Source organism: Paucibacter sp. Y2R2-4 (assembly GCF_025717535.1).
GTDB lineage: Bacteria > Pseudomonadota > Gammaproteobacteria > Burkholderiales > Burkholderiaceae_C > Paucibacter_A.
The window spans coordinates 57672-114662 of record NZ_JAJIRO010000001.1 but is presented as its reverse complement, the minus strand read 5'-3'; the positions used below and the strand labels follow the sequence as shown (position 1 = coordinate 114662).

The window sequence follows — 56991 nt, the reverse complement described above, 5'->3', positions numbered from 1 at the left end:
ATGCGCCTGCCCTTCAAGCAAGGACGGGCCGATATCGATCGTTCCATCGCCTTGGAGTCCGAGCAATTCAATCTGGCGGCCTTGGGTCATATTGACCTGGGCAAGGAAACCCTCAGCCTGTCGATGCGCCCCAGCACCCAAAAAGGCCTGGGGGTGAGCGCGGCCAATCTATCGGCCTTGGTGCAACTGGAAGGGCCGCTGAACCAACCGAACATCAGCTGGGACGCCGCCGGGACCGCCCAGCAAGCCACCCAGGTCGGCCTGAAACTGGCCACCGGCGGCTTGTCCATCTTGGCGCAGCGGCTCTTGAGCAAACCCGAACCGGCCGAGCAGCCCTGCCGCCGCGCGCTCAATCCAGACAAAAGCGCTGGGCCGACGCTGCGCAATTGGTTGGGGGGCTGAGGGCCTCTTTGACTCTCAGCGGACGGTGTTCAATCCAGCACCGGGCCAGACAATTTCCACTGCCCCTTGGCATCCTGACAGAAGCGATAGACCCCCTCGTCCTTCAGATTGCCCCAGGCATTGGCAATGCGCAGATTGCGGCAATCCAGGCCGCGGCTTTTGCCACGCTCCAAGGCAGTCACTTGGCCGGAAGCTCGGGTCTTCTCGCTCTTCCACTCAAAGCTCGCACCCTCTTGCGGGCTGGCAATGGCCTGGTCGATCTGCGCTCGCAGCAGGCTTTGATCGGCCGTGCTGAAACGCGAGAAGGCCGAATTCTTCATGGCCTGCAGATTGGAATGGGCTTGTGCGGGGCCGGCAGCGGCCAAAGCCAGGACGAAGAGGATGGAAGTCGTTTTGATGATGGCACCTACATGAAGAACTGTCGGCCGGAAAGAATAGCTTGAATTCATGGCTGCCGTCCTCTGCAGCCCACCGACTTAGAATCGCGCCCCATGACCCGCCCCTTGATCCACCCGGTACCGAGCGCCTCCGCCATGCCTCAATCCAGCCATCTCATCAGCCCTCTCACCAGCCCGGATGGCCGCACTGATACCCGCCCTGTACGGTCCCAGTACGAGGACTTCATGCGCCATGTGTTCGAGCATGGCGTAGCCAAGACCGACCGCACCGGCACTGGCACCCGCTCGGTCTTCGGCCACCAAATGCGCTTCGACTTGAACGAAGGCTTCCCCCTGGTCACCACCAAAAAAGTGCATCTGAAGTCCATCATCCTGGAGCTGCTGTGGTTCTTGCGCGGTGACTCCAATGTGAAATGGCTGCAAGAGCGCGGCTGCACCATCTGGAATGAATGGGCGCGCGAAGACGGTGGCTTGGGGCCCGTCTACGGCGTGCAATGGCGCAGCTGGCCCAAGGCCGATGGCAGCCATGTCGACCAGATCGCCGAGGTGGTCAAGCAACTCAAGCACAACCCGGATTCGCGCCGCATCATCGTCAGCGCCTGGAATGTGGCCGAGCTGGATCAGATGGCGCTGATGCCTTGCCACGCCTTTTTCCAGTTCTATGTGGCCGAGGGCAAGCTGTCTTGCCAGCTCTACCAGCGCAGCGCCGATATCTTTTTGGGTGTGCCTTTCAATATCGCCAGCTATGCGCTGCTGACTCAGATGTTGGCGCAGCAGTGCGATCTGGCACTGGGCGACTTTGTCTGGACCGGCGGCGACTGCCACATCTACAGCAATCACTTCGAGCAGGTGCAAACCCAGCTGGAGCGCGCGCCCCGTGCCTATCCGACGATGCAGATCAAGCGCCGGCCTGCGTCTATCTTTGAATACGAGTTCGAAGACTTTGAGCTGAGCGACTATGACCCGCACCCCGCCATCAAGGCGCCAGTGGCGGTATGACGACGCTGACCTTGATTGCCGGCGTAGCGCGTGGCGGCGCCATCGGCCGTGGCAATGAGTTGATCTTCCGCGTGCCTGAGGACATGGCGCACTTCAAAGCGCTGACCCTGGGCCACACCGTCATCATGGGCCGCAAGACCTGGGACTCAATCCCGCCGCGCTTTCGGCCCCTGGTCGAGCGGCGCAATCTGGTGCTGACTCGCCAATCCGATTTGACATTGGACGGCGCCGAGGTCTTCACCACGCTGCAAGCGGCTTTGGACAGCTGTGCTCATGAGGACGAAGTCTTTGTGATGGGCGGCGCGGAGATCTATGCCCTCGCCCTGCCCTTGGCCGATCGCCTGGAACTGACCGAATTCGATGCCGAGGCCGTGGGCGCGGACGCCTTCTTCCCGGCCTGGCGCGCAGAAGACTTTGAAGAAGTCTCGCGCCAAACCCATTTCAGCCCGGCCGAGCGCGGCCATGGCTGGCCTTACCACTTTGTGCGCTATCAGCGCCGCAACACCTGATTCCATAGGAGATACGACCGATGTCCGGACACGGCTTTCACGTCCACGGCCCGCATGACCATGAGATGGAGCATGCGGCTCAACATGAACCCAAAGGCATTGCCGGCAAGTTGGCGGTGATCACGGCGATCTTGGCCACCATTGGCGCGATGTTCTCCTATATGGGTGGCGCCACCCAGGCCAACGCTGGCCTGTACAAGAACGATGCGGCCATCAAGAAGACCGAGGCCTCCAACCAGTGGAATTACTACCAGGCCAAGAGCAGCAAGCAGAATATGGCCGAGCTGGCCCTGGTGCTGGTGAGCGACGAGAAGAAGGCCAAGTACGCCGAAGAAATCGAGCGCTACAAAAAGGAAAAGGCCGAGATCAAGGAAAAGGCCGAGGCTTTTGAGGCCGAGTCCAAAGACTTTGATCACAAGAGCGAAGAGCAGATGCACCAGCATCACCGCTGGGCGCAGGCCACCACCGCCTTGCAGGTATCAATTGCTTTGGCCGCCATCACCTTGCTGACCAAGAAGCGCTGGATGGAAATGGGCACCCTGGCCATGGGCGCCGTGGGCATTGTGCTCGGCGCGTTGGCCTGGATGCACATCTAAGCAAGCAGCTGCGCCTCAGCGGTTCTCCAGCCGCGAGTAATCAAACAAGCCAGCCTCCCAAATGGGTCGCTGGCTTGTTTTTTCCAGCAGCTGGTCGCTGTACGGCCAGAACCCAGGATCGGTACGGCGCACACCATAACGCTGCATCAAGGCGGCATAGTCTGACTCTGACTTCAGCTGGCTGACTTCGCCAACAAAGCGCTTCAGATCCGCCTCCTCCACCCGCAGCAAGGCATTCGGGTAGGCGCCGACAAAGCCCTGCAAGACCTGCAAGCGGTCTTCCTCGGGCACACGTTTTTTTTCCTCGCCAAAGGGCGAGGCCACATTCAAGTGGGCGCTGTGGCGCAGCAAGGTGAAGGGCTGGCCAGCCCCTGAGCCCGAGGTTTGCAGCCACAAATAGCTGACCTCGGGCATCAAGGTGGCGGCGCGGCCCTGCAGTGTTGAAAGTTCATGCAATTGCGCTTTGCTGGCAGCGGGCAGCCAAGCGGTGTCAATGCGATGCTGGCCGCCATCCAGGCCGGCATAGTGCTGGCGCAAGAGGCCAAACAACTCGGGCAAGGGTTCATCGGTCTTGAAGCGCAGGCCGGTCTCTTGATCGAAATAGGCACGCATGGCGCTCAGTTGCTCAATATGCGCAGGGCTGGCGCCGCGGTACCACTGGTCATGCACCGCCTGACGCGAAGCCTTGGGCAGCAGGGCCAAGAAGTTGAACTCGCCCTCCATGCGCAAGAAGTCCATATACAGGCGCGTCGCCAGTTGGTGACCAATATTGCCGTAGATGTCGAAGCCGCTGACCAAGAGATAGTAGATGCGCTCGAACAAGGCGAAGTCCAGCACCAGCACGGTCTGCGGCCGCTCGCCATGCAAGCCTTGCACCACCGAGGCGCTGTCGAAATGGCGGAAAGCCGTCAGCGCTGCATTGGGGTTAGGCAGCTCGCCGGCCTGACGCCCCGACCACAAGGTCTTCAGGGTCACGGGCGACTGCGCACCAAAGCGGGCGTTCATGAACTCGCTCTTGCGCTGCAGATACTGCTGCTCCAGCTTGGCATAGCCGCGAAAACTCAGCAGACCCGCTGTGCTTTCATGTTCGGCCGGCATGCGCAGGACGTCCAGACTGCCCGCCAAAGCATCTTCATCCTGGCTTTGCACCTCGATGCCAGGCTGGGTGAAGAAGACCCAGAAATAGTCGTTGATGACATTCAAGGCCACTTGGCCCCGGCACACCGGCCCCTTCATAAAGGCCGCAAAGATGAATTGAGCTTCATCCAGCAAGAAACGATGGCGCGACTCGACTGGCAAAGCCCGGAAGGCGACAAAGGGGTTGGAGGCCACCGCGACTTCGTAGCTGGGCAAAGCGTTCAAGGCATAGCTGGGCTCCAAAAACCAGCGTTTCAGGCGCGCCATGCGAGCGCTGTTCAAGGCCAGCGGCAGATGGGTTTTGTTGATGACGCTTTCTTGGTGGGGGCGCAGTCGGTAGTAGACACGCGCCACGCCGGGGTCGTCATAGGGGCGACGGGTCGCAATCGGCGCAATGGCCTGGCCCGGCGGGGTGGCCGAGCGCACGAGCTGGTAGAACTGCTGAGGCTGATTGCCCGATCCAGCGGTCTTGGCCTCATCAAAGTACAAATGTCCCACGAACCAGTGTTCATAGACATAACGACTCATCAGCTGGGACTTCAAATTGTCCGCGTTCAGGAAGCGCTCCCAGTGTTCAATTTGGGCCAGCTCCGACGCAGGCAAGGGCTTGGGTGCGCTGCGCGGTGCGCCAAAAGCGAGCCAGCTGCTGAGCAGGCGGTGCTCGGGCTCGCTCAGCGCCGGCAAGCCAAAAGGCATGCCCCACTGCGGATGTTGGGCTTCAAAAGCATCCATTTGCTCAATGCGAGGGCATTGCGCCTTGCGGTCAATGGAGAGGTCAAAGTCCTTCTCTGACAGCAAAGCATCGGTGTTCTGAGGAGCGCGCTGCTTGAGGGTCAACAAACGGTGCATCACGCCGGCCTCGCGATTAGCGGCCAGGAAAGACTCGCGCTCATTCAGGACCGGAAAGAAGCCCTGGCTGCGCCAGTCGGCATTGCTTTGCGCGTCCAGATACAGGCGCGTCGGGTTGGCGGCGATCAGCCGGTTCGCATAGATGTCGCGGGGATTGGCACCGCGGGTCAGGCCTTCATAGCTGCTGAGCTTGAGCTGGCAAGGGGCGTCATAGCAGGCATGGCAAACCACACAACGCTTGTCCAGCAAAGGCTTGATCTGGCGGTCATAGTCCATCACCTGCCGCTGGCCGGCCAGCAGCGGCTGGGCGGGCGCGTCAAACTTCGCAGGGTCGGCCGGCCCAAATTGCTGATCCAGGCGCTGCTCGATTTGCGTGGACAAGACGGCCGCGCAGCCCATCAAACTGAGCAGACTCAGGGCTGCCAGCCATGTGCGCCAAGGCAGGAATTTGCTTCTCATCAGGGCTCCGCCGGTGAATGACTCCGGCGGCATTTTCGCCGCGCTCAGCCCCCCCCCGTGGAAGCCAGCGTTGTATTTGCCCCTTGTCCGTGTGAATTTGGCGCTAGCCCCGAGGCGGCGCCTTCACTGGACTCTGCCTCAGGCGCCCTCGCGCACCGGCAGACCGTGGGCGCGCCAAGCCCCCATGCCACCGGCCAAGTTGCGCGCTCGGGTGTGGCCGTGATGCAGCAGGTATTGCAGCGCTTGCATGCTGCGCCCACCGGCGGCGCAGGCCAAGATCAGGTCCAGATTGCGCGGCAATTCTTGATGTCTGCGCTCCAGCTCACTCAGCGGCATGCAAATGACGGCGGGCGCGTCGTAAGCCATGCGCGCGACTTCATGGGCTTCACGGACATCCAACAAAGCACAGTCACCCGCACGCAAGGCGGCCAGCGCGGAGATGGGGTCAATCTGTAGCAGTTGAGTACTCATGGTTCGGGGCTCCTTCGCTGTTCTCGGATGGGTGGGCGCTGTTTCTCTAAGCTGAAGAGCCACAGCCTTGCTCAGTCACAACACACGCAAGCCTTGTTTGCTGATTTGAGGTCTTGCTCCGGCCTCATTTGACTATTTGCGTGATTAGTTAAATAATAAGTTAACAAGATCCAACTGTCCAGCGAATTGAAGCTCGCTGAGAAGCCATGAAGCCACTGACGCCTTCTTCCGCCCAGCCGCTCAAGTCCACATCCTTGCTGCGTAGCCCTGCCTGGCTGGCCTTTGCTTTGACCGCCACTGCGGCGGGCATTTTGCTGAGCGCGCAGGTCGGCGCGGCCGGTCCAACCACTAACGCCCCGAAGGCGCCTGAGTTGAAGACCTTGTTGATAGCCAAACAAGCACAGCTAGGGCAAGACAGCCGCGACGCCGTGGTGGAGGCTCAGCGGCAAACCGTGGTCGCAGCACAAGTGGCGGGCGCCATCGTGCACATGGAGGTCAAGGTGGGTGACCGGGTCCATGCCGGTCAAGTCTTGATGCGTATCGATGCCCGTCAAGCCGAACAAAGCGCCCAAGCCAGTGAGGCCCAAGCGCAGGCTGCACGCGCTCAAGGCCTCTTGGCGGCGCGCGAGTTCGAGCGCCAACAGCAACTCTTCAAGCAGAACTACATCAGCCAGGCCGCGCTGGAGCAAGCCGAAGCCCAGTACAAGGCCACCCAAGCGCAGGTGCAGGCGCAGCTGGCCCAGGTCGGCGTGGCGCGCACCCAAAGCGGCTTCAGCATTGTGCGCAGCCCCTACGCCGGCGTGGTGGCCGATGTGCCTGTCAACCTTGGAGACATGGCCATGCCGGGCCGCGCCTTGGCAACCATCTACGATCCGAGCGCGCTGCGCATCACCACCCATTTGCCTCAGAACCTGAGCCAAAGCCTGAGCCGTCAGCTGCAGGTCCAGCAAAGCGCTGGCAAGCCAGCGCAGGGGCAGATCCGCATTGAGTTGCCGGGCCTGGGCGCGGCCGGCCGCAACATCACGCCGAGCCAAATCCAGATCTTGCCCACCGTCGATGCAGCATCGCTGACCCAAGAGCTGAGACTGGACCTGCCTGCAGGACTCAGCGGCGTGGTGCCGGGCATGTTTGCGCGGGTGCTGTGGTCCAGTGATTTGCTGAGCAAGTCCCCAACAGCTCTCGCGGGCAAACCAAGCGCTGCCCTTGAGCCCTCAGCGGCGCCCTTCCTGGTGCCCAGGTCAGCGCTGCTGCGTCGTGCCGAATTGATGGCGGTCTATGTGCTGGACGGCAAAGGGCAGCCGCTGCTGCGCCAAGTTCGCGTCGGCAAGATCCAAGGCGATCAACAAGAGATTCTCAGCGGCCTGAACGCCGGTGAAAAGTTGGTGCTGAATCCGCAAGCCGCGGCCAGCAAGCGCTGAGAGGAGCCGCAAGCATGAAGCCGACAACTCCAGAAAGCAGCAGTGAGAACAGCCCGATGGGCATCTCGGGGCGCATTGCCGCCTTCTTCCAAAGCGCGCAGATCACGCCTCTTCTGGCCCTGGTGGCGCTGCTCTTGGGTGTCTTTGCCGTGATGGTGACGCCGCGTGAAGAAGAGCCGCAGATCAATGTGACCATGGCCAATGTGCTGATCCCCTTCCCCGGCGCCAGTGTGCGGGATGTGGAGCAGATGGTGGCGACGCCGGCGGAGCAAGTGCTGTCGCAGATCACCGGGGTTGAGCATGTGATGTCGGTCTCCAACCCCGGCATGGCGGTGATCACGGTGCAGTTCAAGGTCGGCGTGCCGCGCACCGAAGCCTTGGTGAGGCTCTACGACACGGTGAATGCCAATGCCGATTGGCTGCCGCAAGGCCTGGGCGTGCTGGCCCCGCTGATCAAGCCCAAGGGCATTGACGATGTCCCCATCCTCACCCTGACCCTCTTCAGCCGCGACACCGACACCGGCGCCTTTGATCTCGAGCGCGTGGCGCACAGCATGGAGATCGAACTCAAGCGCGTGCCTGGCACCCGCGAGGTCAAAAGCCTGGGTGGACCGGGGCGCGCGGTGCTGGTCGAAATGGACGCCGCCCGCATGAACAGCGTGGGCCTGACCGTGGCCGATCTTCGCCAAGCCTTGCTGTCGGCCAATGCGGGCATGCCCTTGGGCGAGCTCTTGCAAGGCAATCGGGCGATTGCGCTGGAAGCCGGCCCTTTTCTTGAATCCCCACGGGACCTGGAGATCTTGCTGGTCGGGGTGCGCGCAGACAAGCCGATCTATTTGCGCGACGTCGCCAAAATTGTCGATGGCCCCGCCACGCCGACGCGTTATGTCTGGCACGGCATGGGCGGCGCCGTTGAAAAGTCGCAGCACTTTGAAGCACCAGCCATCACGATCTCGGTCACCAAAAAGGCCGGCGAGAACGCGATCGATGTGGCGAATGCAGTGATGCAGCGTGTGGACGGCTTGCGCAACACCGTCATCCCCGCCAATGTGGAAGTGAGCGAAACACGCAATTACGGCGCCACCGCCAATGACAAGGCACAAAAGCTGATTCAAAAACTGATGTTTGCCACCGCATCGGTGGTGGCCCTGGTCTTTGTGGCTCTGGGTCGGCGGGAGGCCGCCATCGTGGGCGCCGCGGTGATCCTGACCCTGACGGTCACCTTGTTCGCCTCCTGGGCCTGGGGCTTCACCTTGAACCGGGTGTCGCTGTTTGCGCTGATCTTCTCCATCGGCATCTTGGTGGACGACGCCATCGTGGTGGTCGAGAACATCCACCGCCACCAGCAGTTGTTCCCGGGCAAGAGCCTGGCGCAGATCATTCCCAGCGCGGTAGATGAGGTCGGCGGCCCCACCATCTTGGCCACCTTGACGGTGATTGCCGCCTTGCTGCCCATGGCTTTTGTGTCCGGGCTGATGGGCCCCTATATGAGCCCCATCCCCATCAATGCCAGCATGGGCATGCTGCTGTCTTTGGCCATCGCTTTCGTGGTGACGCCCTGGCTGGCGCGGCTGGGCATGAAGGCCTTGCCGGCCGACCACGGTGGCGACCCGAACGCGCTGCACGGCTTGTCCGCCAAACTGGCGCCGCTGTTTGAGCGCGTCTTCAAGCCGCTGCTGGACGTGAAGCGCGGCGCACGCAATCGCGGCATTTTGGGCCTGGTCGTAGCCGGGCTGATTGGGCTCTCGCTGCTGTTGCCGGCCACCGGCTTGGTGCTCTTGAAGATGCTGCCCTTTGACAACAAGTCTGAATTCCAAATCATCGTCGACATGCCGGCGGGCACGCCGCTGGAGCAAACCGCCGCCGTGCTGCGCGAGTTGGGCGCGCAGCTGTCTGAAGTGCCCGAAGTGACGCACTACCAGGCCTATGCCGGCACGGCAGCACCGATCAACTTCAATGGCTTGGTGCGCCAGTACCAGCTGCGCACCGGCAGCAACCAGGGCGACCTGCAAGTCAATTTGGTGGACAAGCACCATCGCAAAGAGCAAAGCCACGCCATCGCGACTCGTCTGCGTCCGGCCTTGCAGGAGATTGGCCGCCGGCATGGCGCCAATGTGAAGGTGGTCGAAGTGCCGCCAGGCCCGCCGGTGCTCTCGCCCATCGTCGCTGAGATCTACGGGCCCGAGGCCGAAGGCCGCCAGGCGGTGGCACGCCAGGTGCGGGCGGTGTTTGAGAAAGCCGAGGGCTTGGTCGATGTGGACGACAGCAGCATCGCCGCCGCGCCGCGCAAGCTCTTGCTGATCGATCGCAGCAAGGCCTCGCTCTTGGGCGTGCCGCAGCAGGCCATCGTCAGCAGCTTGCGGGCCGGACTGGCCGGTGAGGCCGTCAGCTATCTGCACGGCGGCGCCAAGTATCCAGCCGCGGCCACCTTGGTCTTGCCGGCCAGCTCACAAGGCGATTTGAACGCGCTCTTGTCTCTGAGCGTTCGCGCGGCCAACGGCAAGCTGGTGCCCATCCAAGAGTTGGTGCAAATCAGTGATACCGAGCGCGAGCAGCCGGTCTATCACAAGGATTTATTGCCCATGAATCTGGTGGTGGCCGATATGGCAGGCCGCTTGGACAGCCCGCTTTACGGCATGTTCGGCATGCGCAGCGCTTTGCAACAAATCACCGCGCCAGATGGCGCTCGCCTGCAGGAGTATTTCATCAGCCAGCCGCAAGACGCTTACCGCGGCTACGCCATCAAGTGGGATGGGGAGTGGCAGGTGACGTATGAAACCTTCCGCGATATGGGCTTGGCCTATGCCGTTGGCTTGGTCTTGATCTATTTGCTCGTGGTGGCGCAGTTTGGCTCTTACCTCACGCCCTTGATCATCATGGCGCCCATTCCCTTGACCATCATTGGCGTCATGCCCGGTCACGCCTTGCTGGGCGCGCAGTACACCGCCACCAGCATGATTGGCATGATCGCCCTGGCCGGCATCATCGTGCGCAACTCCATCTTGTTGGTGGACTTCATCAACCTGCAGGTGCGCAGCGGCATGCCGTTTGAGCGGGCGATTGTCAGCTCAGCTATCACCCGCGCACAGCCCATCATGCTGACCGGCATGGCCGCCATGATGGGCGCCTTCTTCATCCTGGACGACCCGATCTTCAATGGTCTGGCCATCTCGCTGATCTTCGGCATCTTTGTCTCCACCGTGTTGACGCTGGTGGTGATCCCGACGCTCTACTACATGGCCTACCGCCATCGCTTGCAGGCGCTGACGGGCAAAGCCGACTGAGCCCATCTATTTTCATCTCAGGAGTACCCATGAGCACATGGCAAATCGTTCGTATCGTGGCGGGCAGCTTCATCCTGCTGTCGCTGGCCCTCGGCATCCCGGGCAGCCCGATCTTCCAAAGCAGCTGGTGGCTGGCCTTCACCGCCTTTGTCGGCCTCAATCTGCTGCAGAGCGGCTTCAGCCGCTGGTGCCTGATGGAAAGCCTGCTCGCCAAGCTGGGCCTGCGTCGCGAGGCTTGAATCGACAATTGCCGAATCACTGAAGGAGAACCCCACCATGTCTGAAGGCCTTGTTCATGTCGAATTAACGCAGCAGCAGGACTACCAGTTTCAAATCAAATTTGGGGGCCATGTTCCCAGCCTGCTGGGCGATGAACCGCCACCGTTGGGCGCGGGCCTGGGCCCATCACCCGTGCAGCTTTTGGCGGCTGCTGTCGGCAACTGCTTGAGTGACTCGCTGCTGTTCGCCCTGCGCAAGTTCAAGCAAGCGCCGGAACCCCTACGTTGCGAAGTGGATGCGGAGGTCGGCCGCAATGCCGAAGGCCGCATGCGCGTGCTGGGCCTGAGCGCCAAGCTGACGCTGGGCGTAGCGGCCGCGGAGTTGGCGCAGCTGGACCGAGTCTTGAGTAGTTTTGAAGCCTATTGCACCGTGACCCAAAGCGTGGCTGCCGGCATCCCCGTGCAGATCCAGGTTTGGGATTCGCTCGGGCAGCAGCTGAAATAAAGCATTAGCTATCGGGACTTGGGCCTTTGGCCTCAAGACGATACGCCTGCCGAAAGCAGCCACATCAACGTTCGCGCACCCCGGTGCTGAGGTACTTTTTCTGCAGCCTGGCCACAGTGCCATCCAGTTCCAGCTCTCGATAGGCTTGCAGCCAGAGCTCGGCCTCAGGCTTGTCGACAGCGATTGAGGTGGCCATATAGAGCTCGGCCGACTTCAGGCTCAAACCACGTCTGAAGGTGGCCGACTTGAAACCGAACTCCTCGATCGCAGCGCGCAACATCGGTTCGCCCGCGTAGATGGCGTCGATATGCTGGCGCTCCAGCAGGCGCAGCAAGTCCTTGTAGTCCTTGGCCTCAACGATCTTGCTGAAACGCTCGGCCTGCAAATTCTTGATGATGGGCGAGCCTCGCAAGACACCGATGCGCCTGGCCTTCAAGGCTTCGGTGTCGAAGTGATCAAAGCTATCGGTCGCGAGACTGAAGAAGCTGTAGTGCACCGTGGTCAGCGGGATCAACCAATTGAAATGCAACTCGCGATCAGGTGTACGCGCCAGCGGAAACACACCAAAAGACGGGCCCGTTTGAGCCATCCGAACCGCACGCGCCCAGGGGTAGAACGTGGTCTCTCCGCTGCGGTTTAACTTGCTGCGCATCTGGGCCGCCAACTCATAGGCCAAGCCTTGCGGCCCCTGCCGACCCAGCCAGGCAAAGGGCGGCAACTCCCCTGCGACCCATTCCAAAGCGCTGTTCTTGCTCGCCTCAGAGGTTGCCGATTGAGCAGCCGACTGGGTAGTCGACTGGGTAGTCGATTGGGCGGCTACGGGCAATGCTTGTATCCAAAGCGCCAGACTCAAGGCAGCGACCCAAGCCTGCGGGCCGGATCGAAAGACGGCGCGACGCGCCCCTTGGAAAGTGGATTGGGGGGCGAATGCAATACGCCCATTGAAACGCGAGATGGCTGTGAACATCGGCTGCGTGAGTTCTAGGTCAGCCTCCCTGTTCTGGCGCCAACTCTACACCGCCGCCCCCATCTCCAGCCTACATCGCCTTGAAAAGATGCACATAGGCGCGGCTCACCGGCAACTCCTGGGCATGGCCTTTGATGCGCAAGAACAAGCGGCTTTGCTCGTCGCGCCGGGTGCCGGCCAAATGCGCGAGATTGATCAAAGTAGATCGGTGCACTTGCCAGAACTGTTCCGGGTCCAACTGCGAAGCCAAGTCCACGATGGGGGTTCGGATCAGATGCTCGGCAGTGGCCGTTTTCACCACGGTGTACTTGTCATCGGCATGGAAGAACAAGACTTCTTCGACGGGCACCTGATGCATCAAGTCACCGCTGGCGGCGCGGATGAAACGCAGCCTGGGCGGGCTTGCTTCAGTGCTACGAGGGATCAATCGCTGCAAGACTTCGGCGAGGCCCTGGTCTTGCCGATCGGCCTGCTGTACGGCGCGCAGGCGCTCCAGACAGCGCGCCAAGCGCTCGGTCTTCAGCGGTTTGAGCAGATAGTCCAGCGCCGCTGCCTCAAAGGCTTCGACGGCATAGTCGTCATAGGCGGTGACAAAAACCACGCGGGTCTTGCCCTCAATGCCTTGCGCCACCTCCAAGCCCGTCAAGCCCGGCATTTGAATATCCAAGAAAGCCAAGTCAGGCTGCAAGGCGGCGATCTGCTCGGCCGCCTCCACGCCGTTCTTGGCGACGGCCACGATCTCCAGCTCTGGCCAGAGCTGGCTCAGTTGCTGCTTCAGGTACTGGGCCAGATGGGGCTCGTCGTCGGCAATCAGGGCACGGGTCATGATGGTCAGTGAGCTGCGGAAGTGCCGCGGGTATAGGGCAGGTTCAGGGACGCCAAGGTGCCGACGCTTTGTTGCGTTAGCTGCAGGCTGGCATTGTGCGGGTACAGACTTTGCAGGCGCGCCCGGATATTCCCCAGGGCCAGGCCCGCTCCCGCTTTGCGGCCCGGACGACGCGGTGCGTCCAGGCCCAAGCCGTCATCGTCAACCTGCACTTCCAAGCGGCCTTGATGGACCTGGGCGCGAATCAAGACCCGGCCGCCCTCCACCTTGGGCTCCAAACCATGGTGAATGGCGTTCTCAATCAAGGGCTGCAAAAGCAGCGGGGGCAGCAGGGCCGCACGCGCCTCGGCGCTGGCCTCGATCTGAAAGCTCAAGCGGTCATTCATGCGGATCTGCAGCAGCTGCAAATAGCTTTGCGCCATGTCCAGTTCGGCGCCCAAGGTGCTGTTGCCGTCGCGCAGCTGGCCCAAAGAGGCGCGCAGATAGTCGGTGAAGGCCTCCAACATCTGTTTGGCGCGACCGGTGTCATAGTCGATCAGGCTCTGCACATTGGCCAAGGTGTTGAACAAAAAGTGCGGCTCAATCTGACCCTGCAGCAAGCGCAGCTGAGCCTCGGTGGCCGCCAGTTGCAGCGCCTGCTGCTTGATGCGCATCTTCCACCAGAAGATATTGGCGGCGGTGATCAAGACCGTGAGAAAGCCCGACATGCGCAAATTGGTCGGCTGACTCAAGAAGCTGCCCAAGGCATCAATTCGGTACAGATGCCCCAAGAGAAGCATGCCGACCACACCGCCCAAGATCGTGCCGCCAATGCCAATCGAGGCCGAGAACACGCCGGCGCGCCAGTTCCCCCGTCCGCCCACTTGCAAGCGCTCAATCTGGCCTTCTGAGATCAACAGCTCGGCCGTACGAAACATGGCATGGATGGTGTACGAAATACACAGGCACAGAATCAAATTGGCACCCATGGTCTGGCGCAGCCATGGCCCATCCAACAAGCGCCCCAGGATCAGGCCGGGCACCAGGGTGAACAAGAGAGTAAAGCCAAGCCCGATGCCGGTACTGATCAGCAAGCGCGCCCAAGTCGGTTCGCTTCGATGCTTGGTCAGCACGGTGAACGACTGCCACGCTTGCCGCAGGCCGCTTTTGAAGGAGTGGATGGGGGTGTTCATGCGTCGCAGTGTAGGCAAGCTACTCAGCGCTCCTGCCGGCGCCTGCGACGAATCGACAAAGGGCAAGATGAATGGCAAGCCGCTCTTTTGAATGGCAAGCCCGCCGCGCGACGGGCGCTACCGACAAGGAACAGTCAAATCCCTTGCCTACAATCCGCCCACTGATTTGTTCGCAGATCGCGTTTTCTATTCAATCATTCCAAGGGAAGTCCACATGCAAGTTCACGCGTCCATCTTCAAGGCCTATGACATCCGCGGTGTCGTGGGTACGACCCTGAACGAAGAGCTGGCCGAGCACCTGGGACGCGCCTTCGGCACCGAGGCTCGCGCCTTGGGCGAAAAAGCCGTGGCCGTGGGCCGCGATGGCCGCTTGTCCGGCCCTGGCCTGGTCGCCGCGCTGATTCGCGGCCTGCAGTCCACCGGACTGGATGTGGTGGACCTGGGCGCCGTCACCACCCCGATGCTGTACTACGTGGCCGCCACCCGCGCCAAGCATGGCTGCCGCAGCGGCATCATGGTGACCGGCAGCCACAACCCCAAGGACTACAACGGCTTCAAGATGGTCTTGAAGGGTGCTGCCGTGTACGGCGAGCAGATCCAAGGCCTGCGCCGCCGCATCGAAGCCGAAGACTACAAAACAGGCCAGGGTCGCACGGCCACCATGGACATCGTGCCCGAGTACGCCCACCGCATCGTCAAGGATGCCAAGCTGAAGCGTCCGATGAAGATCGTGGTGGACTCCGGCAACGGCATCCCCGGCGCCAGCGCCCCGGCCATCTTGCGCGCCTTGGGTTGCGAAGTGATCGATATCTATTCCAAGGTGGACGGCGACTTCCCCAACCACCACCCCGATCCATCGCGCCCCGAGAACCTGGAAGACCTGAAGCGCATCGTGCACGCTTGCGACGCTGAACTGGGCCTGGCTTTTGACGGCGACGGCGACCGCCTGGGCGTGGTCACCAAAGACGGCACCATGATCATGCCGGACCGCCAGATCATGCTCTTCGCCGCCGATATCTTGAAGCGCAAGCCCGGCGCCGAGATCATCTTCGACGTCAAGTGCACCCAGCGCCTGGCCCCGTGGATTCGTGAGCATGGCGGCAAGCCGCTGATGTGGATGACCGGCCATTCGCTGGCCAAGGCCAAGCTGAAGGAAACCGGCGCACCACTGGCTGGCGAGTTGTCGGGCCACATCTTCTTCTCTGAGCGTTGGTACGGCTTTGACGATGCGATGTACACCGCCGCCCGTCTGCTTGAAATCTTGTCGCGCTCCAGCGACCCGAGCGCCGTGCTGAACGCCCTGCCCACCAGCTTCAACACCCCCGAAATCAATGTGCCTTGCGCCGAGGGCGAGCACCATGAGGTGGTGAAGAAGCTACTGGAAGTGGCCGAGTTCCCGGGCTCCAAGGAAATCGTCACCATCGACGGACTGCGCGTCGAGTACGAGGACGGCTTTGGCCTGGTGCGTGCCTCCAACACCACGCCGGTGCTGGTGCTGCGCTTTGAAGGCCACACGCCTGAAGCACTGGAACGCATTCAGCACGATGTGCTGGCGCAACTCAAGCGCGTCAAGCCCGACGCCACCTTCGCTGCTGGGCATTGAGCCCCGTTGCCGAGACCTTCGCTGAAAGGCTCAGTCGTTGGGCCTATGCGGGGCTGCTGCGCCTGCTGACGCCCTTCTACCTGCTGCGCCTGTGGCGGCGCGGCTCGGTGGAGCCGCAGTACCGGCAGCGCCTAGGCGAACGTTTAGGCTTTTATCAGCAGGCCGCGGCGGCCCAGGGCTGGCTCTGGGTGCATGCGGTCTCGCTGGGTGAAACCCGCGCGGCCGCAGCCTTGATCAGTGCCTTGCGCGAACGCCAGCCAACGCTGCGCCTGCTGCTCACCCACAGCACCGCCACCGGCTGGGAAGCCGGTCAGGCCCTCTTGCAAAAAGACGACGCTCAAACCTGGCTGCCCTATGACACGCCGGGCGCGGTGCGGCGTTTTCTGCAGCATTGGCAGCCAGCCCTCGGCGTGCTGATGGAGACCGAAATCTGGCCCACGCTGCAATTCGAAGCCGCGCAGGCCCAGCTGCCCATGGTGCTGGCCAATGCGCGGCTGTCGGAGCGAAGCCAGCGGCGTGGCGAACGTTTCAAAGCGCTGTTGCAACCCGCTGGCCGACGACTTACCCTGGCCTTGGCGCAAACCCAGGCCGATGCCGAACGCTTGAGCGCCAGTGGTGCTGCTAGCGTGCAGGTGCAGGGGAATTTGAAGTTTGACATGCAGATGGATGAGGCGCTCTTGGCCCAAGGCCGGAAGTGGCGCGAGCAGCTGCAGCGGCCGGTCTTGCTGGCAGCGGTCACCCGCGAGGGCGAGGAAGCGATGCTTTTGCAGGCTTGGCAGCAAGCTTGGGAGAAGCCTTCGGGGCCTGGTGCAGCCGAAAGCGGCTCCCTCAAACCCTTGCTGCTGATCGTGCCGCGTCATCCGCAGCGCTTTGATGAAGTAGCTGGGCTGATTGAAGCGGCCGGACTTCGTCTGTCCCGCCGCAGCCAATGGGACGACCAGGGACCCAGTGCGAAAGACTGCAGCGCCGACGCCTGCTTGGGCGACTCGATGCGCGAGATGGCCCTGTATTACGCATTCAGCGATGTGGCCTTGCTGGGAGGCAGCTTTGCGCCACTGGGCGGGCAAAACCTGATCGAAGCGGCGGCCTGCGGCTGCCCGGTCATCATGGGCCCGCACACCTTCAATTTTGCTGAGGCTTCGGCGCTGGCCATCGAAAGCGCAGCAGCGCAGCGCGCGCCCGATATGACCACTGGGCTGGCCATGGCGCTGAGCTTGTGCCAGAACAAGGCAGAACAAGCCCTCATGCGCGAACGATCGCTGGCCTTTGCGGCCCAGCATCGCGGCGCCGCCGCCCGAATGGCGGAGCAAATCCTAGCGCTTGGGGCATTCAAGGCGCACGTCGGCTGACTGCACACTTCTGGAGGTTTCAGTCTCCACTGAAGGCCCCGTTCTTCGCATACAGTCAAGCTGACGGTTCGACGAACTGCGGCGGCCGCGAAGGAGTGATGCGCATGCGAGGCGGCGAGGTAGTGGCTGGCACGGCAACGGAATCATCCGCCTCAGTCGCAGGCGGGCTCGGCACTGGCCGAGCAGCCGATGCCATGGAGCCGCCCATTGAAGCCACGCCACAGCCCTTTCGGCTCACCCGCTACTTTTCCTGGGTCTCTTTGGCCCTGATTGCCCTGTCCGCCTTGGCCCTGGGCTATTTCGCGCATTCTTTGACGCTGAAGGTGCTCAGCCACATGGCCGAGCGGCGCAATGAGGCCATGACCGCCGTCTTCACCAATGTCCTGGGGCAAGACTTCGCGCCCATCATGGCGCCCGGTTTGCAGCTCAGTGCAGATCAGCTCCGCGAATTAGCCCAGAGCCACGGCTTGCACGCCAAAACCGCCGCCTTGATGCAAGGCTCAGAGATCGTCAAGGTCAAGCTGTACAACCCGCAAGGCCTGACCCTCTATTCCTCAGACGCCAAGCAAATTGGTGAAAGAAAAGACGGCAACCCCGGCATTCAGTCGGCCCTGGCAGGCCAGGCCCAAAGCGTGCTCACCCACCGAGACAAATTCGATGCCTTTGAAGGCCAGCGCGCCGATATTGATTTGCTCGGCAGCTATTTGCCCTTCAAACGCAATGGCGAAATCATCGGCGTGATCGAGCTCTACCAAGATGTGTCGGGGTTTGTGAAGCGCCGCGATGCCCTGCTCAGGAGCCTGGTGCTGACGGGGCTGGCCACGCTCTTGCTGCTCTACGCCTTGCAGCTGCTGTTGGTGCGTCGGGCCCAAGGCATTATTCATGGTCAGGAATTGGCGCTGCAAAAGGCCAACGAAGACCTGGACCAAAGGGTGCACGAACGCACCGAAGAGCTGGCTTTGGCGAAAGCACGTCTGGAACATCTGGCCCATCACGACCCGCTGACCGGTCTGCCCAATCGCCTGCTTTACATCGACCATCTGCGCCGCCAAATCAACCGCGCGGAACGCAATGAAGAGCAGTTGGCCGTGCTCTATATCGACCTGGATCGTTTCAAAGAGGTCAATGACACGCTGGGCCACCCCGTCGGCGACGAGCTGCTGATGGAGGTCGGGCGGCGGCTGAGCGCCATCGTGCGCGGCAGCGATATTCTGGCGCGGCTGGGGGGCGATGAATTCGCGTGCGTCCTGAGCTGTAGCGATGCCGCCATCGAAGCCCCGCTGGTTGCCCAAAAATTGATTGAAGCCTTGCTCACGCCCATGAATCTGCGCGCCAATGAGTTGCAGATCTCGGCCAGCATTGGCATCAGCTTGTTTCCAGGCGATGGTCGCAGCGCGGACGAACTCTCTCAAGCGGCCGACACCGCCATGTACGAGGCCAAGCGCGCCGGACGTAACCGCTACCATTTCTACCAGCCGGAGATGACCACCTCCGCCCAAGACCGCGCTGCCATGGAAAAGCTCTTGCGGCGCAGCCTGCAAGCCGGTGAACTGGAGCTGCACTTCCAGATGAAGATGGGGCAGCCGGCAGCGGACTTGTTTGCTGAGCAGGCCTCTTGCCCTGGCGTAGGCACGACCTTGCGCCCTTGCGGCGCCGAAGCCTTGGCACGCTGGCACAGCCCCGAACTGGGCCAGGTTCCGCCGAGCCGTTTCATTGCCCTGGCCGAGGAAAGCGGCTTCATCAATGAACTGGGCGCTTGGGTGCTGAACAAGGCCTGCAAACAGCTGAAAGCCTGGCGCGACGCCGGGCTCCAGGTGCCCCATGTGTCAGTGAACCTCTCGGTGCGGCAATTGGAGCGCAACGACATCGTCCAAGTGGTCAGCCAAGCCCTGGCGGATGCGCAATTGCCGGCCGATTGCCTGGAGCTGGAAATCACCGAATCGGTCATCATGCATGCCGAGAACGCCATCCAGGCCCTGCTGGCGCTGAACAAGCTGGGCGTGCGCCTCTCGGTGGACGACTTTGGCACCGGCTATTCCTCGCTGGCTTATCTCAAGCTTCTGCCCATCCAAACCCTGAAGATCGATCGCAGTTTCGTCACCGGTATCGGCGCCCATCTGGGCGATGAAGCCATCATTCAGGCGGTGATCGGTATGGCGCGCAGCCTCGGCCTGCGCACCGTCGCCGAAGGGGTTGAAACGCCCGAGCAATTGGCCTTCCTGCTGAGGCAGGGATGCGATCAGATCCAAGGTTTTCTCTTCAGCCGCCCGCGAGCTGCCGCGGAATTTGCGGCTGAATATGCAGCCTTGTGCTTGGCGCCGGTACTGCTTCAGGACGAAGCGGGAGGCTCCTCGCTCGCTGCGGCCGCCAACAGCGCCTGAAGCCCCGCCTCATCCAGCACCGTCAGGCCCAGCTCACGCGCCTTGTCCAGCTTGGAGCCGGCCTCCTCGCCGGCCACCACATAGTGCGTCTTCTTGGACACCGAGCCACTGACCTTGCCACCGGCGGCCTCGATCAGATCTTTGGCCGCGTCGCGCGACAAAGTCGGCAAGGTGCCGGTCAGCACCAAGGTTTTGCCCAGCAGCGGTTTCGGCCCCTGCTCGGCCGCAGCGCCCTGCCCCTCCGGCCATTGCACGCCGGCCGCGCGCAATTGCTCAACCACCTCGCGGTTGTGGGGCTGAGCAAAGAAATGGTGAATGCTTTGCGCCACGATGGGGCCCACATCGCGGACCTCCAGCAACTGTTCAACCGTGGCGGACATCAGGGCATCCATAGAACCAAACTGACGCGCCAAATCCTTGGCCGTGGCTTCGCCGACCTGGCGAATCCCGAGCGCAAATAGGAAACGCGCCAAGGTCGTTTGCTTGCTCTTCTCCAAAGACTCAAGCAAATTCAAGGCACTGCGATCCGCCATGCGCTCCAGGGCGGAGAGCTTGGCCACGCCGAGCTTGTACAAGCCCGGTAGGCTGCTGACGATGCCCTCGTCCACCAGTTGCTCCACCAACTTATCGCCCAGGCCTTCGATGTCCATGGCGCGCCGGCCGGCAAAGTGCAACATCGCCTGCTTGCGCTGGGCCGGGCAGAAAATGCCGCCGCTGCAGCGGTAGTCCATGCCGCCGCGCTCACGCAGCACCTCGCTGTCGCAGACCGGGCAAGCGCGTGGAATTCTAAAGTTAGGCACGTAGCTGGGGCGCGGCGCCGGTACTCGCCCCACCACCTCGGGAATCACATCACCGGCGCGCCGAACAATCACCTGGTCGCCCACCCGCACGCCCTTGCGTCGCAGCTCAAAGACATTGTGCAAGGTGGCATTCGACACCGTGGTGCCGCCCACAAACACCGGCTCCAGCTTGGCCACCGGCGTCAACTTGCCGGTGCGGCCGACTTGAATCTCGATGTCGTTCAGCCGCGTCACTTGTTCTTGCGCTGGGTATTTGTGCGCCACCGCCCAGCGCGGCTCGCGGGTCACAAAACCCAGGCGCTGCTGCAAGGCCAGGCTGTTGACCTTGTAGACAATGCCGTCGATATCAAAGGCCAGACTGTCGCGCTTAGCGCCCATGGCTTGATGAAACGCCACCAAGCCTTCGGCGCCTTGCACCACCGCACGATCCGCGCAAACTGGCAAGCCCATGGCAGCAAGGGCGTCCAACATACCGCTGTGCGTGGCCGGCAAGTCCCAGCCCTTGACCTCCCCCAGGCCATAGGCAAAAAAGCTCAAAGGACGCTGTGCGGCCAAGGCCGGGTCCAACTGCCGAACCGCGCCCGCTGCGGTATTGCGCGGGTTGACGAAGGTTTTCTCGCCAGCAGCACGTTGCCGCTCGTTCAAGGCCTCGAAATCATCGCGGCGCATATAGACCTCGCCGCGCACCTCCAGGACTGGCGCCTCCACGCCTTGGAGTCGCAGTGGAATCTGGCCGATGGTCTTGATGTTTTGCGTGACGTCTTCGCCGGTCTCGCCGTCGCCGCGCGTGGCCGCTTGCTTCAGCAACCCAAACTCATAGCGCAGATTGATGGCCAGACCGTCGAACTTCAGCTCGGCGGCGTATTCCACTGCCGGCGCCGCCTCGTCCAATTCGAGCTGCTTGCGCACCCGCTGGTCAAAGCTGTGGGCGCCGCTGGCTTCGGTGTCGGTCTCAGTCCGGATGCTGAGCATGGGCACCGCATGCCGCACCGGCGCAAAGCCTTCCAAGACCTTGCCAATGACGCGCTGGGTCGGTGAGTCCGGGCTTAGCAGTTGGGGGTGCTGAGCTTCCAGGGCCTGCAGTTCCTGGAACATGCGGTCGTACTCGGCATCCGGCAGGGTCGGTGCGTCCAGCACATAGTAGAGGTGGGCGTGGTGGTTCAGGCTGGCGCGCAGCTCGGCGGCGCGCAATTCCGGCGCTTGGGGTTCAGGCAATTCACTCATGGCCGTGATTGTGGCTGAGGTGACTGCAACTGCGCCGCCTTGACGATATCCGACAGCCAGTCCATCACCACGCGGACCCGCAGGGACAGATTGCGACGGTTGGCATACAGCAGATTCAGCGGCATAGCCGGCGCCGCGAAATTTGGCAAAACCTCCACCAAAGCGCCGCTGCGCACATGCGCCGAAGGCTGCAGCATGGGCACTTGAATGATGCCCAGCCCCGCCAGGCAGGCGGCCATATAGGCCTCAGCGTTATTGACCGTGACGGCGCCCTCCATCGCCATGCTTTGCACCTGGCCTTCAGCGTCCAAGTACTCAAACCCGGCGGATTTGGCGCCAAGATTGCCTACAAAGTGGATCAGACGATGACCGCGCAGATCGTCCAGGTTTTGCGGCATGCCAAAGGCCTGTAGATAGGCAGGGCTGGCGCAATTGACCTGGCGCAGCAGGGCAAGCGGGCGCGCCACCAAGCTGCTGTCCAAGACTTGACCGGTTCGCAGGACGCAATCAAAACCCTCGCGAACCAGATCCACGCGGCGCTCGGTGCTGCTGAGTTCCACGGACAAGAGAGGATGGGCCGCCAGCAGCTCTGGCAAGCGCGGTATCACCACATCGCGGGCCAAGGCGGTGCTCATATCGATGCGCACCCGGCCTGTGAGCCGGGATGCGCCGGCCTGGTCTTGCTGCACAAACAGGGTTTGCAACTCGTCCATATCGGACAGCACATCTTTGCTGCGCTCGTAATAGACCTGGCCGTCTTGGGTCAAATGCACGCGCCGGGTGGTCCGGTGCAAAAGCCGGGTGCCGAGCTCCGTCTCCAGTTGCTGAACGGCAATGGAAGCATTGGCCTTGGGCAGGCCCAGGCTGGCCGCAGCCTGGCTGAAGCTGGCCAGCTCGGCGACCCGGTGAAAGATCTTCAGACGCTCTAGCGGGTTCATTGGCACGAAATTGCTAAACAGATAAATCAGATTTTGCTGATTTATGTTGACTCAGGCAATCAATAAAGTTCAGCCACCCCAACACTGCAACTCAAGCGGAGCCCAAGCCAATGACAAACAACACGCACCCAATCTCGCCCATCGCCCTCATCACCGGCGGCAGCCGCGGCCTCGGAAAGAGCACCGCACTTCGTCTGGCCGCGCAGGGCAGCGACATCATCCTCAGCTACCGCAGCCAGCGCGCGGCCGCCGAAGCCACCGTGGCTGAAATCCAGGCGCTCGGCCGCCGGGCCGTGGCTCTGCCGCTCGACGTGGGGCGCAGCGCCGATTTCGAAGCCTTTGCCGCTTCGGTGCGACAAACCCTGGCCGACACCTGGCAGCGCGAACGCTTTGACCACTTGGTTAACAACGCCGGCGAAGGTGTGCACCAAAGCCTGATGGAAACCAGCGAAGCACAGTTCGACGCCCTATTTCAAGTGCATCTGAAAGGCGTGTTCTTTCTGACGCAAAAGCTCTTGCCGCTGATGAACGACGGCGGCCGCATCGTCAACATCTCCAGCGGCTTGACCCGCTTCGCCCTGCCCGGCTACGCCGCTTATGCCGCAATGAAAGGGGCGGTTGAAGTGCTGAGCCGCTATATGGCCAAGGAATTGGGGCCAAGAGGCATTGCCGTCAACACGCTCGCACCGGGCGCCATTGCCACCGACTTCGGCGGCGGAACGGTACGCGACAACGCGCAGGTGAATGGATTCATCGCCGCGCAAACCGCACTCGGCCGAGTCGGCCAGCCGGAAGACATCGGCGGCGCCATTGCCGCCTTGCTGGGCCCCGGTAGCGGCTGGATCAATGCACAGCGCATCGAAGCCTCGGGCGGCATGTTTGTCTGAATGAGCGCCGCCGCATCAGGCGGCTTCATGCCAGTTCAGCTCCCGTCTTTGGGCTCAGCCGGCGTGGCTGCAGCCACCCGCGCAATCATCACCTGGTCAACACGGTGGCTGTCCACATCCACCACCTCAAAGCGCCAACCCTCCCAGACCACCTGATCGGTGCGTTTGGGAATGCGGCGCAGCATCACCATCAAGAAGCCGGCCAAAGTGTCGTACTGGCCGGCATGCGGCCAGGTTTCAAACTCCAAGGCGCGCTGCACATCAGGAATCGGCGTGATGCCGTCGGCCAGGAAGGAGCCGTCCTCGCGGCGCACGATTTGCTGCTCTTCGTCATAGGACGCCACCAGATTGCCCATCACCGTGCTCATCACATCGTTCAGGGTGATGATGCCGACCACCAGGCTGTACTCATTGACGATGACGGCAAAGTCTTCCAGCTTTTCACGGAACTGCGACAGCACTTCGGACAGCGTCAAACGGTCCGGAACGATCAGCACTTTCTTGACCAAGCCCTCGGCGCTCAGCTCGATGGGCTCGCCACGCAAGACGCGCTGAAACAGTGCGGTGGCGTCGACATAACCAACCACTTGATCGATTTCGCCTTCGCAGACCAAATAGGTCGAAAACGGCTGCTCGGCAATGCGGGTGCGGATGATGGCGTCATCATCGGTGAGCGAGAAGTAAGCGATGCGCTCGCGCGTGGTCATCGCGCTCTCCACCCGCCGCGTGTCCAGCTCGAACACGTTCTCAATCATCTGCTGCTCGGCATCGGCCACCACACCGGCCTCGTTGCCGGCTTCGGCCAGGGCCAAGATGTCAAGATGGGTGATGCTGTTGTCGCGCGCCACTGGGCGACCCATCAAGCGAATCAAGACATCGGTCAGGGAGCTGAAAGCCCAGGTCAAGGGCTTGAGCAAGGTGACCAGACCCAGCATGGGTCCGATGACCGCCATGGCCATGCGCTCAGGCTCGCTCATGGACAAACGCTTGGGCACCAAGTCGGCCAACACGATGAACAAGGCAGTAATGCTGGCAAAGGACAAGGCGAAGGCCAAGGTCTCGGCCTGCTCCGGCGCCATCAGCAATTGCAAGGCGGCTTGGTAGTGCGGCGTCAAAGCGCCTTCACCGACGATACCGCCCAAGATAGCCACGGTATTGACGCCGATCTGCACCACGGTGAAGTAATGGCCGGGCTGCTCTTGCACTCGCAAGACGCGCTCGGCGCGCGAGTCGCCCTCATCGGCCAGCTGTCGCAGCTTCAGACGACGCGAACCGGCCAGCGAAATCTCGGCAATCGAGAAGAAAGCACTGCTGGCGATCAAGGCGGCAATCAACAACAGACTGGTAAGCAAGCGGCAACTCCTGACTAAGGCGAGCTTAGCTCCAAACTTAACTGAACAAACGCCGCGCAGCCAAGCTGCCCGCCGCCAAATCACGCGAGGCCAGCGCGCGATACAGCGTGGTCAACTCCTGGCCGATCGCGGCAAAGGCGTGCAAATTGAGGATCTGCCCGCGGTCATCACAGATATCGGCCTCGATATCGCGGGCCAGTCCGCGCGCCGCTTCTTGCCAAGAGGCAAAGGGCTCCAAGGCCTCGGGCGTTTGCGGCACGTCCAGCGACAGCGAGATTTCCCGCAGCGAAGACTGTTGGGGATTCTCAGCCAAGGCTGCTTGCGGCTCAAAATTCAGGCACAGAATCGGCGGCGCGCCTTCGTCTGCCGAGGCCATCACCAAGCGGCCGGGCATGGCGCCGGGCACAAAGCCATGGCGCAAGGCCATCTGCTGCACATAACCCAGCGTCCAAGCGGCCGTCTTGGCACGCAAAACAATCGCCAGCTGCGCATCATGATCGCCGGCAAAGTGATCCAACTCGCGAGCGCGGCCCACCACGTCCAGCATGTCGGGGAACTGCACAAAAGCGCCGATGCCATCGGCAAAGCCCTGCACTTTTTGCACGAACTCCGAGTACTCGATTTCATTCATCGCGCCATTGCGATTGGCCATCTGCACGCCGGCCTGAAACTCGCCGTAGCGCTGCCCCGGTGTGGGCAGTTCCCAATCGCCGGTTTCGGCATTCAAACCTTCAATGTGAAAGGGCTTCGTACCGGCGCGGCGGCTGCCGGGCAAATGCGAGAGCGCCATTTCGCCGCTGATGGGGGTGTCCAGGGTGATGGTGGCAATGGCGTCGATCAAGGCGTCGATGCGGGCCGAGGGCTTGCGCGGTGCACGTGCGACCACCGGCACCGTTTCGTCCAAGCTCGGCGACTCAACGCTGGGCTGTAGATCGTCCATGCCGGGCTCGACGCGGGTGCCGCCGCCGTCCATCATCGGTTCCAACTGCACCTCGGCGCGGCGCGGCCCTGCCTTGCGGGCGGTCCAGGCGCCATGCGCCACCACACCGACCAACACAACGCCACCCGAGACGGCAAGCATTTCAGTCAAAGTCATTGCGTCAAGCCTCCGCCATGGCCAAGGCCTTGTCCATATCCACCGCCACGATGCGGGAGACACCCTGCTCCTGCATGGTCACACCAATCAGTTGTTCAGCCATTTCCATTGCAATCTTGTTGTGTGAGATGAAGAGGAACTGGGTTCCGCTGCTCATCTCGGCCACCAGCTTGGCATAACGCTCGGTATTGGCGTCATCCAGCGGCGCGTCCACCTCGTCCAACAAACAGAACGGGGCGGGGTTGAGTTGAAAGATCGCGAACACCAAGGCGATCGCGGTCAGCGCCTTCTCTCCGCCCGAAAGCAGATGGATGGTGCTGTTTTTCTTGCCCGGCGGCTGGGCCATCACCTGCACACCGGCATCCAGAATTTCGTCGCCGGTCATCACCAGCTTGGCCTGCCCGCCGCCGAAGAGCACAGGGAACATACGCCCGAAGTGCATATTGACTTGATCGAAGGTCGCGCCCAGCAGGTCGCGAGTTTCCAGGTCGATCTTGTGAATCGCGTCTTCCAGCGTCTTCATGGCCGACATCAGGTCGGTGCACTGCGAATCCAAGAAAGTCTTGCGTTCACGTGCGGCGGTCAACTCGTCCAGCGCGGCCAGATTGACGGCGCCCAGCGCCGCGATTTCGCGGTTGATGCGGTCGATCTCGCCTTGCAAGCCGTAAAGCTTGACCTGGTCGGCTTCAATGCCTTGGGCCAGCGCTTCCAGATCCACCGCGGCAGCCACCAGCTGCTCCATGTACTGTGCGCCGCCCAGCTGCGCGGCTTGTTCTTCCAGCTGCAGCTTGGTGATGCGATCGCGCAGCGGGTCCAGGCTGCGCTCAAAGGTCAGGCGCTGCTCATCGGCCTTGCGCAGGCGCAGGGTCAGGTCGTCATAGCCGCTGCGCACAGCGGCCAAAGCCTGCTCGCGCTCCATCTTCAAGGCCAGCGCGTCCTGCAAGCCGGCTTGCGCGGCGGCGTCATTGAGCGTTTCCATCTCTCGCTGCAGGCTCTCGGTGGACTGGCTATTGGTCTGCATCTGCGATTGCGCGGTTTCGATGGCGCGCTGCAACTCGCCACGGCGTGAGGCCAGCGCGCGTGCGCTGTACTGCGCTTCTTGAGCGCGGCGTTCCAAAGCGCGCAACTGTTCGCGTGCTTCGCCCAAACGGCGCTCGGCCAGCAGCGTGGCGTCTTCCAATTCGGCGTGGCGCTCCTGCGTGGTGGCCAGCTGGATGTCCAACTCCTCAAAGCGCGCTTCACCGGTGACGCGGCGCTCTTGCAACTCTTCGGACTGCGCGTCGATCTCGAACAGCTCCTCTTCCAGCTGCGAACGGCGGCTGCTGGCGGCCTCGGCTTGCTGAGTGAGGCGCAGCAATTCGACCTGCAGCTGATGGGCCCGAGTCTGCGTTTCAGCGGCTTCGCGGCGCAGATTCTGCAAGCGTTGCGAGGCCTCGGAGTAAGCCGCCTCGGCGCGTACCAGCGCAGTCTTGGCGTCGTCGGTGATCACGGCTTGCGCGCGCAGCTCCAAGACCAGGTTTTCGATCTCCTGGGCCCGAGCCAACATGCCGGCCTGCTCGGTGTCTGGTGCGTAAAAGCTCACCGCAAACTGGCTGACCGCATGGCCCTGGGGCGTCATGATCAGCTCGCCATGGGTCAGGCGCGAGCGGCTCGCCAGCGCTTCGTCCATGGACGCGGCGGTGTAGACGCCCTCCAGCCAATCATTCAACAAGGCCTTCAAGCCGGCGTCATCCAAACGCAGCAAATCACTGAGCCTTGGCAGCGTTTCATGCGTATTAGCAATCGCCGCCGATGGGGGGGAATAAAAAGCCAGTCGCGCCGGCGGCGCATCTTGCTCGAAAGCGCGCACCGTTTCCAAACGCCCCACCTGCAAGGCGCTCATGCGTTCACGCAAGGCGGCCTCCAAGGCGTTTTCCCAGCCGGACTGGATGTGCAGCCGGGTCCACAGCCCTTGCAGACCGTCCAGGCCATGCTTGGCCAGCCATGGCAACAACTTGCCTTCGGTCTGCACTTTTTCCTGCAAAGCTCTCAGCGCTTCCAGGCGCGCCGACAAGGCTGACTGCTTGGCCATTTGCTGATTGGCGTCTTGCTGCGTGTTGCGACGTGCGTCTTCATAAACCGGCACTTGCTCGGACAGCTCATGCAGGCGCGCGTCGGCCATTTCTTGCGCCTCGGTGGCAGCGTCGCTCTGGCGCTTCAATTCGGCCAGGCGTTCTTGCTCGGGGGCGGCCAGGCCTTGGCGTTCGGCCGCCAAACGCTCGCGGCGGGTGCGCAGCTGGCGTGACTGCTCGTCGACGCTGCGGCTCTCAGCGGCCAGCACCTGGATCTGCTGCTGCACCTGCACCACTGCAGCGCGCTGCTCATTGGCACGGTTTTGCGCCGCACGCACCGCGTCTTCGGCATTGGGCAGATTGGCGCCCTGCTCTTCGGCTTGGGCGGCGAGGATTTCGCTTTGCTCTTCGGCCGCCGCGATTTGCTCGGCAATCGTCTCCAGCTCCGCCTGGGCTTGCAGCGAACGCTCTTCCCATTGCTGGCTTTGCGACTTCAGATCCAAGAGGCGGGCCTCAACCCGCTGGCGGCCTTCGACCACATAGCGAATGCGCTCTTCCAGGCGGCTGACTTCCAGCTGTGCCTCGGCGAAACGGCCTTGCGAGGCGTGCAACTCGTCGCCGGCTGCGTAATGGGCTTGACGCACCGTCTCCAGCTCGGCCTCGACCTGGCGCAACTCAGCCATTCGCGATTCCAGTGCGTTCACGGCTTCCAGGTGCTCGGTCTTGACGCGGCCTTGCTCGGAGGTGGCATCGCGATGCTTGAGGAACCAAAGCTGGTGCAGCTTCAAAGTGCCGGCGTCTTGCAAGCTGCGGTAGCTGGCGGCCACCTCGGCTTGCTTTTCCAGCTTGTCGAGATTGGTGTTCAGCTCGCGCAGGATGTCGTCCACGCGGGTCAGGTTTTCGCGGGTGTCTTTCAGCCGATTCTCGGTCTCGCGACGACGCTCTTTGTACTTGGAGACGCCCGCAGCTTCTTCCAAAAACATGCGCATCTCTTCCGGCTTGGATTCGATGATGCGGCTGATGGTGCCCTGGCCGATGATGGCGTAAGCACGCGGCCCCAGGCCTGTGCCCAAGAACACGTCCTGCACATCGCGGCGGCGCACCGGCTGGTTGTTGATGAAATAGCTGGAGGTGCCGTCGCGCGTCAGCACGCGCTTCACCGCGATTTCGGCGAACTGATTCCATTGCCCGCCGGCGCGACCGTCTTCATTGGAGAACACCAGCTCAACGCTGGAGCGGCTGGCGGGCTTGCGGTTGCCGGAGCCATTGAAGATGACGTCCTGCATGGACTCGCCACGCAACTCAGACGCCTTGCTCTCGCCCAGCACCCAGCGCACCGCGTCCATGATGTTGGACTTGCCGCAACCGTTGGGCCCCACCACGCCCACCAGCTGCCCGGGCAGCTGAAACACCGTCGGATCGGCAAAGGACTTGAAGCCCGAGAGCTTGATCGAATTCAGACGCATGGGTGCGAGATGAGGTGAGCCCGATCGCCCAAGCCCCGCATGCCGCCATAGGCCTCCCGGGGGCTCCAGCAATCGTTGCTAAGCCGTTGATTTATTTATACAAAAGCGCCACAGGCGGGCGCTTTGTCTGGGCTGGATGATACCATTGGGCCCTCCCCCTTCTACTCATGAGCGTGAGCATCAGCGGGCTGCTTGTCGGCCCCATGTCGCGCCGCACTGAATTCATGGCCAAGAACAACCCGACCGTCAAAGAAGCCAAGCAAGCGCCAAAGCCTAGCGCCAAGCCTTCCGCCAAGCCTTCTGCCAAGCCCGCCAACAAGACTACCAACAAGGCCAGGCAAGACCTTGAACTCGAGGCCAAGACGCGAAAAGTGTTGAAGCTGGCCCCCAAGGCCGGCACGGCAGGCAAGGCCGCTTCGAGCGCAGTCAAGCCCCGCAAGGCGGCTGCCCCTGTGCTGGAGAGCCAAGTCAGCATGGAGATGGCGCCCAAGCAGCGCGAAATGCCGCCAAATCCGCCCTCGCGCCCCAGCAAGGAATTGCATGCCTTCCCTAACCCGGCGCCCGAGCGGGACTATGTGATTCAGTTTCAGGTGCCGGAGTTCACCTGCCACTGCCCGCTGACCGGCCAGCCCGACTTTGCGCACTTCACCATCGACATGATTGCGGACAAGTACTGCGTCGAGCTGAAGAGCCTGAAGATGTACTTCTGGAGCTACCGCAACGAAGGCGCTTTCCACGAGAAGGTCACCAACACCATCTTGGAAGACATCGTCAAGGTGACGAATCCGCGCTTCATCCGCATCACTGCCAAGTGGTATGTGCGCGGCGGCATCTACACCAATGTGGTGGTGGAGCATCGCAAAAAGGGCTGGCAGCCGCTGCCCCGGGTGGACTTGCCCGAACATGGCTTCCAATCGGGCCTGCTGGCTTGATCAAGCCCAATCGGCACAGCAAGAGCTTGGACCTTGGCTTTTCCCACCAGTAGCAGCCATCAGCTGAGCGCTGTTCGCGTGCGGCGCAGCCGCATTGACGGCTTCGGCGTGTTTGCGGACGAGAGCGTGCCGCAGGGCACCAAGCTGGGAGAGCTAACCGGCGAAGCCATCAGCGTGGCCGAGGCTAGGCGGCGCGCCGAGGGTCGCCAGCGCATCATGCTGGTTGAAATCTCGGCCAGCCGCGCGATTGACGCCACCCGCTCCGACGACCCGATGCGCTTCACCAACCATTCTTGCGCGCCAAACGCCCGCATTGCGGTGGAGGCCGGTGCCATCGAGTTCTTTGCCTTGCGCGATTTGCAAGTGGGCGAAGAGATCACGGTGGCTTATGGCGCGACTCACCACGAAGGACGGCTGGCCTGCCGTTGCGGCAAGCCCGGCTGCGCTGGCTGGCTTTGAGCGGCGCGGCCGCCGCGCCATGATTGGCCTCGGCAATCAAGCGCCCAAGCCATGAAGAAGAGACCGAAAGAACGTACATGACGCCTCCCGCCCCGCACAACCCCTTGCTGGACAAGCTGCATCCCTACCCCTTCGAGCGCCTGCGTGCGTTGAATGCGGGCATCCAGCCCAATCCAGCCTTGCGCGCCATCAGCCTGGGCATCGGTGAGCCCAAGCACCCGGCGCCGCAGCTGATCGAAGACGCGCTGATCGCCAGCGTGAAGACGCTCTCGGTCTACCCGGCCACCGCCGGCGAGCCGCGCTTGCGCGAAGCCATCTGCCAATGGCTGCAGCGCCGCTACGGCTTGGCGCTAGACCCCGCCAGCCAGGTGCTGCCGGTGAACGGCTCCCGCGAGGCCTTGTTCGCTCTGGCGCAGACCGTCATCGACGCCAGCCGCCCGGGCGCCACCGTGGTCTGCCCGAATCCCTTCTACCAAATCTACGAAGGCGCAGCCTTGCTGGCCGGCGCGCAAACGGCTTTTGCCAACAGCGACCCCACCAAGAACTTCGCCGCCGACTGGAGCCAGATCGACGCCGACACTTGGGCCAAGACCCAGCTGCTCTACGTCTGCTCCCCCGGCAACCCAACGGGCGCGGTGATGCCGCTGCAAGAGTGGAAAACACTGTTTGAGTTGAGCGATCGCTATGGCTTTGTGATCGCCTCGGACGAGTGCTATTCGGAGATCTATTTCCGCGAGGAAGCGCCGCTGAGCGGCCTGCAAGCTGCAGCGCATTTGGGCCGCGCGGACTTCCGCAATCTGATTGCCTTCACCAGCCTGTCCAAGCGCTCCAATGTGCCGGGCTTGCGCAGCGGCTTTGTGGCCGGAGACGCCGCCCTCATCAAGAAGTTCTTGCTCTACCGCACGTATCACGGCAGCGCCATGAACCCGATGGTGCAAGCGGCCAGCATCGCCGCCTGGGGCGATGAGGCCCATGTGGTGGCGAATCGCGAGCAATACCGCGCCAAGTTCGCCCAGGTCACGCCGCTACTGGCTCAGCATATGGAAGTGGCCCTGCCGGATGCCGGCTTTTACCTTTGGGCCGCCGTGCCCGCCCATATGAATGGCGGGTGCGACATTGCCTTCGCTCAGGGCTTGCTGGCTCAATACAATGTCGCGGTATTACCAGGCAGCCTGCTGGCGCGTGAAGCGCATGGTGTCAATCCCGGCGCTGGGCGTATCCGTCTGGCGCTGGTGGCGGAAGTGGGCGAATGCCTGGAAGCCGCACAGCGGATTGCCGACTACTGCCGCGCTTACCCAGCGCCGGCCGTGGCTGTTTGATTGACCCCAAGCCCGTACTCGCCCGCTCTCGCCCGTTCTCCTCTGCCCCTGTTCATTCCTTTTTGCGCTCAATAGCTCATGACACAAAATCTGCAATCCACCATCGAACTGGCCTGGGAAGGTCGCGCCAACATCACCACCAGCAACTCGCCCGAAGTGCGCGAAGCCGTTGAGCATGTGATGGCTGAGCTGGACGCGGGCCGCCTGCGCGTGGCCGAGCGCCAGGGCGTGGGCCAGTGGACGGTGCACCAGTGGCTGAAGAAGGCCGTGCTGCTGTCCTTCCGCCTGAACGACAACCGCCTGATGGGCGCCGGCGACACCACCTTCTTCGACAAGGTGCCCACCAAGTTCGGCGGCCTAAGTGAAGACGCGATCCGCGCCATGGGCGTGCGCGTGGTGCCGCCCGCCGTGGCCCGCCGTGGCAGCTTCTTGGCCAAAAACGTGATCTTGATGCCCTCTTACGTGAACATCGGCGCTTATGTTGATGAAGGCACCATGGTGGACACCTGGGCCACCGTCGGCAGCTGCGCTCAGATCGGCAAGAACGTGCACCTGAGCGGCGGCGTGGGCATCGGCGGCGTGCTGGAGCCCCTGCAAGCCAACCCCACCATCATCGAGGACAACTGCTTCATCGGCGCCCGCTCGGAAGTGGTGGAAGGCGTGATCGTGGAAGAGAACTCGGTCATCTCCATGGGCGTGTACATCGGCCAGAGCACCCCGATCTATGACCGCGAAACCGACACCGTCAGCTACGGCCGTGTGCCCGCTGGCTCGGTGGTGATCAGCGGTAGCCTGCCCAAGAATGAGGGCAAGTACAGCCTCTACGCCGCCATCATCGTCAAGAAGGTCGACGCCGGCACCCGCGCCAAGACCAGCATCAACGACCTTCTGCGCGCCTAATTTCGGCACGCAGCAGCGGCGACAACAAGAGCGATCAACAAGGCAGCGGGAGGCGCGCAATGAGCAGCGGAAACATGGAGCGCATCCTGCGCCTGATGGCGGACAAGGGGGCGTCCGACGTTTACCTGTCGGCCAATATGCCGGTGCTGATCCGGTTGAATGGCCAGATCGTGCAGTTGTCCGACCAGGTGTTGACGCCGCTGCAACCCCGCCAGTTGATCGCCGAGGTGGTGGAGCCCGCCCAGATGGCCGAGCTGGACCAAAGCGGCGAGCTGAATCTCGCCGTGTCGGTCAGTAAGGTGGGGAGTTTTCGCCTCTCGGGCTTTCGCCAGCGCGGCAGCATTGCCGGCGTGTTCCGCCACATCCCGCACAACATCCCCAGCCTGGAGAGCCTGAACCTCCCCCCGGTGCTGGGCAAGTTGGTGCAAGAAAAGCGCGGCCTGATCCTGATGGTGGGCGCGACCGGCACCGGCAAGAGCACCACGCTGGCCTCCATGCTGGAGCAGCGCAACCAGACCATGACCGGCCACATCCTCACCATCGAGGACCCGCTGGAGTACCTGTTCACCAACAAGCGCTCGGTCATCAACCAGCGCGAAGTCGGCCGCGACACCGCCAGCCTGCAGATTGCGCTGAAGAACGCCCTGCGGCAGGCGCCGGACTGCATTTTGATCGGCGAAATCCGCGACCGCGAAACGATGACGGCAGCGATTTCCTATGCCCTTTCTGGCCACCTGGTGCTGGCCACGCTACACGGCAATAACTCCTACCATGCACTGAACCGGATTCTGTCCTTCTACACGCCGGAGTCGCGGCCAGCGCTGTTGAACGACTTGGCGGCGGGCCTGAAGTCCATCGTCTCGCAGCGCCTGGTGCGTGCCGCCGCCGGTGGACGCATTCCGGTGATCGAGATCTTGATCAACTCCAAGCTGATTTCTGAGCTGATCGAGCAAGGCGACTTTGCCGGCGTCAAAGAAGCGATGGAGAAATCGATTGCCGAGGGCTCGCAGAGTTATGAAGAGCATTTCGCCAAGCTGATCACCGAGGGCACCATCACCCGCGAAGAAGGCCTGGCCTTCGCCGACTCACCGACCAATCTGCTCTGGCGCCTGCAAAACGAGGCACCCGGTGGCACCAAGCCGGTGTCCCATGTGCAAGAAAAGGCCAGCGACGAGGCCAGCTTCACCGAAATCACGCTTGACGTCCGTCACGACTGAACGCAGCAGCACAAGAAAAACAACGATGTCCGACACCCTCGCCCTTTTGGAGGCGCTGATTGCGCGCCCCTCGATCACGCCCGACGACGCCGGCTGCCAAGACCTGATTGCGACCCACCTGCAAGCGCTGGGTTTTGAGATCGAACGCATGGACAGCGGCCCCGACAACTTCCGTGTCCGCAACCTCTGGGCCATCAAGCATGGCAGCGCACCGAATCCCGCCGTGATGATGTTGGCCGGCCACACCGATGTGGTGCCGCCGGGGCGCCTGGACAGCTGGACCTCAGACCCCTTTGTGCCCAGCTACCGCGAGGGCCGCATCTACGGCCGTGGTGCCGCGGACATGAAGGGTTCGGTCGCCGCCATGGTGGTGGCCGCCGAAGAGTTTGTGCAGGCCCACCCAGACCACGCCGGCAGCTTGGCATTTTTGCTGACCAGCGATGAAGAAGGCCCCTCGGTCGATGGCACCAAGGTCTGCTGCCAACTGCTGCAGGCGCGCGGCCAGAAACTGGACTACTGCATCGTGGGCGAGCCCACCTCGGTGGACCAGCTCGGCGATATGCTGAAGAACGGCCGCCGCGGCACGCTCAGCGGCAAACTGCGGGTCAAGGGCATTCAAGGTCATGTGGCCTATCCGCAGTTGGCGCGCAATCCGGTGCATCAGGCCGCGCCGGCCTTGGCCGAGTTGGCAAGCACCCAATGGGATGCTGGTAACGCCTATTTCCCCGCCACCACCTTCCAGATCTCCAATATCAACGCCGGCACCGGCGCCACCAATGTGATCCCAGGCGAGATGGTGGTGGACTTCAACTTCCGCTTCTCGACCGAGTCCACGCCGGAAGGCCTGAAGTCCAAGGTGCAGGCCCTGCTGGCGCGCCATGGTTTGGAGTACGCGCTGGACTGGACCTTGGGCGGCGAACCCTTCCTGACCCCGGAAGGCAATTTGAGTGCGGCCATCAGCGCAGCCATCCTGGCGCAGACCGGCTTGCAGACGCAGCTGTCGACCACCGGCGGCACCTCCGACGGGCGCTTCATCGCCAAGATCTGCCCGCAGGTGATCGAGTTCGGCCCCATCAATGCCAGCATCCACAAGATCGACGAGTACCTGCCCGCCGACAGCCTGGAGCCGCTCAAAGAGATTTACCGACGCACGCTGGAGAACCTGCTGCTGTGAAGCTGATTGACTGCATTGAACTGAACGCCGCCCGCCTGACCCAGGCGGGCGTTTCCTTTGGGCATGGCACCACGAATGCATTCGACGAGGCGGCATGGCTGGTCCTGTGGCGCTGCGGCCTGCCGCTGGACAGCCTGGATGAGCATGAGCAAGTGGAGCTGAGTGCTGAGCAAGAGCAGCAAATCAGCACTCTGGTGGACGAGCGCATCAGCAGCCGCAAGCCTGCCGCCTACCTGACCCGCGAAGCCTGGCTGCAGGGTATTCCTTTTTATGTGGACGAGCGCAGCATCGTGCCGCGCAGCTTGATCGCGGAGCTCATCGCAGACGCGTCGATTGACGCCTGGTTGTCGGACCAAACCCAGCGCGTGTTGGACCTTTGTACTGGTAATGGCTCTTTGGCGGTGTTGGCGGCCATGGCCTGGCCCGAGGTTGCGGTGGACGCCATCGACCTCAGCGTTGATGCCCTGCAGGTGGCGCGCATCAATGTCGACAAACATGCCTTGAGCGAACGCATCCGTCTGCTTCAAGGTGATGGCCTGAGCCCAGCGGCAGGTCAGCGCTATGACTTGATCCTGTGCAACCCGCCCTACGTCAACAGCGACTCGATGAGCAAGCTGCCGGCCGAGTACCGCGCAGAACCCGAGTTAGCGCTGGCCGGTGGCACCGACGGCATGGACTTTGTTCGTGGCCTGTTGGCCCAGGCCAGCCAGCATCTCAGCCCGCAGGGCGTGCTGGTGCTGGAAATCGGTAACGAACGCGAATTTTTTGAAGCGGCATTCCCGCAGTTGGAAGTGGCCTGGATGGAAACATCGGCCGGAGAAGACCAAGTCTTGCTCGTCACCCAAGAAGAACTCACAAAGAAAAACCAGGACCTGCAAGCATGATCACCTTACGCAATATCACACTGCGCCGCGGCACCAAGGTCGTGCTCGACGACGCTTCCGTCACGCTTCAACCGGGCGAAAAAATCGGCTTGGTGGGGCGCAACGGCGCCGGCAAATCCAGCCTGTTTGCGATGCTGACCCACCGCCTGCAAAACGACAAAGGCGAGGTGGACATTCCGCGTCAATGGGCGGTGGGTGAAGTGGCGCAGAACATGCCCGAAACCGAGATGCCGGCGACCGAGTATGTGTTGGAAGGCGACACCCGCTTAATGGCGGCACGCGCAGCGCTTGACGCCGCCGAGGCCGCCGAAGACGGCCACGCCATGGCCGACGCGCATGCCTTGCTCAGCGATGTGGGCGCTTTTGATGCCCGGCCGCGTGCGCAAGCCCTGTTGATGGGCCTGGGCTTCAAGGGTGAACAGGTCGATGCGCCGGTGAACAGCTTTTCGGGCGGCTGGCGCATGCGTTTGCAACTGGCCCGCGCGCTGATGTGCCCGGCCGATTTGATGCTGCTGGACGAGCCCACCAACCACTTGGACTTGGACGCCTTGGTCTGGCTGGAAGCCTGGCTGCAGCGCTATGAAGGCACGCTGATCGTGATCAGCCATGACCGCGAATTCCTGGACGCCATCACCCGTGTGACGCTGCACCTGGACGAAGCCAAGCTGATCCGCTACGGCGGTAACTACACCACCTTTGAAACCATGCGCGCCGAGCGCATGGAGCAGCAAACAGCGGCCTTCGGCAAGCAACAAGAACGCATTGCCCATCTGCAGAAGTTCATTGACCGCTTCAAGGCCAAGGCCAGCAAGGCCAAGCAGGCACAGAGCCGGGTCAAGGCCTTGGAAAGAATGGAAAAGCTGGCGCCGGTGTTGGCCTCGGCCGACTTCTCATTCGAGTTCCGCGAGCCGCTGAACTTGCCCAACCCCATGCTGATGTTTGACGAAGTGGCCTGCGGCTACGACACCGCTGAGGGCGAGAACGTCATCGTGCGCGGCATCAACCGCTCGGTCTTGGCCGGCCAACGCATCGGCATCCTCGGCGCCAACGGCCAGGGCAAGTCAACCGTGGTGAAAACCGTGGCCCGCATGCAGCGCGCCATGGGGGGCAAGATCACCGAGGGCAAGGGCCTGACGATCGGCTACTTTGCCCAGCAAGAGATGGACGTGTTGCGCCCCGACGAAGGCCCGCTTTCGCACATGGTGCGCCTGGCCAAAGAGGTCAGCCCGAGTGCGCGCGAGCAGGAGTTGCGCGACTTCTTGGGCCAGTTCCGCTTTGTCGGTTCCATGGTCAATCAGGAAGTGGGCTCTTTGTCGGGCGGTGAAAAGGCGCGCCTGGTGTTGGCCATGCTGGTCTGGCAACGCCCCAACCTTCTACTCTTGGACGAACCCACCAACCATCTGGACTTGAACACCCGCGAGGCCTTGTCCATGGCCTTGAATGAGTTCGAGGGCACGGTGATGCTGGTCAGCCACGACCGGGCCTTGCTGCGCGAGGTGTGCGACGAATTCTGGCTGGTCACCAAGGGCGCGGTATCGCCCTTTGACGGCGACTTGGACGACTATCAGAAGTGGCTGCTGGAGCAATCCAAGGAAGCCGCCAAGGCGGCCAAGGAAGCGGCGAAAGCCGCGCTCAAGAGCGCTAGAAGTGGTGGCAATGTCTCTGCACCCGCGCCCGCCGCCGCCCCTGTCGCGGCACCGGTCGCAGCCAAAGCGCCAGCAGCGCGGGAGGACCGCAAGTCCAGCGGCCAAGCGCGGCAAAAGCTGGCCGAGCAGACCAAGCCGCTGCGTCGCGAAATGGAATCCATTGACGCGAAGCTGAACAAACTGGCCGACGAGCGCAGTGCGGTGGAAGCTCAGTTGGCCGCAGGCAGCGCCACGCCGGTGCAAATTGCTGAATTGGGCCGCCGATTGAAGGCCATCGGTGACGAATTGGCCGACGCGGAAATGCGCTGGCTGGAGTTGAGCGCCGAAGTCGACGCCATCCACGCCGCCGGTTGAACCCGCCGGAGCGCGGGCCCCCGAGCTCGCGCATCACAGTGCAAGCTCGGCCAAGGGTTCAGCGCGCGAGAAGCACGGCCGCCACGCCTAAGGCGGCCGGCAAGGCTTGGACAAAGAGAATCTTGCGGCTGACGGTAGCCGCTCCATAAACACCGGCCACCACCACACAGCCCAAGAAGAAAAGCTGGTTCGGCACGCCCGTCGCCCCTTGGCTCAAGCTCCAAAACAGCCCCGCGCTCAAGAAGCCGTTGTAGAGACCTTGATTGGCAGCCAGCACCTTGCTGGCCTGGGCAAACTCCGGCGTCAAGCCGAACACCTTTCGACCCAAGGGCTTGGTCCAGAGAAACATCTCAAGGACCAAGAAGTACAGATGCAAGCCGGCCACCAAAGCCAGCAGAAGGTTCGCAATCCATTGCATCGAGGGCTCCAATTCAAGTCGCTTGTGTAAAGCGCAGCACTGTACATGCGCCGACCTGTTTGCCTGATCCTTTTGGATTAGTTATAGACCCTGGCCCTGAGAGCCGCAGCAAATCCCCAAAGGCGCATTCCTGTAGTCCCTCAGCAAGAACCCTAGTATGGGCCGTAACACAAAGGCCAATAACCATTTAAATTGTGCGCAATTTAATTGCCAGCTACATTCTTATCCATGCCAAGCAAAACATCGCCTCAGCAAAGCAGCGGAACTCAGAAAACTTCGCCGCGTGACATGACTTCGAGCGACACCATGATGCAACTCGATCAGCAGCTTTGCTTCGCCCTGTACGCCAGTTCTCTGGCGATGACCAAGGCCTACAAACCCCTACTCGAGCCGCTTGGACTGACCTACCCTCAATACTTGGTGATGTTGGTACTCTGGGAAAGCGATGGCATTCATGTGTCCCAACTGGGTGAACGCCTATCGCTGGACTCAGGCACGTTGACTCCGCTGCTCAAAAGGATGGAAAGCAACGGTTGGCTCCGGCGTCAAAGAGCCCAAGAAGATGAGCGGCGCGTCGAGGTCTTTTTGACAGAGCACGGGCAAAGCCTGAAAGCAGCTGCTCGCCCCATTCCTGGCATCTTGGCTTGCGCCAGCGACTGCAGCTTGAAGGAGCTCCAAGAATTAACGCAACGATTGCATCAGCTGAAGCAGCAAATGCAGAGTTTTTTAAACACCGACCGAAGTCGAGATACAAGACCTGCTTGAGACGCTTGGCGTGCAAAGCCAGTCACACCCAAGCTGCCATCCAAGCCTGTTCGACACCGTTTCGCCTGCTCACGTTTCGCCTCTTCATGTTTCGATCACCCACCACCGCAAAGGAAGACACCATGGCACTCGACAAAGTTCTCTATACCGCCCACGCCACCAGCACTGGCGGCCGCGAAGGCAAGTCCTCGACGCCAGATGGCGTTCTGAACTTGACTCTGTCTACCCCCAAAGAACTGGGAGGCGCCGGCGGCCCTGGCACCAACCCAGAGCAGTTGTTTGCCGCAGGCTACTCAGCTTGTTTCATTGGTGCCATGAAGGTCGTTGCGAGCAAGATGAAAATTGCTTTGCCTGCCGACCTGAGCATCAAAGCCGAAGTTGGCATCGGCCCGATTCCCGCAGGCTTCGGCATTCAGGTCGCCCTGAACATCAGCATCCCCGGCCTGGACAAGGCGAGCGCTGAGCAACTGGTGGCTGCGGCTCACCAGGTCTGCCCCTACTCAAATGCCACGCGCGGCAATATCGATGTCAGCTTGAATATCGTGTAAGTCAGCTGCTGAAGGATAAACAAACGGGGCCGCTGCAAAACAGCGGCCCCGCTCAACTGAAGCGACTCGGCACCTGGCCTCAGCGACTTTGCGCTCCGCATTTTTGCCACAGCAAGGTCAGCAACAGTTCGATGCGCGCCTTCACCGGGCTCAAGGCACCGGCGCTGGGCAAGGCTTCCGTGGACGAAGTGACGGGGCCGGCATCACAGCGTGTGCTTCGCCACACCGAAACCCCAGCGCTTTGCGCCTCACGCAAGGCGGCTTCCAGGCCCACAGACAAGCTGCCATTGCCTGTGCCGGCAACCACGAGACCATCGACACCCTGGGCCAGCAGCGCTCGAACTGCCGAGCCGTTGGCGCCCACGTAGTTCATCACGATCTCGATGCGGGGCCAGGCGTCAATCGAACTGGCCGACAAGGCCTTGGTGCCTACTGCATCGCCTGTAACGGGCGCCGCAGCCAACCAGCGAATTTGCCCTTCTTCGATGCACGCCAAACGCGCGCCATCGACCGAAGCAAAAGCGTCCACCTTGTAGCTATGAATTTTCCGCACCTGTTCGGCGCTATGGACTTGGCCAGCAAAAGCGAGCAATACACCTGAGGCTCGTGGGTCCAGTGCCAAAGTCACTGCATCCAGCAAGTTCTGCGGGCCGTCCTTTTGCAAAGCCGTGGCTGGACGCATGGCTGCGGTCAGAACGACGGGCTTCTTTGGTGCCAGCACACGCTGAAGAAAGTAGGCAGTTTCTTCCAGCGTGTCCGTCCCATGAGTAATCACCAAACCCGCGACATCGGGACGCGCCAGGTGCGCTTCGACACGCAAAGCCAAACGTTGCCAGGTCGCAAAATCCATATCCTTGCTGTCCAACTGGGCCACTTGTTCAGTTTCAAGCAGGTAATTCGCCAACGGCGGAATTGCCACCAGCAACTGCTCAACTCCGAGTTGTGCCGCACGGTAGCCCACATTGTCAGACGCATCTTCCGCCGTGCCCGCGATCGTGCCGCCCGTTCCCAAGATCACCACCCGCCCTGAGGCGACGCCGTGCGTCTGTTCATCTGGGCCATGAGAGGTATAGTTTTTTTGCATTTTTCGCTGAGCTGGATGAAAATACAGTTACTGGATGAATATTCAGGTCAACCGAAGCAGGATCCCCATGGACGACAAGCCGAAGCTCACCGCACGTCAACAACAAATCCTTGATTTGGTCCGACAGGCCATCGAAATGACCGGAGCGCCGCCCACTCGGGCAGAAATTGCCGCTGAATTAGGGTTTCGCTCGGCCAATGCCGCCGAAGAACATTTACAAGCCTTGGCTCGCAAAGGCGTCATTGAATTGCTGGGCGGCACATCCCGCGGCATCAGGCTGAAGTCTGACACATTGAAAGCGGTGCATCAGGCAAGAGAAGCGAAAGAAGCCCAGCAACTGCGCATGGGATTGAGCCGCAGCAAGGAGCTGAATGACCGGCAATTCACATTACCGCTTGCGGCTCTGGCTCAATTGAGTTTGCCCTTGGTGGGCCGTGTTGCTGCGGGTCAGCCTATTTTGGCGCAAGAACATATCGAACAAAGCTACGCGGTAGAAGCCAGCATGTTCACACAAAAGCCCGACTATCTATTGAAAGTCCGAGGCATGAGTATGAAAGATATTGGCATCATGGACGGCGACTTGCTTGCCGTGAAGAAAGCTTCCGAAGCCAAGAACGGTCAGATTGTTGTGGCTCGCCTCGGCGATGAAGTCACAGTCAAGCGTTATCAGCGCAATCGCAAAGGCATTGAATTGCTTCCTGAAAACTCTGACTTCGAGCCCATATTGGTGGCTGAGGGCGATGAGAGTTTCGCACTCGAAGGATTGGCGGTCGGCCTTATTCGTGGGCAGATGTTCAACTGAAACCAATTTTTCGCTAAATGTGCGCCAGCCCTTCCAAACTGGGTTGGTATTCATTGTTTGGAGTATCGGATTACTTCCAAATACGAGAATCATCACCCGGCCGTACCAAGCAATGCTGAGTCTTACTCAAAATCGCGATGACGTGGGCGACGGCCATCCATTGATGGCCTCGGCTTTGAGCTGATCTAGCGAAAAGCTGAAATGCTTTTGCCCAACTGATTTGCGAGTTATTGAAACCAGCAGACCCAACAAGGGCCGGACTCGCGAGCTCCATTCATGTCAGCGATCGTAGATTCTGAACTTGATTCAGAAAACCCAGCTTCAGATGAGGCATCAGGCATCAGGCATCAGGCATCAGGCATCAGGCAATGCAGTGAGGGATGAGGTCGACTGACGGGCCACCCTTCGGAGCAGGCTCGCATCTTTCTGCTTAGGCTGGAGCAGACGGCCCTGACACCCAAACTGCCAGAGACAGACACAAAAGAAAAAGCCCTGACCGCTTTCGCAATCAGGGCTTTCAATATTGGCGGAGTGGACGGGACTCGAACCCGCGACCCCCGGCGTGACAGGCCGGTATTCTAACCAACTGAACTACCACTCCAAATGATGAACAATTCGCATGAGCAAACTCTTCATCATCGGACAAGTTTTGTAATCACTCAATGTGATTACCAAGCCTTGTCAAACTTGGCGTCCCCTAGGGGATTCGAACCCCTGTAGTCACCGTGAAAGGGTGGTGTCCTAGGCCTCTAGACGAAGGGGACTAAACCTTCTATGCAACCGATACTGCTTAAAACGCGCGCCGCCATCTATCAGCAAATGCCAGTAAATGGTGGAGATAAACGGGATCGAACCGTTGACCTCTTGCATGCCATGCAAGCGCTCTCCCAGCTGAGCTATACCCCCGAATTTCTTAGGGCGCTGCGCTATTCAAGCAACACAACTACATTCAGTATAACACATTAAATTCGCTAATCTTTCAACTAACTACTTTAATGTTTGCTACGGTTAATACCGTAGCAGTATGCTGGCGGAGTGGACGGGACTCGAACCCGCGACCCCCGGCGTGACAGGCCGGTATTCTAACCAACTGAACTACCACTCCATGTATATTAGTATAACACGAATATACAGAACAAATTTGTAGTTGTCTTAAAACATTCTCAAAACAACTACCAAGTCTTGTCAAACTTGGCGTCCCCTAGGGGATTCGAACCCCTGTAGTCACCGTGAAAGGGTGGTGTCCTAGGCCTCTAGACGAAGGGGACTAAACCTTCTACTTTCTACTTTCTTGAACTGCGCGCCGCCAAATAATATTTGGTGGAGATAAACGGGATCGAACCGTTGACCTCTTGCATGCCATGCAAGCGCTCTCCCAGCTGAGCTATACCCCCAAAACCTTCAACTCAAAACATTCACTCAGTACTTTGTCAATCTGAGCTTTCACTCGCTTTGACTTGGCTACCGTGCGACGTTTTGCGTATCGCGCTGTTCAAGCAAGACGTAGATTGTAGAACGTTTTTTAGGCGGAGCGCAAGCGTTTGATCACAATTTCTTTTTCAAACAACTCGAGTACAGCATCCACGCTGGGTGTTTGCACTCGTCCGCAGACCAAAGCGCGCACAGGCATGGCCAAGACGGGCATTTTGATGCCGTGTGCTGCAATCGTTTCTTTGATCGCAGCAGCGATGTTGGCCTTGGTCCATTCCGCCATGGCCTCCAGACGATCAGCAAGTCCAGACAAGGCAGGCTTGATTGCGTCGGTCACATGGCTTGCTAGGTCTTCTGCGCTGGGGCTGACCGGCGCGAAGTACATGAGCAGCCAGTCACACAAAGCGACCGTCGTTGCGCACCGGTCTTTGAACAAAGCACACATGGGCAGCAAGCGCGAAGGTTCAGCCTCAATGCCCTGCTGGCGCAACTGAGCAGAAACCAGCCCGGCCAAGCGAGCATCATCGGCTTGCTTGATGTACTGGCTGTTCACCCATTCCAACTTGGCGGGATCCCATTGGGCCGGACTCTTGTTCAGATGGGTACCGTCGAACCAAGACACTAGCTGCTCCCGGCTGAACAGTTCGTCGTCGCCGTGGCTCCAGCCCAAGCGCGACAGGTAGTTCAGCATGGCCTCGGGCAAGTAGCCGGCTTCTTCATAGGCCGTGACACTAACTGCGCCGCGGCGTTTCGACAGCTTCTGGCCGTCATCACCCAAGATCACAGGCACATGGCCAAACTGAGGCAAGGGCGCGCCCAGCGCATTGAAGATATTGATCTGCCAAGGCGTGTTATTGACATGCTCATCGCCCCGGAACACATGGCTGATTTGCATATCCCAATCGTCCACCACTACCGCGAAGTTGTAGGTGGGCACGCCCAGGCTGCCGGCCGGCGCGTCTTCGGCGGCGGGTCGCAAGATGATCAGATCATCGATCTCGCGGTTGTTGATGGTGATGGGACCCTTCACCAAGTCGTCCCAGGTCACATCGCCTTCGAGCGGGTTCTTGAAGCGAACGACCGGCGCAACACCTGTTGGAATAGGTGGCAGCGTCTTGCCGGCCTCCGGGCGCCAGCGTCCGTCGTAGCGGGTCTTTTCGCCACGAGCCCGCTGTGCCTCGCGCATTTCGTCCAACTCAGCCGGCGTGCTGTAGCAACGATAGGCCTTGTCCTCGGCGATCAATTGTTCAGCCACCGCGTGATAGCGCTCCAGGCGTTGCATCTGGTAGATCGGGCCTTCGTCATAGTCCAGACCCAACCACTTCATCGAAGCCAGAATCTGTTCTACCGAGTCTTGCGTCGATCGGGCCACATCGGTGTCTTCAATGCGCAGCACAAACTTGCCGCCGAAATGACGCGCATAGGCCCAAGAGTACAAAGCCGTACGTGCGGTGCCCAGATGCAAAAAGCCGGTGGGCGAAGGTGCAATTCGCGTGCGAACAGGGAGTGAAGCGTTTTGGCTCATAGCGATTTCAAAGTAGAAAGTCCGCGCAACAAATCGTCGGTGATGTCATCGACATGCTCCAGACCGACGGACAAGCGGATCAAACCTTGGCTGATGCCTGCGGCCTGACGCTGCGCTTCGCTGAGGCGACCATGCGAGGTGGTTGCGGGATGGGTGATGATGGATTTGGTATCGCCCAAGTTGGTGGCGATGCTGAGCACGCGGGTGCTGTCGATGATGTGAAAAGCTGCGGCGCGAGCGGCTTCGGGCGAGTCCGCTCGCAGCTCAAACGACAACACCGCCCCACCCTGCCCTGATTGCTGGCGCATCGCCAACTCATGCTGGGGGTGCGAGGGCAAAGAGGGGCAATAGACGCGCGCCACCTCGGGTCGTGCTTCCAACCACTTGGCCACGGCCAAGGCACTTTCGCTTTGGGCGCGCATGCGCAAATTGAGCGTCTCCAAGCCCTTCAAGATCACCCAAGCATTGAAGGGCGCCAAGACCATGCCCAAGGTGCGCATCACCGGACCGAACACATCTTTGATCAGTGCATTCGACCCGCACAAGGCGCCGGCCATGACCCGGCCTTGTCCATCCATGAACTTGGTCGCCGAATGCATAACCAGATCAGCGCCCATCTTGGCCGGTTGCTGCAGGGCTGGTGTCGCGTACGTGTTGTCCACCACCAGCATCGCGCCGGCCGCATGAGCCATATCAGCCAAGGCGCGGATATCGCAAACTTCGGTCAGCGGGTTGGTGGGCGTCTCAGCAAAAAACAAGCGGGTGTTCGGCCGAATGGCATCGCGCCATTCCTGCAAATCGGTCTGCGAGACAAAGCTGGTCTCAACCCCAAACTTGCCAAACTCTTTGGCAAACAAATTGATGGTGGAGCCGAACACCGAACGTGAGCACACCACATGGTCGCCGGCCTTGAGCAAGCCCATGCAGACCAAGAGAATCGCGCTCATGCCGGTCGATGTAGCAATGGCGGCCTCGGTGCCTTCCATGGCGGCCAAACGCGCCTCCAGACTGCGTACCGTCGGATTGCTGGTGCGCGAGTAAGTGAAGTCCTCGGAAGCCGCAAATCGCCGCGCCGATTCCTCGGCGTTGGGCTGCACAAAAGTGCTGGTCAGGAACAAGGCTTCAGAGTTCTCGCCGTGCTGGCTGGGCGCCAGCGCAGTGCGCACGGCCAGCGTCTCTGGACGCAAACCTTCGGGCAATTGAGCGCGTTGCAGGCGGCGCTCTTCGTCGTGGCTCATTGACCCTCACCCCCGCTTTGCAGGGCCAAGCGTGTGCGGGCCGGGCCCTCTTCTTCATCGCCCTGAGCGCGGCGCTGAGCCTCCAGCTTGGCGAAGTCTTCAGCCGTGACATCACCGGTCACATAGACGCCGTCAAAGCAAGACGCCTCAAAGCCCTGAACCGCGGGCTGCAAGGCGGCGACGACGCGCTTCATGGCATCCACATCTTGGTAAATCAGCGCGTCGGCGCCGATGAACTGACGGATCTCTTCGATATTGCGGTTGTGTGCGACCAACTCTTCGCTAGTCGGCATATCAATGCCGTAGACATTGCGGTAGCGCACCGGCGGCGCCGCCGAGGCCAGGTAGACCTTGCGTGCGCCGGCCTCGCGAGCCATCTGCACAATTTCTTTGGAGGTGGTGCCGCGCACGATGGAGTCGTCGACCAACAGCACATTGCGGTTCTTGAACTCCAGGCCGATGGCATTGAGCTTCTGGCGCACCGACTTCTTGCGCGCGCCCTGCCCCGGCATGATGAAGGTGCGGCCCACATAGCGGTTCTTCACAAAGCCTTCGCGATACGGCTTGCCGATGCGATGGGCCAGTTGCATGGCCGATGGCCGGCTGGACTCAGGGATTGGGATCACCACATCGATATCGCTGGGCGGCATGGTAGAGATCAAGCGCTGCGCCAAGGTCTCGCCCATATTGAGGCGGGCTTGGTAGACGGAGATGCCGTCCATCACCGAATCTGGGCGAGCCAGATAAACGAACTCGAACATGCAGGGATGCAGCGAAGGGTTCTCGGCGCATTGCTGCGTGTTCAAAGTGCCATTCATGTCGATGAACAAGGCCTCACCTGGCGCCACATCACGGATCAACTGGAAGCCATTGCCTTCCAAGGCCACGCTCTCGCTGGCCACCATGAACTCGCCATCTGCCGCCTGACCGAAGCACAAGGGCCGGATGCCATAAGGATCGCGGAAGGCCAGCAGGCCGTGGCCCGCAATCAACACGATGACGGCGTAAGACCCCTTGATGCGCTTGTGAACAGCGCTCACCGCCTTGAACACGCCCTCAGCCCCCAAAGGCAAATCGCGCGCAGCCAGCTCCAACTCATGGGCCAAGACATTGAGCAGGACTTCAGAGTCACTCTCGGTATTGATGTGGCGGCGGTCAATGTCGAAGAGCTCGGTCTTCAGGCTTTGCGCATTGGTCAAATTGCCGTTGTGCACCAAGACCAGGCCGAAAGGCGCATTGACGTAGAAGGGCTGCGCCTCTTCTTCGCTATAGGCATTGCCCGCGGTCGGATAGCGCACTTGACCGAGGCCAATCGTGCCTGGCAGTGCACGCATATTGCGCGTACGGAAGACGTCGCGCACCATGCCTCGGGCTTTGTGCATGAAGCACTTATTGCCCTGCATGGTGACGATGCCTGCTGCATCCTGACCGCGGTGCTGCAAAAGCAGCAGCGCGTCATAAATCAACTGGTTGACCGGTGAGCGAGAGATCACGCCGACGATGCCGCACATGGCTATTCCTTGTCTTGTAGAGACGCTAACAAACTAAAAAACAAAATCTTCAAAACCTTGATGCGCAAGCTGCCAAAACTCAGGCCAAGCCCGGCACCGACTGCAGCAACTCAGCCGGCAACAAAGGCCGCAAGGTCTGCAACACGACTTGCATGAGCGGCACCAGTTGGGAGCCCTGCCAAGCTTGGGACTCTATCGCTGGGGTCATGCCCACGACAAGCACCAAGGCCAAACAGATCAAGAGTCCACGCAAAAAACCAAATCCAGCGCCCAGCAATCGATCCAAGATGCTCAAAGGAGACGCATGCAAGAGCGCACGAAACAACTTGGCCCCCAGCCCCCAGATCGACAAGACCGCCACAAAGGCGATCACCAGTGCCAGCACATGCGACAGACTGGGACCCAACTTGGCTTGAGGCAGCCAGCTTTCCAGCAAGGGGCTCAATAGAGGCGATAGCAAATAAGCGACCAGCCATCCGGCGAGCGACAACAATTCAAAAACCAGCCCCCGCCATAGGCCCAGCAAAAGTGAGCCGCCCATCAAGCCAAGCAAAAGCCAGTCGATCCAGTTCACGCTCTCAGCGCCCCGTCGTGCTCAAAACTTGCTCTCGCTGCGCCGCGGCAATCAAAGCGTCAGAACTGCGGTGCTCAAACCTGCGGCCCGAATGCGAGCCGCCGCTTTGTCGGCCTCATCCCGATTGGCGAAAGGCCCGATGCGCACACGAATACGGTCCCCGGCCGGTGTCTTGGCCACCTGGGTGTAAGTCTTCAAGCCCAGCTTCTCGACCTTGAGGCGCACATCCTGCGCGGCCTTGCTGTCGGCGTAGGCGCCCACCTGGACGACCAAGCGCCCAGCAGCATCGGAGGCGCGCGCATCGCTGGGCTTGCCGTCAAGCAAGGATTGCACCCGAGCGGCCTCATGGCCATTGCCCTTGGCATCGGCCTTTGCCTCGTGGGTCTTGGCGCGCTCCGCAGCCTTGTCAGCAGCCTTGTCGGCAGCTTTGTCCGCGGACTTCTCTGCCGGCTTTTCGGCAGCCTTCGCCGCCTGCGTCGAAGGCTTGCTCTCCGCTTTGGCTTCTGCCTTCGGTTCAGCGACTTTGACAGGCGCCTTCTCTGTGGTTTTCTCCGCCAACTTGGCCGCAGCTGCCGTCGCCGCCAATGCCTTGCTGGCTTCTATCGCCGGCGTCGAACTCGGAGTCTGAGTCGTTTCAGTGACAGCGGCCGCCTGTTTAGCCGGTGCTTGGCTTTCGGCTTCTGCAGCAGGAAGCGCTGGCAATTGCTGGGCGGGTGCGGATGGCAGAGGCGCCGGCACCTTCAAGGCCGCCACATGGTCTTTGCCCGGAATCTCGATGGGCAGATCCACAGGAATCGGACGCGGCTGGGTCTCAAACAAGAGAGGGAAGCCAATCACCCCAAGACCCACCAAGACCGCAGCGCCAATCAGGCGATGGCGTGCACGCAGACGGAGTTGTTGTACCGCATCGACAGAATCGGACACCGATTTGGCAGCCGGCGGAGGCGTTCCGCGCTTGAAAAATGACAGCAGACCCATGGCGTTTTGGCAGCGTGAGCCCGTAACAGGCTGAGGTTCTGGCCTCGGATGGAGGCCCGGATTTCAAGACAGGATCGAAGGGGGTTGGGCTGGTTTACCGGCCTGCAGACGCGGCACTCCGTTCTTCAGCACGCCTCCCACGGTATGGAAGGAACCGAAGACCAGAATTCTATCAGCGGGGTCAGCGCCGGCTGCCGCCGCATTCAATGCCGTGAGTGGATCGCCGTGCTGATGGAGCGTTACTTGTGCGCCAGCCTTTAACTCGCCGGCCGCGCGCAGTTGCTCAAACTGAGCGAGCAAGGCGGCTGCGGTCGCAGCACGCGGTAGGTCCAGATCGCAGAAGTGCCAAACGTCGATGAGAGGCGCCATGCGCCGGAAGATGGCCTCAATATCCTTGTCTGCCATCGAGCCAAACACCGCATGAGTGCAAGGGAAGAAGCCCATCTGATCCAGGTTCTGCGCCAAGGCCGCCACGGCATGCGGATTGTGCGCCACGTCCAGCACCAAGGCCGGCTGACCGGCCAGCACCTGGAAGCGCCCCGGCAGTTCCACCATGGCCAGGCCATTGCGCACAGCCTGTGCACTTATGGGCAAGCGCTCGTACAGGGCCTCAAAAACAGCCAAGACGCCGGCGGCATTCAGCAGTTGATTGACCCCGCGCAAAGCCGGATAGGCCATGCCGCTGAAGCGCCGACTGCGCCCCGACCATTGCCATTGCTGGCGGTCGCCAGCGTAAGTGAAGTCAACGCCGAGTTGGCGCAAATCGGCACCCAGTTCCTTGGCTCGCGCGGCCAAGCTGGCCGGCGGCATGGGATCACTGACGACCACCGGGCGGCCCGCGCGCATGATGCCGGCCTTCTCTCGGCCCACCGATTCACGATCCGGCCCCAGGTATTCGGTGTGATCCAAATCGATGCTGGTGATGACCGAGCAATCGGCATCGATCGCATTGACGGCATCCAAGCGGCCGCCCAAGCCCACCTCCAAGATCACCAGATCCAAGGGTTCTGCCGCCAATCGCAGCATGATGACCAGGGTCGTGAACTCGAAGTAAGACAGTGTCATCTCGCCACGCGCCGCCTCAACCGCCTCGAAGTAAGGCAGCAACGAGTCCGCCGATACCGGCTCGCCACCAACGCGGCAACGCTCTTGGAAATGCACCAAATGCGGCTTGATGTAGAGGCCCACCCGGTAGCCCGCTTGCAGGGCGATCGACTCCAGCATTGCGCAGGTTGAGCCCTTGCCATTGGTGCCGGCCACCATCACCACCGGCGTTTCAAACTTCAAACCGAGCCGATCGCGCAAGGCGATGACGCGATCCAAGGTCATATCGATGGTTTTGGGATGCAGTCGTTCGCAATGGGCGAGCCAAGCGTCCAGGCTTTCCGGGTGCGCGAACTTGGGTTGCAAGCTATCAGAGGACATCGTCGTCATCGATTCACAAAACAGCACGGCCAGACCTTGTGGGCCTGGCCGTTGGGTTTGACAAGCCGAGCGGCTGGAGTCGAGATCAGGCCACCGCGTCGGAGCTCATGCGTTGCAGCATGGCGAGTTGACGAGCAATCTTCTCGCGCAGTTCGCGGCGATCCACAATCATGTCGACCGCGCCCTTCTCCATCAAAAACTCGGCGCGCTGGAAGCCTGCCGGCAGCTTTTCGCGCACAGTGTTTTCGATCACGCGCGGGCCGGCAAAACCGATCAAGGCCTTAGGCTCCGCAATCACCACATCGCCGACAAAAGCAAAGCTCGCCGACACACCGCCCATGGTCGGATCCGTCAAGACCGAGACATAAGGCAGTTTGGCCTTGGCCAAACGTGTCAGCGCTGCATTGGTCTTGGCCATCTGCATCAAGCTCAAAAGACCCTCTTGCATACGGGCACCACCGGTGGCCGTGAAGCAAATGAAAGGCGTCTTTTGCTCAATGGCGGTTTCAACGCCGCGCACAAAGCGCTCGCCGACCACCGAACCCATGGAGCCGCCCATGAAGTTGAACTCGAAGCAGGCCGCCACCACCGGCACCGTCATGACGGCGCCGCCAATGACCACCAGCGCATCAGTCTCGCCGGTGTGCTCCAGCGCTTCCTTGAGCCGGTCGGGGTACTTTTTGCTGTCTTTGAACTTCAGTGCATCGACAGGCAGCACCTCTTGGCCGATCTCGAAACGGCCTTCGCCATCCAGAAAGGCATCCAGACGGGCGCGCGCGCCAATCCGGTGGTGGTGGCTGCACTTGGGGCAGACATTGACGTTTTGCTCCAAGTCGGTCTTGTACAGCACCGTTTCGCAGGATGGGCACTTGATCCACAAACCTTCCGGCACCATGCGGCGCTCGGTGGGGTCGGTTTGCTGCATCTTGGGCGGCAGAAGTTTTTCAAGCCAACTCACAAGCAGACTCCTTTGTCTTTTGAACTGAAGCGACGGGCTATGCGTCTAGCGCGGCCCGAATCTCGCGGATGAACTGAGCACCCGTCTGGGCGACATTATCGCGCGGCTGGACCTCCAGCAACTCAACCAGCCGAGAACCGATCACCACTGCGTCCGAAACATCGGCCACAGCGCGCGCGGTAACGGCGTCGCGAATGCCAAAACCCACCCCCACCGGCGTGCTCACATGACGCCGAATGCGCGGAATCATCTCGGCCACGGCCGCCGTGTTCAGGTGGCCAGCGCCGGTCACGCCCTTGAGCGACACATAGTAGACATAGCCGCTGGCGATCTGGCCGATGCGCTGCATGCGCGCCTCGGAGGACGTGGGGGCCAACAAGAAGATCGGATCCAGCTCTTGCGCCTTCAACAAGGCGGCGAAGGCTTCGCACTCTTCCGGCGGATAGTCCACCACCAAGACGCCGTCCACGCCGGACGCCTTAGCGTCAAGCACAAAACGCTCGATGCCGTAGCGCTCGATCGGGTTGGCATAGCCCATCAGCACCACGGGCGTGGCTTGATTGCTGCGACGAAACTCGGCCACATCAGCCAAGACTCGCGCCAAGCCGATGCCGGCCTTGACCGCGCGCTCCGCAGCCCGTTGAATCACCGGGCCATCGGCCATGGGGTCCGAGAACGGGACGCCCAACTCGATCACATCGGCACCCGCCTCCGCCATGGCCAACATCAGCGGCACGGTGGTTTCTGGGAAAGGGTCGCCGGTGGTGACAAAAGGAATCAGGGCTTTGCGACCTTCAGCGGCCAATCGCGCAAAAGTGGCTTGGATGCGGCTCATGGCTGGGCTCCTCTCACCGGCATCGCGACTGGAACGGCAGTTGGAACACCCATTGAAACGGGATCCCCGCCCTTCACCGATTGGCCCTTGCAGGAGGGGCGGCAGTAGAACTCGGCCTTGGACAGATCGGCCACCGTACCAATGTCTTTGTCCCCGCGTCCGGACAGGCAGACCAGCAAATGCTGATCAGCCGGCAGCGTCGGCGCCAGTTTCATGGCGTAGGCGACCGCATGACTGGACTCCAGCGCCGGAATGATGCCCTCGGTGCGACACAAATGATGGAAAGCGGCCAAGGCTTCCGCATCCGTCACACCCACATATTCGGCGCGACCGATGTCCTTCAAATACGCATGCTCGGGGCCAACGCCAGGATAGTCCAGACCTGCTGAGACCGAATGCGTCTCGATGATCTGGCCATGCTCATCCTGCAGCAAATAGGTGCGGTTGCCATGCAGCACACCGGGGCTGCCGGCCGACAAGGTGGCGGCATGCTTGCCGGAAGCAATGCCCTCGCCCGCCGCCTCAACGCCGATCAGCCGGGTGCCCGCATGCTCGATATAGGGATAAAAAATCCCCATCGCATTGCTGCCACCGCCGACGCAGGCAATCACCGCATCCGGTTGGCGCCCAATCATGCTGGGCATCTGCTCTAGACATTCATCGCCAATGATGCGCTGGAAGTCGCGCACCATCATCGGATAAGGGTGCGGGCCGGCCACGGTGCCGATGATGTAGAAGGTCGACTCGACATTGGTGACCCAGTCGCGCATCGCCTCGTTCAACGCATCTTTCAGCGTTTTAGAGCCGGACTCCACCGGCACCACGCGCGCGCCCAGCAAATGCATGCGGTAGACATTGGGGCTTTGGCGCTTGATGTCTTCGCTACCCATATAGACCACACATTCCATGCCGTAGCGGGCGCAGATGGTGGCCGTGGCCACGCCGTGCTGGCCTGCGCCGGTCTCGGCAATGATGCGCTTCTTGCCCATGCGCTTGGCGAGCAAGGCCTGACCAATGGTGTTGTTGATCTTGTGCGCGCCGGTGTGGTTCAAGTCCTCACGCTTCAAGAAGACTTGCGCGCCACCCAGTTCGCGGCTGAGGCGGTCTGCGTGATAAACCGGGCTGGGGCGACCAACAAAGTGGGCCAGTTCTTTCTTGAACTCGGCGATGAAGTCGGGGTCTTGGGCGTAATGCGCGTACGCGGTCTTCAACTCTTCAAGCGCATGCACCAAGGTTTCGGAGACAAAGCTGCCGCCATAGGTTTGGCCCTTGACCGGGCCGAAATGCCCTTGGGCATTGGGTTGCTGATAGCTACTCATAGGTTTGTGGGATTCAATCTCAATCTGGCTGATTCACATCTGCCTCGGCCAATAGCGCATCGGCTTGGCGTACGGCGGTGCAGAACTGACGCATCAGCGTGGCGCACTTGAGGCCCTTGGCCTCGGATTCCACGCCAGAGCTGACGTCAACGGCCCAAGGCCGCAGCTGAGTGATCCCAGTCAGCACATTTCCGGCATGCAACCCACCAGACAAAACGACTGGAGAGCGCACGTTTCTTGGAATGAGTGACCAATCGAAAACCTTTCCACCGCCACCATAGCCGTCGACATGGGCGTCGAGCAGGATGGCTTGGGCTGCTGAATACTGTTGCGCGTAGTTTAACAAATCGAAGTCTGCCGTGACTCGGGCCGCCCGAAGATAGGGCCGCCCAGGTCGGTTGCAGGCCTCGGGCGATTCATCGCCATGGAACTGCAGCAGCATATTCGGCAAGGCCGCCAAGCCCTCGGCCAGTTCGGCCTCGCTGGCATTGACGAACAAGCCCACCGGCATCACAAACGGCGGCAACAGCCGCGCCAACTCGGCGGCACGCATTGGGCTGACATAACGAGGACTCTTGGCGTACATGACAAAGCCGATGGCATCGGCGCCAGCTTCGACCGCAGCCACGACGTCGGCCTCACGGGTCAGGCCACAGATCTTGATGCGGGTGCGTTGATTCATCACAGCTTCTCAGGCGCCTTCGCGGTTTTTACGGTATCCCGGCAACCAGTCCATGGCGGCCGTGTGTGTGGGAATGGCATCTTCGGTGTCGTAATAAGGCCCGGTGAAATAAAGGCCATCGGGCGGAAAGGTGGGCGCCGCAAAACGACGCTCGCCACGGGCCAGAACTTCGGCAAACCACTCCACCGGTTTGGCGCCGCGACCGACCGCCAAAAAACTGCCCATCAGATTGCGGATCATGTGGTGCAAAAAGGCCGAGCCATCGAAGTCAAAGCGCCAGTAGTCGCCGTACTTTTCGATCTCGATCTTGCGCATGGTCTTCACCGGCGACTTGGCCTGGCATTCCGAGGAACGGAAGGCGCTGAAATCATGCTCACCGATCAAGAGCGCCGCAGCCTCTCGCATCAAGTCGCCATCGAGCTTGCGGTAGGTCCAGCCTACTGCGCCCGCCTCCATCGAGGGGCGCACCACCGACTCGAGCAAGACATAGCTGTAGCGGCGCCCGCGTGCATCAAAACGCGCATGAAAGTCGGCGCGCGGGTACATCGCCCATTGCACCGCAATATCGTTCGGCAAATGGCAGTTGGTGCCACGCACCCAAGAGCTCAGATCGCGTTCGACCTCGCAGTCCAGATGCACCACTTGGTTGAGCCCATGCACGCCGGTGTCGGTGCGGCCGGCGCAAACCGTCTGAACGCGGCGCGCAGTGAACTGGCTCAAGCCTTTTTCCAGTACATCTTGTACCGTCTGTCGATCCGCCTGGCTTTGCCAGCCGTGATAAGCCCAACCGCGGTAACTGACCCCTAAGGCAACTCGCATCACTTCACTCGAAAAAACGCTTCACAAAGAAAAAGGCGCCCGGCCAAGCCGGGCGCCCTCGATTGTCTCGCATCAATCGCGATCGAACGATCAGCGCAACTCGTTCAGCATGGCCTGCGCTTTGTCACGCAAGGGACCACCGGCCTTGGAGATCAACTCTTGCAGCACTTCGCGAGCCCCTTCGGTATCGCCGATTTGGCGGAACTCGTCAGCCAACTCCAGCTGACGCTGCAAAGGATCACCCTCGTCTTCCATCAGATCGAAGGCATTGGCCAAGGGGTCCGTGGCTTCTGCAGCAGGGGCTGCACCCTCATTGATCATGGCGGCGAACTCGGGCGGCAAATCCAGATCGTCCATCGGAGCGGACTCCGCCACCGGGATGGGCGCAGGGCTGTCGACTTCGGGCAAGTCCAAATTGATCGAGGACAGATCAAAGTCCAGGGCGGAGCCTGCGGCGGCTGGCGGAGGAGCGGCCGGCTCATCCAATGTGCCCAGATCATCGAGATCAAACTCTAGATCGGTCGGCGCTGCGGGGTCCACCGGTGCAGGAGGCTCTGACAGATCAAAGTCCATGGACAAAGGCGCCTGCTCGACCGTGGTGGCCATGGCCTGCGTGGCGTCCATGGCGATCGGAGAAGCAGGTGCAGCGGCGGGCGCCGGGCTACCCAAATCCAGATCCAAATCGAGATCAAAGCCGCTCATCGGGCTGGTATCCACCGCCCCGCTGCTGCGGCCCAGTGGCTCGGTGGCCAAATGCCCTGCCGTATGGGGCATGGTGCTGGCGTCCATCGGCTCGGGCGGTGACTCACGACCACCTGCGCCTTGGCTGGGAGCGCCGCCGGGCTGGTACAGCGGGTTTTCAGGATCGATTTGGCGACCCAGTTCTTGCGCACGAGCCCAGTCATCACCAACACCACCGGTGTCAGCAAACAGCTGAATCGCAAGTTGCTCAAAGCCCTTGGTGTCGCGACGCTTGGCGTAGACCTCCAGCAGCTTGAGACGAATCGCCAAACGTTCTGGCGTGGCACGCAAGGCTTCCTTGAGGATTTCCTCAGCCTGCAAATCGCGGCCGTAGGCCAGATACACATCGGCCTCGGCCACCGGATCGACGTCACCAATGGCATCGAGCTGGCTCAAGGAATAGTTCATCGACGAGGCGGCGCCGGTGGCATCGCGGGTGTCGACGCGCTGACCTCCGGTGGCGCCAAAGAATGAGTCAGGCTGCAGCCGGCTTTCATGGAAGCCCGTGTCCGCCTTGGCGGCACCTTTGCGCGCACGCACACGGTACAAACCGAAACCACCGGCGGCCAGCGCCAAAGCGCCGCCAACCAAAGCCAGCGGATTGGCCAAGAGCTGATCCAGCAGACCGGGCTCTGCCGCTTGCGGCTGAGGAGGCAGGGCCATCGGTGCAGAAGCGGGCTTGGCGGCAGACGCAGCCGATGCTGCCGCTTGAACTTGAGGTTTGGCAACGGACGCGGCCGGGGATGCCGCTTCCGCGGGTGCAGCCGCTGCAATCACAGGCGCGGCAGGCAATGCGGGCATTGACGCTGGTGCGGCAACAGCTGCGGGAGCGGGCGCAGGTGTTGGGGCCGCCGCTGGAGTTGGAGCCGAAGCCACCGCCGACGCTGCAGGTTTGGCCGCGCTGGAGATCTTCTTTAGCTCCTCCACGTTGCGCGTCAACTCGGCCATGCGAGCCGCGGCATCTTTCTTCTCGGTTTCTTTCGAGGCCTTGGCGGCCTTGGCATCCACCGCCGCTGCATTCGCGCTGGCCGCCTTGCTCAGCATCAATTTGTCAGGCGTTGGAGCCGGCGCAGGTTTGCGATCTTCCACGGCCGCT

48 protein-coding genes and 6 tRNA genes (2 of these 54 running past the window's edge) are annotated in these 56991 nt (G+C 61.3%); 23 read left to right on the top strand and 31 right to left on the bottom strand.

Annotated elements, in window-relative coordinates; translation table 11 throughout:
* Positions 1-402: the end of an AsmA family protein gene (locus LNV06_RS00475; protein ID WP_263536283.1), read on the top strand. Its footprint begins 1689 nt before the window's first position; only the last 402 of its 2091 coding nucleotides appear in the window; the start codon falls outside the window, past its left edge; the stop codon is at positions 400-402.
* Between the two features lie 29 nt (positions 403-431).
* Here LNV06_RS00475 and LNV06_RS00470 read toward each other — a convergent pair whose 3' ends face one another.
* Entirely contained in the window at positions 432-851 is a 420-nt protein-coding gene (locus LNV06_RS00470; protein WP_263536282.1) for a hypothetical protein, read from the bottom strand.
* An 84-nt stretch (positions 852-935) separates the two neighbouring features.
* Between LNV06_RS00470 and LNV06_RS00465 the strand changes: the two genes are divergently transcribed.
* Genes LNV06_RS00465 through LNV06_RS00455 form a run of 3 tightly spaced genes read left to right on the top strand, consistent with a single transcriptional unit; the run spans position 936 to position 2904 of the window.
* On the top strand, positions 936-1799 hold the full coding sequence (locus tag LNV06_RS00465) for a thymidylate synthase (protein WP_318013448.1): 864 nt from the start codon (positions 936-938) through the stop codon (positions 1797-1799).
* A complete protein-coding gene (locus tag LNV06_RS00460; RefSeq protein ID WP_263536281.1) occupies positions 1796-2308 on the top strand; it encodes a dihydrofolate reductase in 513 nt (170 codons plus the stop codon). The genes LNV06_RS00465 and LNV06_RS00460 overlap by 4 nt, the downstream gene beginning before the upstream one ends.
* Positions 2309-2328: 20 nt before the next feature.
* The gene (locus LNV06_RS00455; protein ID WP_263536280.1) at positions 2329-2904 is read left to right on the top strand and encodes a DUF4337 domain-containing protein; all 576 of its coding nucleotides are present in this window, start codon (positions 2329-2331) and stop codon (positions 2902-2904) included.
* A 15-nt stretch (positions 2905-2919) separates the two neighbouring features.
* On the opposite strand, the gene LNV06_RS00450 is transcribed toward LNV06_RS00455, so the two are convergent.
* Entirely contained in the window at positions 2920-5349 is a 2430-nt protein-coding gene (locus LNV06_RS00450) for a fatty acid cis/trans isomerase (protein WP_263536279.1), read from the bottom strand.
* Positions 5350-5487: 138 nt separating this feature from the next.
* Positions 5488-5820, bottom strand: coding sequence for a rhodanese-like domain-containing protein (locus tag LNV06_RS00445; protein ID WP_263536278.1), 333 nt, complete (start codon positions 5818-5820; stop codon positions 5488-5490).
* A 206-nt stretch (positions 5821-6026) separates the two neighbouring features.
* On the opposite strand from LNV06_RS00445, the gene LNV06_RS00440 reads away from it, so the two are divergent.
* From LNV06_RS00440 to LNV06_RS00425, 4 genes are read left to right on the top strand one after another with little or no spacing between them, the layout of a single operon-like run.
* The gene (locus LNV06_RS00440; RefSeq protein WP_263536277.1) at positions 6027-7238 is read left to right on the top strand and encodes an efflux RND transporter periplasmic adaptor subunit; all 1212 of its coding nucleotides are present in this window, start codon (positions 6027-6029) and stop codon (positions 7236-7238) included.
* A 14-nt stretch (positions 7239-7252) separates the two neighbouring features.
* Positions 7253-10522, top strand: coding sequence for an efflux RND transporter permease subunit (locus LNV06_RS00435; protein WP_263536276.1), 3270 nt, complete (start codon positions 7253-7255; stop codon positions 10520-10522).
* A gap of 29 nt (positions 10523-10551) precedes the next feature.
* Positions 10552-10761: a YgaP family membrane protein gene (locus LNV06_RS00430; protein WP_263536275.1), complete on the top strand. Its 210-nt coding sequence runs from the start codon at positions 10552-10554 to the stop codon at positions 10759-10761.
* Positions 10762-10798: 37 nt separating this feature from the next.
* On the top strand, positions 10799-11245 hold the full coding sequence (locus LNV06_RS00425) for an OsmC family protein (protein ID WP_263536274.1): 447 nt from the start codon (positions 10799-10801) through the stop codon (positions 11243-11245).
* A gap of 64 nt (positions 11246-11309) precedes the next feature.
* On the opposite strand, the gene LNV06_RS00420 is transcribed toward LNV06_RS00425, so the two are convergent.
* The 3 genes from LNV06_RS00420 to LNV06_RS00410 form a co-directional block, all read right to left on the bottom strand.
* Positions 11310-11984, bottom strand: coding sequence for a substrate-binding periplasmic protein (locus LNV06_RS00420; RefSeq protein WP_263536273.1), 675 nt, complete (start codon positions 11982-11984; stop codon positions 11310-11312).
* Between the two features lie 298 nt (positions 11985-12282).
* Positions 12283-13038 carry a LytR/AlgR family response regulator transcription factor gene (locus tag LNV06_RS00415; protein WP_263536272.1) on the bottom strand — a complete coding sequence of 252 codons (756 nt, stop codon included), beginning with the start codon at positions 13036-13038 and terminating at the stop codon, positions 12283-12285.
* A gap of 5 nt (positions 13039-13043) precedes the next feature.
* A complete protein-coding gene (locus LNV06_RS00410; protein ID WP_263536271.1) occupies positions 13044-14210 on the bottom strand; it encodes a sensor histidine kinase in 1167 nt (388 codons plus the stop codon).
* A gap of 214 nt (positions 14211-14424) precedes the next feature.
* On the opposite strand from LNV06_RS00410, the gene LNV06_RS00405 reads away from it, so the two are divergent.
* From LNV06_RS00405 to LNV06_RS00395, 3 genes are all read left to right on the top strand, one after another.
* Positions 14425-15813: a phosphomannomutase/phosphoglucomutase gene (locus LNV06_RS00405; protein ID WP_263536270.1), complete on the top strand. Its 1389-nt coding sequence runs from the start codon at positions 14425-14427 to the stop codon at positions 15811-15813.
* The gene (locus LNV06_RS00400; protein WP_263536269.1) at positions 15810-17162 is read left to right on the top strand and encodes a 3-deoxy-D-manno-octulosonic acid transferase; all 1353 of its coding nucleotides are present in this window, start codon (positions 15810-15812) and stop codon (positions 17160-17162) included. Before LNV06_RS00405 ends, LNV06_RS00400 begins: the two co-directional genes overlap by 4 nt.
* Positions 17163-17356: 194 nt before the next feature.
* Positions 17357-19543, top strand: a complete 2187-nt coding sequence (locus LNV06_RS00395) for a putative bifunctional diguanylate cyclase/phosphodiesterase (protein ID WP_263536268.1) — start codon at positions 17357-17359, stop codon at positions 19541-19543.
* Here LNV06_RS00395 and ligA read toward each other — a convergent pair.
* Both ligA and LNV06_RS00385 read right to left on the bottom strand, forming a co-directional pair.
* The gene (gene ligA / locus LNV06_RS00390; RefSeq protein ID WP_263536267.1) at positions 19492-21567 is read right to left on the bottom strand and encodes an NAD-dependent DNA ligase LigA; all 2076 of its coding nucleotides are present in this window, start codon (positions 21565-21567) and stop codon (positions 19492-19494) included. The two genes, LNV06_RS00395 and ligA, sit on opposite strands and share 52 nt — an antisense overlap.
* Complete coding sequence (locus LNV06_RS00385) at positions 21564-22505, bottom strand: LysR family transcriptional regulator (RefSeq protein WP_263536266.1); 942 nt, start codon at positions 22503-22505, stop codon at positions 21564-21566. The genes ligA and LNV06_RS00385 overlap by 4 nt, the downstream gene beginning before the upstream one ends.
* Positions 22506-22615: 110 nt before the next feature.
* Here LNV06_RS00385 and LNV06_RS00380 point away from each other — a divergent pair, with 110 nt between their 5' ends.
* The gene (locus LNV06_RS00380) at positions 22616-23392 is read left to right on the top strand and encodes an SDR family NAD(P)-dependent oxidoreductase (protein WP_263536265.1); all 777 of its coding nucleotides are present in this window, start codon (positions 22616-22618) and stop codon (positions 23390-23392) included.
* 35 nt (positions 23393-23427) lie between these two features.
* Here the strand turns inward: LNV06_RS00380 and paeA are convergent, their stop codons facing one another.
* The 3 genes from paeA to smc are packed head-to-tail and all read right to left on the bottom strand — an operon-like array spanning position 23428 to position 29357.
* A complete protein-coding gene (gene paeA, locus LNV06_RS00375; RefSeq protein ID WP_263536264.1) occupies positions 23428-24744 on the bottom strand; it encodes a polyamine export protein PaeA in 1317 nt (438 codons plus the stop codon).
* A gap of 37 nt (positions 24745-24781) precedes the next feature.
* On the bottom strand, positions 24782-25840 hold the full coding sequence (locus LNV06_RS00370) for a cell division protein ZipA C-terminal FtsZ-binding domain-containing protein (protein WP_263536263.1): 1059 nt from the start codon (positions 25838-25840) through the stop codon (positions 24782-24784).
* A 4-nt stretch (positions 25841-25844) separates the two neighbouring features.
* A complete protein-coding gene (gene smc / locus LNV06_RS00365; RefSeq protein ID WP_263536262.1) occupies positions 25845-29357 on the bottom strand; it encodes a chromosome segregation protein SMC in 3513 nt (1170 codons plus the stop codon).
* Positions 29358-29857: 500 nt separating this feature from the next.
* On the opposite strand from smc, the gene queF reads away from it, so the two are divergent.
* The 8 genes from queF (at position 29858) to LNV06_RS00325 (ending at position 38242) form a co-directional block, all read left to right on the top strand.
* A complete protein-coding gene (gene queF / locus LNV06_RS00360; RefSeq protein ID WP_263537471.1) occupies positions 29858-30289 on the top strand; it encodes a preQ(1) synthase in 432 nt (143 codons plus the stop codon).
* 33 nt (positions 30290-30322) lie between these two features.
* Positions 30323-30748, top strand: coding sequence for an SET domain-containing protein (locus LNV06_RS00355; protein ID WP_263536261.1), 426 nt, complete (start codon positions 30323-30325; stop codon positions 30746-30748).
* 77 nt (positions 30749-30825) lie between these two features.
* Entirely contained in the window at positions 30826-32067 is a 1242-nt protein-coding gene (gene dapC / locus LNV06_RS00350; RefSeq protein WP_263536260.1) for a succinyldiaminopimelate transaminase, read from the top strand.
* Positions 32068-32145: 78 nt separating this feature from the next.
* A complete protein-coding gene (dapD, locus tag LNV06_RS00345; RefSeq protein WP_263536259.1) occupies positions 32146-32967 on the top strand; it encodes a 2,3,4,5-tetrahydropyridine-2,6-dicarboxylate N-succinyltransferase in 822 nt (273 codons plus the stop codon).
* Positions 32968-33026: 59 nt separating this feature from the next.
* Entirely contained in the window at positions 33027-34184 is a 1158-nt protein-coding gene (locus tag LNV06_RS00340; RefSeq protein WP_263536258.1) for a PilT/PilU family type 4a pilus ATPase, read from the top strand.
* A gap of 25 nt (positions 34185-34209) precedes the next feature.
* The gene (dapE, locus tag LNV06_RS00335; protein WP_263536257.1) at positions 34210-35358 is read left to right on the top strand and encodes a succinyl-diaminopimelate desuccinylase; all 1149 of its coding nucleotides are present in this window, start codon (positions 34210-34212) and stop codon (positions 35356-35358) included.
* The gene (gene prmB, locus LNV06_RS00330; RefSeq protein ID WP_263536256.1) at positions 35355-36242 is read left to right on the top strand and encodes a 50S ribosomal protein L3 N(5)-glutamine methyltransferase; all 888 of its coding nucleotides are present in this window, start codon (positions 35355-35357) and stop codon (positions 36240-36242) included. Before dapE ends, prmB begins: the two co-directional genes overlap by 4 nt.
* Positions 36239-38242, top strand: coding sequence for an ABC-F family ATP-binding cassette domain-containing protein (locus tag LNV06_RS00325; protein ID WP_263536255.1), 2004 nt, complete (start codon positions 36239-36241; stop codon positions 38240-38242). Before prmB ends, LNV06_RS00325 begins: the two co-directional genes overlap by 4 nt.
* A gap of 58 nt (positions 38243-38300) precedes the next feature.
* Here the strand turns inward: LNV06_RS00325 and LNV06_RS00320 are convergent, their stop codons facing one another.
* Positions 38301-38660: a DUF1304 domain-containing protein gene (locus LNV06_RS00320; protein WP_263536254.1), complete on the bottom strand. Its 360-nt coding sequence runs from the start codon at positions 38658-38660 to the stop codon at positions 38301-38303.
* Between the two features lie 228 nt (positions 38661-38888).
* Here LNV06_RS00320 and LNV06_RS00315 point away from each other — a divergent pair, with 228 nt between their 5' ends.
* Positions 38889-39425, top strand: a complete 537-nt coding sequence (locus LNV06_RS00315; RefSeq protein ID WP_505190983.1) for a MarR family winged helix-turn-helix transcriptional regulator — start codon at positions 38889-38891, stop codon at positions 39423-39425.
* Positions 39426-39547: 122 nt separating this feature from the next.
* On the top strand, positions 39548-39973 hold the full coding sequence (locus LNV06_RS00310) for an organic hydroperoxide resistance protein (RefSeq protein ID WP_263536252.1): 426 nt from the start codon (positions 39548-39550) through the stop codon (positions 39971-39973).
* A gap of 79 nt (positions 39974-40052) precedes the next feature.
* On the opposite strand, the gene LNV06_RS00305 is transcribed toward LNV06_RS00310, so the two are convergent.
* Positions 40053-41057, bottom strand: coding sequence for an asparaginase (locus LNV06_RS00305; protein WP_263536251.1), 1005 nt, complete (start codon positions 41055-41057; stop codon positions 40053-40055).
* A gap of 67 nt (positions 41058-41124) precedes the next feature.
* Here LNV06_RS00305 and lexA point away from each other — a divergent pair, with 67 nt between their 5' ends.
* Positions 41125-41859, top strand: a complete 735-nt coding sequence (gene lexA / locus LNV06_RS00300) for a transcriptional repressor LexA (RefSeq protein ID WP_263536250.1) — start codon at positions 41125-41127, stop codon at positions 41857-41859.
* A gap of 524 nt (positions 41860-42383) precedes the next feature.
* Here lexA and LNV06_RS00295 read toward each other — a convergent pair.
* The 18 genes from LNV06_RS00295 to LNV06_RS00210 all read right to left on the bottom strand — a co-directional run.
* Positions 42384-42460: transfer RNA gene (locus LNV06_RS00295), tRNA-Asp, on the bottom strand.
* A gap of 87 nt (positions 42461-42547) precedes the next feature.
* Positions 42548-42623: transfer RNA gene (locus tag LNV06_RS00290), tRNA-Glu, on the bottom strand.
* A gap of 66 nt (positions 42624-42689) precedes the next feature.
* A tRNA-Ala gene (locus tag LNV06_RS00285) sits at positions 42690-42765 on the bottom strand.
* 122 nt (positions 42766-42887) lie between these two features.
* Positions 42888-42964: transfer RNA gene (locus LNV06_RS00280), tRNA-Asp, on the bottom strand.
* Positions 42965-43051: 87 nt separating this feature from the next.
* Positions 43052-43127: transfer RNA gene (locus LNV06_RS00275), tRNA-Glu, on the bottom strand.
* Between the two features lie 50 nt (positions 43128-43177).
* A tRNA-Ala gene (locus LNV06_RS00270) sits at positions 43178-43253 on the bottom strand.
* Positions 43254-43381: 128 nt separating this feature from the next.
* On the bottom strand, positions 43382-44815 hold the full coding sequence (gene gltX, locus LNV06_RS00265) for a glutamate--tRNA ligase (RefSeq protein ID WP_263536249.1): 1434 nt from the start codon (positions 44813-44815) through the stop codon (positions 43382-43384).
* Positions 44812-46053: an O-succinylhomoserine sulfhydrylase gene (locus tag LNV06_RS00260; protein WP_263536248.1), complete on the bottom strand. Its 1242-nt coding sequence runs from the start codon at positions 46051-46053 to the stop codon at positions 44812-44814. Before LNV06_RS00260 ends, gltX begins: the two co-directional genes overlap by 4 nt.
* A complete protein-coding gene (gene purF / locus LNV06_RS00255) occupies positions 46050-47564 on the bottom strand; it encodes an amidophosphoribosyltransferase (RefSeq protein ID WP_263536247.1) in 1515 nt (504 codons plus the stop codon). Before purF ends, LNV06_RS00260 begins: the two co-directional genes overlap by 4 nt.
* Before the next feature lie 79 nt (positions 47565-47643).
* Positions 47644-48138, bottom strand: a complete 495-nt coding sequence (locus LNV06_RS00250; RefSeq protein WP_263536246.1) for a CvpA family protein — start codon at positions 48136-48138, stop codon at positions 47644-47646.
* A gap of 51 nt (positions 48139-48189) precedes the next feature.
* Positions 48190-49116 (bottom strand): SPOR domain-containing protein, encoded by a 927-nt coding sequence (locus LNV06_RS00245; protein WP_263536245.1) that lies wholly within the window; start codon positions 49114-49116, stop codon positions 48190-48192.
* A 63-nt stretch (positions 49117-49179) separates the two neighbouring features.
* Entirely contained in the window at positions 49180-50541 is a 1362-nt protein-coding gene (folC, locus tag LNV06_RS00240; RefSeq protein ID WP_263536244.1) for a bifunctional tetrahydrofolate synthase/dihydrofolate synthase, read from the bottom strand.
* Positions 50542-50626: 85 nt separating this feature from the next.
* On the bottom strand, positions 50627-51499 hold the full coding sequence (gene accD / locus LNV06_RS00235; RefSeq protein WP_263536243.1) for an acetyl-CoA carboxylase, carboxyltransferase subunit beta: 873 nt from the start codon (positions 51497-51499) through the stop codon (positions 50627-50629).
* Between the two features lie 37 nt (positions 51500-51536).
* Positions 51537-52334, bottom strand: coding sequence for a tryptophan synthase subunit alpha (gene trpA / locus LNV06_RS00230; protein ID WP_263536242.1), 798 nt, complete (start codon positions 52332-52334; stop codon positions 51537-51539).
* Positions 52331-53653, bottom strand: a complete 1323-nt coding sequence (gene trpB / locus LNV06_RS00225; RefSeq protein ID WP_263536241.1) for a tryptophan synthase subunit beta — start codon at positions 53651-53653, stop codon at positions 52331-52333. The genes trpA and trpB overlap by 4 nt, the downstream gene beginning before the upstream one ends.
* Before the next feature lie 19 nt (positions 53654-53672).
* A complete protein-coding gene (locus tag LNV06_RS00220; protein WP_263536240.1) occupies positions 53673-54335 on the bottom strand; it encodes a phosphoribosylanthranilate isomerase in 663 nt (220 codons plus the stop codon).
* 9 nt (positions 54336-54344) lie between these two features.
* Entirely contained in the window at positions 54345-55154 is an 810-nt protein-coding gene (gene truA / locus LNV06_RS00215) for a tRNA pseudouridine(38-40) synthase TruA (RefSeq protein ID WP_263536239.1), read from the bottom strand.
* A 90-nt stretch (positions 55155-55244) separates the two neighbouring features.
* A protein-coding gene (locus tag LNV06_RS00210) for a FimV/HubP family polar landmark protein (protein WP_263536238.1) crosses the window boundary here: on the bottom strand, positions 55245-56991 show its 3' portion. 1043 nt of this gene lie beyond the right edge of the window; the window shows 1747 of its 2790 coding nt (coding positions 1044-2790); its start codon lies beyond the right edge, outside the window; its stop codon occupies positions 55245-55247.

Bases quoted from the DNA above. Each gene is read 5' to 3' on its own strand.
- LNV06_RS00340 (WP_263536258.1), top strand. From the start codon at position 33,027: ATGAGCAGCGGAAACATGGAGCGCATCCTGCGCCTGATGGCGGACAAG.
- LNV06_RS00410 (WP_263536271.1), bottom strand. From the start codon at position 14,210: ATGAACACCCCCATCCACTCCTTCAAAAGCGGCCTGCGGCAAGCGTGG.
- LNV06_RS00460 (WP_263536281.1), top strand. From the start codon at position 1,796: ATGACGACGCTGACCTTGATTGCCGGCGTAGCGCGTGGCGGCGCCATC.
- gltX (WP_263536249.1), bottom strand. From the start codon at position 44,815: ATGAGCCAAAACGCTTCACTCCCTGTTCGCACGCGAATTGCACCTTCG.
- LNV06_RS00425 (WP_263536274.1), top strand. From the start codon at position 10,799: ATGTCTGAAGGCCTTGTTCATGTCGAATTAACGCAGCAGCAGGACTAC.
- LNV06_RS00245 (WP_263536245.1), bottom strand. From the start codon at position 49,116: ATGGGTCTGCTGTCATTTTTCAAGCGCGGAACGCCTCCGCCGGCTGCC.
- LNV06_RS00220 (WP_263536240.1), bottom strand. From the start codon at position 54,335: ATGAATCAACGCACCCGCATCAAGATCTGTGGCCTGACCCGTGAGGCC.
- LNV06_RS00440 (WP_263536277.1), top strand. From the start codon at position 6,027: ATGAAGCCACTGACGCCTTCTTCCGCCCAGCCGCTCAAGTCCACATCC.
- purF (WP_263536247.1), bottom strand. From the start codon at position 47,564: ATGTGCGGCATCGTCGGCGTGATCTCTCGCTCACCGGTCAACCAGTTG.
- trpA (WP_263536242.1), bottom strand. From the start codon at position 52,334: ATGAGCCGCATCCAAGCCACTTTTGCGCGATTGGCCGCTGAAGGTCGC.
- LNV06_RS00445 (WP_263536278.1), bottom strand. From the start codon at position 5,820: ATGAGTACTCAACTGCTACAGATTGACCCCATCTCCGCGCTGGCCGCC.
- LNV06_RS00395 (WP_263536268.1), top strand. From the start codon at position 17,357: ATGGAGCCGCCCATTGAAGCCACGCCACAGCCCTTTCGGCTCACCCGC.
- ligA (WP_263536267.1), bottom strand. From the start codon at position 21,567: ATGAGTGAATTGCCTGAACCCCAAGCGCCGGAATTGCGCGCCGCCGAG.
- LNV06_RS00430 (WP_263536275.1), top strand. From the start codon at position 10,552: ATGAGCACATGGCAAATCGTTCGTATCGTGGCGGGCAGCTTCATCCTG.
- dapE (WP_263536257.1), top strand. From the start codon at position 34,210: ATGTCCGACACCCTCGCCCTTTTGGAGGCGCTGATTGCGCGCCCCTCG.
- LNV06_RS00450 (WP_263536279.1), bottom strand. From the start codon at position 5,349: ATGAGAAGCAAATTCCTGCCTTGGCGCACATGGCTGGCAGCCCTGAGT.
- LNV06_RS00380 (WP_263536265.1), top strand. From the start codon at position 22,616: ATGACAAACAACACGCACCCAATCTCGCCCATCGCCCTCATCACCGGC.
- LNV06_RS00310 (WP_263536252.1), top strand. From the start codon at position 39,548: ATGGCACTCGACAAAGTTCTCTATACCGCCCACGCCACCAGCACTGGC.
- LNV06_RS00465 (WP_318013448.1), top strand. From the start codon at position 936: ATGCCTCAATCCAGCCATCTCATCAGCCCTCTCACCAGCCCGGATGGC.
- dapC (WP_263536260.1), top strand. From the start codon at position 30,826: ATGACGCCTCCCGCCCCGCACAACCCCTTGCTGGACAAGCTGCATCCC.
- queF (WP_263537471.1), top strand. From the start codon at position 29,858: ATGCCGCCAAATCCGCCCTCGCGCCCCAGCAAGGAATTGCATGCCTTC.
- lexA (WP_263536250.1), top strand. From the start codon at position 41,125: ATGGACGACAAGCCGAAGCTCACCGCACGTCAACAACAAATCCTTGAT.
- LNV06_RS00325 (WP_263536255.1), top strand. From the start codon at position 36,239: ATGATCACCTTACGCAATATCACACTGCGCCGCGGCACCAAGGTCGTG.
- LNV06_RS00305 (WP_263536251.1), bottom strand. From the start codon at position 41,057: ATGCAAAAAAACTATACCTCTCATGGCCCAGATGAACAGACGCACGGC.
- LNV06_RS00385 (WP_263536266.1), bottom strand. From the start codon at position 22,505: ATGAACCCGCTAGAGCGTCTGAAGATCTTTCACCGGGTCGCCGAGCTG.
- LNV06_RS00405 (WP_263536270.1), top strand. From the start codon at position 14,425: ATGCAAGTTCACGCGTCCATCTTCAAGGCCTATGACATCCGCGGTGTC.
- LNV06_RS00435 (WP_263536276.1), top strand. From the start codon at position 7,253: ATGAAGCCGACAACTCCAGAAAGCAGCAGTGAGAACAGCCCGATGGGC.
- trpB (WP_263536241.1), bottom strand. From the start codon at position 53,653: ATGAGTAGCTATCAGCAACCCAATGCCCAAGGGCATTTCGGCCCGGTC.
- smc (WP_263536262.1), bottom strand. From the start codon at position 29,357: ATGCGTCTGAATTCGATCAAGCTCTCGGGCTTCAAGTCCTTTGCCGAT.
- LNV06_RS00470 (WP_263536282.1), bottom strand. From the start codon at position 851: ATGAATTCAAGCTATTCTTTCCGGCCGACAGTTCTTCATGTAGGTGCC.
- folC (WP_263536244.1), bottom strand. From the start codon at position 50,541: ATGTCCTCTGATAGCTTGCAACCCAAGTTCGCGCACCCGGAAAGCCTG.
- LNV06_RS00370 (WP_263536263.1), bottom strand. From the start codon at position 25,840: ATGACTTTGACTGAAATGCTTGCCGTCTCGGGTGGCGTTGTGTTGGTC.
- LNV06_RS00415 (WP_263536272.1), bottom strand. From the start codon at position 13,038: ATGACCCGTGCCCTGATTGCCGACGACGAGCCCCATCTGGCCCAGTAC.
- dapD (WP_263536259.1), top strand. From the start codon at position 32,146: ATGACACAAAATCTGCAATCCACCATCGAACTGGCCTGGGAAGGTCGC.
- LNV06_RS00320 (WP_263536254.1), bottom strand. From the start codon at position 38,660: ATGCAATGGATTGCGAACCTTCTGCTGGCTTTGGTGGCCGGCTTGCAT.
- LNV06_RS00315 (WP_505190983.1), top strand. From the start codon at position 38,889: ATGCCAAGCAAAACATCGCCTCAGCAAAGCAGCGGAACTCAGAAAACT.
- truA (WP_263536239.1), bottom strand. From the start codon at position 55,154: ATGCGAGTTGCCTTAGGGGTCAGTTACCGCGGTTGGGCTTATCACGGC.
- LNV06_RS00260 (WP_263536248.1), bottom strand. From the start codon at position 46,053: ATGAGCCACGACGAAGAGCGCCGCCTGCAACGCGCTCAATTGCCCGAA.
- LNV06_RS00455 (WP_263536280.1), top strand. From the start codon at position 2,329: ATGTCCGGACACGGCTTTCACGTCCACGGCCCGCATGACCATGAGATG.